This is a genomic window from Stenotrophomonas maltophilia (genome assembly GCF_900186865.1).
GTDB lineage: Bacteria > Pseudomonadota > Gammaproteobacteria > Xanthomonadales > Xanthomonadaceae > Stenotrophomonas > Stenotrophomonas maltophilia.
In genome coordinates this window covers 2,993,031-3,049,251 of the sequence record NZ_LT906480.1, presented here as the reverse complement: position 1 = coordinate 3,049,251, position 56,221 = coordinate 2,993,031, and the positions used below count along the sequence as shown (strand labels likewise).

The window sequence follows — 56,221 nt, the reverse complement described above, 5'->3', positions numbered from 1 at the left end:
CACCAGCACCTGCGCAGCCGACAGCAGCATGCCCGGGCGCAGCCCGGCTGCGCGTGCCGACGGGCTGACCGCACGCAGTACGCGACGCTGTGCCGGCCCCTGCAGCAGCACCAGTGGGCGCTGCGGATCCGGCTGCAGGCGCAGCACGCTGTCCAGCGCCAGCTGCGGCAACAATAGGCAGGCCCAGTGCATGGCGCGGCCTCAGTGGGCGATGGCCAGCGGCAACGGCTGCGCCGGCGGCAGGCCGCCTCGGCACTTCAGCACCCGCACCTGGCCGTGGTCGAGCTGCAGGCGCAGGCTGGCCGGAGAGGGATTGCGCGCCGCCTGCGCCTCGCGGAACACGAAGCCCAGGCACTGGCCGCTGTCGGCGGCGACCTGCAGCCGGCGCAGGGCGCGATCGTCGGCCTGGTGTGGCCAGCACAGCACCGCCGCGCAGGCGGCAGAGCGCAGGCACTGCTCGGTGGCCCAGAGCGCCTGTTTCGGCGCGGCGTGGATGATCTGCAGCTGGGCCAGGTCCAGCCCGGCTGCCGCCCAGGCCGGGGCATGCGGGCGATAGGGCGGGGCGACCAGCACGATCGGGCGGTCACGCAGGCTCAGCTTGGCCAGCGCCGGCCAGACCAGCGCCAGCTCACCCACCCCGGGCGCCGCCTGCAGTACCTCGCACAGCCCGCTGGTGGGCCAGCCACCGCCGGGCAGGCGTGCGTCCAATGCCGGGTGCCCGCTGGCCAGGTGGTCGCTGGCCGGCCCCTGGCGGGCCGGGCCGCGCCACAGCTGGCGCCCGTCCAGCAGCCGGTCGAGGGCGACGACGGCACCCATCAGCCGGCCCTCCAAGGGAGGCGCCGGGCGGGCTGGAAACGGCAGGAACGGGCGGAAACGGCGGGCATGGCGCGAGTATCGACGGGCCGGTATCAGGGGCTGAGACCAGACATGCTACTCGCCTTGTGAGTAGAATTACTAATGAAATCGGAGGGTCCGGTTTCAGGTTGCTGAAGGGGGGAAGGAGTGCCGACCAAGGTCAGCACCCACAGGCCCTGGTTACGGGCGCACCGGCAGCGCCACCGGGCGCAGCGGCGCGGCATCGCCGCCGCGGATCTTCAGCGGGCCGCCGATGAAGGCGAACTCGTAGACCTTGTCGCGGGCCAGTTCGTCCAGCGCCACCAGCTCGATGATCGGCGCGCCCTGCTGGGCCAGCAGGTAGGTGTGCAGCGGCACGTAGTCGTCGGACACCTCCGAGGGGAAGGTCTCGAAGCTGAGGTTGTCGGCACCGACGATCATCGCGCCGCTGTCCTCGACCAGGAAGCGCGCCGCGTCCAGGCCCATGCCCGGCGGGTTGGCCATGTAGGCCCTGGGCTGCTCGAACAGGCGCATGCGGCCGGTGCGGATCAGCACCACGTCGCCCTGCTGCAGTTTCACCTTCTGGCGTGCCAGCGCATCCTTCAGGTCCTGGCGGGTGACGCGGTAGCTGTCAGGCAGCATGTCCACGCCCTTGGCGGCGGCCACGTCGATCAGCACGCCACGCGCGATCAGCGGCGGGAACTTCTCGATGCCGGTGACATTCCAGCCACGGTCGCCGAGGTGCTTGTCGGCCTCGAAGCCGTTCCAGATCTTCCCGTGGATGCCGAAGTGGTTCAGCGCATCGATGTGGGTGCCGGTGTGGCTGTACATCGAGAATGCGGTGCCGGTGTAGCTGCGGGTGAGGTTCATGGTCTCGCCCACGCCCATCGGGTCGTCCATCACCGTGCCGCGCGGGGTGTGGGTCATCCAGAACTGGTAGTGCGGGTCGCCGGCATCCTGCCAGCTGGGCATGCCGACGTAGTATTCGGTGGCCAGGTCATAGGCTTTGCCGCCGCTGACCCGTGACAGGATCGCCGCACGCGAGGCTTCGGTGATCAGGTTGAGGCGGCCGATCTCGTCCTTCGGCCCCCAGGGGCTGGTGCCGACCTGCTGGCCGGAGGGAACGCGTTCGTGTGCGGACACGGTGGTGGAAGCGGCGGTGCCGCCCAGCAGCAGGGCCAGCGCGGTGGCCAGGGTACGTGGGGTCATGGGGAATCTCCTTGCAGGGTGGGGGAGGGTGCGGCTCAGGCCGCGACCAAAGGCGCCAGGGCCTGGCGCAGGTGTGGCAGCGGCAGGGTCTGCAGGCGCAGGCCGTTGCCGCCGATCACGGTGGGTATGGAACGGATGCCGAGGGCAGCGGCTTCGGCACGATCGGCCTGCACGCGCTGGCGTACTGCGTCGCTGCGCATGTGGTCAGCGAAGGCGCCACGTGGATGGCCCAGCGATTCGGCGATATCCAGCAGTACTTCGGCGTCGCCGATGTTGCGGTGCTGGTGCAGGTGCGCCCATTGCACGGCATCAAACATCGCGCCATGGGCGTCGTTGCCACCGAGCATGCCGGCGGCCTGGCAGGCCAGTGCGCCGAGCCAGCCGGACGGATACTCGAAGTCCTGTGCGCGCATGCCTTCGATATCGATGCGCGCGGTGTCTTCATGCGCGGCGCAGTCGGTCCAGTGGCGCAGGATGATCGCCTTGGCGCGCTCCATCGAGCCGAACACCTCGACCATCTGCGCGCGCGAGTCCTGCAGCACGAAGCTGCGGTGGCGCACCTGGATGCCGAGTTCGGCCGAGACCTGCTGCAGGCGCGGGGCCAGCACGAAGCACCAGCCGCAGACCACGTCGTGGAAGAAATCGACCACCGGCGCGGCGGTGGCGGGGGAAGGAACGGAAGACATCTGCCTGCCATCGGTGAGAGGGGAGGCGGCAGAGTAGGCAGCGCGGCGTGGCCGAAACAGCACGCTGCGGGCAGCTCAGTTTTCGCTGGCGGTTACGAATCCAGGCCGGCGCAGCCGGGCAGCTCGGCGTGCAGGAAATCGATGAAGGCACGCACCTTGGGCTGCAGGTGGCGCGAGGTCGGGTAGACCGCATGCACGAAGCGCGGCGGATAGCGGTGGTCGGGCAGCACCTGCTGCAGTTCGCCACGGGCCAGTGCGGGTGCCGCCAGGAACGAGGGCAGGGCGCCGATGCCCATGCCGGCCACCAGCAGGTCGCGCAGCAGCAGGCTGTTGTTGACGGTGACGCGCGCTGGCAGGGTGATCGTCACCTGGCCATCGGGGCCGAGCAGCGGCCAGCTGCCCGGTGAGTCGGACAGGCTGTAGGCCAGCACGCTGTGCGCCTGCAGATCGTCCACCGCCTGCGGTGCCGGATGCTGCCGCAGGTAGGACGGGGCTGCGCACAGCACCTGCTGCAGCGACGCCAGCCGGCGCGCCACCAGGCGTGAATCATCCAGCTCGGCACGCAGCCGCAGCGACACATCGAAACCCTCACCGACTGCATCGAGCAGGCGATCTTCCATCACCAGGTCCAGCGACAGCTGTGGATGCTGCTGCAGGAAGCGCGGCAGCAGCGGCGACAGCGTGCTCAGTGCGAACGACTGCGGCGCATTGACGCGCAGGCGCCCGGCTACGTCGCCGCGCTGTTCGGCGATGCCACGTTCCAATGCGTCCAGCTCGTCGAGCAGGCGGCAGCATTCACGGTAATAGGCGTGGCCGGTCTCGGTCAGGCTCATGCGCCGCGTGGTCCGCTGCAGCAGTACCACGCCCAGATGCGCTTCCAGCGTGCGCAGCTGCTTGCTCAGGCCGGCGGGCGACATGCCCAGGTCTTCGGCAGCGCGGGCCAGCCCGCCGCGTTCGACGATGCGGCGGAAGGCACGCATCAGGTTGAAGGAATCCATGCCGGCCCCGGGCGCGATGAGGGCGCCATTGTAGAGCCGCGCCGTGCGTGGATACAGGAACACGGCGCCGACCAAGCTCGGCATCCGCCCGCGGCACGCGCTTGCGCCGTTTGTTCAAGCCGCCAACCCGCATGCCACGCCAGCATGCAGGCCCCTCACTTTCCGGGTTGCCCATGAAGCACTGGATGCTCCGCCTGTATGCCCCGTTGTTCCTGCTTGGTTTCGTCTCTGCCGCCATCGTCTGGGTGGGGCACCGCCACGCTGACCCGTTGTGGCTGCTGGCCTTGCTGGCGGCCGCCATCGCGGTCTCGTTCGCCGCCGAGCGTGCCTGGCCGTACGACCCCGCGTTCAACCACGACCACGGCGACAGCCTGCGTGACACCCTGCATGCACTGGTCAACGAAAGCCTGAACCTGCTGTCGATCGCGGCGGTGCCGCTGCTGGCGGCAATCATTCCGTGGCAGTTGTGGCCGGTGCAGTGGCCATTCGCGCTGCAGGTGCTGCTGGCCATCGTCTGCGCTGATCTCGGCATCACCCTGGTGCACTACGCCAGCCATCGCATCGGCTGGTTGTGGCGGCTGCATGCGGTGCACCACAGCGTCACCCGCATGTACGGCTTCAACGGGCTGATGAAACACCCGCTGCATCAGGCGGCCGAAGCGGTGGGCGGCGTGCTGCCGCTGCTGCTGTTGGGCCTGCCGATGCCGGTGGCCGCGGTGCTGGCCTTCGCCATTGCCATCCAGCTGCTGCTGCAGCACTCCAACGTGGACATGCGTCCCGGCGTGCTGGGTCGGGTGATGGCCTGGGCGCCGCTGCACCGCTTCCACCACATGCGTTACGGCACCGCGGGCGACGTCAACTTCGGCCTGTTCCTGACCGCCTGGGACCATCTGCTGGGGACCGCCTTCGATGCGCCGGGTTATCGGCTGCAGCAACGCGACCTTGGCATCGGCAGCCAACCGGACTATCCGCGCGATTATCCGGGGCAGCTGCTGGCACCGTTCCGCGAACTGCCGCATGGCGAGGTGCCGGAGTTGCCGGAAGGCCTGCGCAGGCGCGAATGATTGAACATGTCAGGCCGCGTGCAGCTGCAGGCCCTGCAGCTGCGCGGCACCGATGCCGAACATGCCGCGCAGGCTGCGCGAGAGATGGGCCAGATCGGCGAATCCAGCGGCATGCGCACTGTCGGTCAGGTTGTGACCGCTCAGATGATGCATCAGCGCGCGGCGCAACCGTTGCCACAGCACCCAGCCGCGCAGGGTCACTGCCAGCTCGGACTGGAAACGCCGGTGCAGCTGGCTGGTCGACAGGTGCGCCGCCTCGGCGATATCGGCGGCCGGCACCGGGCCGGGCAGGTGCTGGGCAATACGGGCCAACGCCGCCTGCACGCGGCGGTCCAGCGGCTGTGGGCGGCTCAACCGTGGCAGCCAGTCGTGCAGTTCCATCGCAGTGCCCGGCAGCGCGTGCAGGTGCTGCTGGATCTGTTCGAGGTCGGCATGCGCCGGCTCAAGGAACACCGTACAGCCCGCTTCCGGCGCCGACAGGATCGCGTGCGTCTGGAAGGACGGCAGCCACAGCCGTTGGCCCTGCTGCCATACGCCATCGATCTCGACCTGCCAGGGCGCGCCGTCGCTCAGCAACAGTTGATGGGCGTAGTGCGCGTGGGAGGCGCTGCCACCGGCATGGCCCTGCAGCACGGCCACGTGAGCATCCAGCTGCAACGTGCCATTCCAGGGCAGGGCGGGGGAGGGCATGGAGGGATTGTAGATCCACGCCATGCGTGGATGAATCTCCATCGAAATCAAATATTTCGACAATGAAACGAAGAGCATCCACGCATGGCGTGGATCTACTGCAGGTCGCGAGAGACTGTCGAAGGCGGGGTGGGTCCGGTTGCGGGGGCGTGAGCGCCATGGATGGCGCGACCGAGCTTACATGGACGTACTTGCAGCGCCCCCCGCAGCCGGACCCACCCCGCCATCCCACAGGAAGCCCGCTTTTGCTTCGGCTGTTGCTTCTGAGGTTGCCGGCCAGCGGCCGGCACTACCTCGGGTGCCGGGCGCAGCCCGGCCGTCCCCTCACCGGCCGTGCGGATCCGGCCGGTGATGCACGTACTCGACCACCGTGCCATCGGGATGCACCGCGTTGAACGCCGCCCCGGTGGGTACCACCTGCAACGGGAAGATGATCTCGGCGCCAGCCGCGACCAGTTTGTCGTGATAGGGCCGAACATCGTCGACCAGCAGCGTTCCCGTGGTCGAAGTGAACGGCGCCAGCGCCGTCTCGCTGCCCTCGATCAACAGGAACGCACCGACCATCGCCAGACGCAGCCCGGCCTCCGGAAACGGGAACCCCGCATCGGCCACCACGCCCTGCAGCTGCTCGTAGAACGCCACGCTGCGTTCCAGCTCACCGGGTGCCACGAACACCCGGATCAGCACGCGCGGCGCGCGCTGGCTGGAGGTGTCACAGCGGTCGCGCCAGAGATGGTCGAAGTCGCGATGGACGGTCATGGGCTCGGTTCGTGGCCAGGGACCCTCATTATCGGCAGCCTCGCGCGGCGCGCTGATGACCGCCGGTGATGGCCTGATAACCGCTGGCCGGGTTGCCCCTGTGACTTAGGTCCTGTTGACAGGTGTGAACGCCCTCGCACAATCTTCACAGGATTGGGTCGCCCTGCGCGGCCCGGGCAGGCAGGTTGTCACGCCGGGAGGAGGGTCCCGCGCGCAGACCGGCCCGTCCATCGGCCTGCGGGACGTTGCCTGGCAACCCCTGCGCGGCATGAACGCTGCACCCTTCGGCGGCACTTTCCCTGGACCGATTGCCTTGGCAACGGAATTACGCCTGCCGATGAAAACGTTTACAAAGCCGCTTGCACTGTCCCTGGCCCTGTCTGCCGCACTGGCCGCCCCGGCCTGGGCCGACCCCGCCGCGTTCACTGTGCTGACCCTGGAACAGGCCCCGACCGCCGAGGCGATGCCGGCCCTGGCCGCCCAGCTGAAGACCCTGCAGGTGGACGCGGTGAGCGTGCGCCAGGTGCAGCGCGGCATCGGCCAGGTCGATCCGCTGCAGGTGCTGGCCGATGGCCTGGGCTACGAGTACCGCTTCATTGCTGCCGGCAAGGACGATGGCCAGACCCAGCGCGGCCAGGCCGTGCTGACCCGGTTGCCGATCGCCGCTGAATCCGGCCCCGACCAGCCGGGCCTGAACTACCTGCGCCTGGACGACGGCCGCCACACCGTGGCGGTCTATACCGATGCCGGTGCAGGTGCGGCGCAGCTGCCGGCGCTGGTCACCCGTTCGCGGCTGGGTGCACCGGCGGTGCTGCTCGGCGCGGTGGCCGGTGAATCGGCCAAGGCCGCAGGCTTCGATCCGGCGCGTGTCGCGCTGGAAGCCGATGCCAGCTATTTCAGCGATGGCTTCCAGGCCGCCAGCAGTGCGCCGTTCAAGGTGGAAGGCAGTACCCTGCGCGCCACCCTGCTGACCCTGGCCTACGCCGCCGACACGCATGGCGACAGGCCGTGGATGGACACCACCCTCAACGCCGACGCGCGCGCTGCGCTGCTGCTGAAGGCGATGACCGAGGATGAGAAGTTCCAGATGCTGCACAGCTACTTCGGGCTGGGCAAGGACGGTGGCCCGCTGCCGGAAGGCGCAGTCGGTTCGGCTGGTTTCGTGCCGGGCGTGGCGCGGTTGGGCATTCCGTCGCAGCAGTCGGCCGATGCCGGCGTTGGCGTGACCAATCCGGGTGGCATCCGCCCGGGCGATTTCGCCACGGCGATGCCGTCGGGCCCGTCCACCGCATCGAGCTGGAACCGTGAAGTCGCCTTCGCCGGTGGCGCCACGATGGGCCGCGAGGCATGGCAGCAGCGCTTCAATATCCTGCTGTCGGGCAGCGTCAACCTGCAGCGTGACCCGCGCAACGGTCGCAACTTCGAATACGCCGGTGAAGACCCCCTGCTGGCCGGTTCGATGGTCGGCGCGCTGATCCAGGGCGTGCAGAGCCAGCACGTGATCTCCTCGATGAAGCACTTCGCGCTGAACGACATGGAGACCCGCCGCAACTTCCACGACGTACGCATCGGCGAACAGGCCATGCACGAGTCGGACCTGCTGGCCTTCGAGATCGCGCTTGAAGCCGGTCGCCCCGGCGTGGCGATGTGCTCGTACAACAAGATCAACGGCACCTACGGTTGCGAGAACGGCTACCTGATGAACCAGGTGCTGAAGCAGGAATGGAAGTTCCCCGGTTTCGTGATGTCCGACTGGGGCGGCGTGCACAGTGGTTCGAAGGCGGCGCTGGCTGGCCTCGATCAGCAGTCGGCCGGTGAAGTGTTCGACGCGGCGGTGTTCTTCGACGAACCGCTGCGCCTGGCCGTGCACGGCGGCGTAGTGCCGCAGGCGCGCCTGAACGACATGGTGGCGCGCATCCTGCGCACGATGTTCCTGCATGGCAACTTCGACAACCCGCCGCAGCACCAGAAGGTGGATGCCGAGGCCGGCTTCGCCGTTGCCCAGCGCACGGTGGAAGAGGGCAGCGTGCTGCTGCGCAATGAGGGCAACCTGCTGCCGCTGGCCGACAGCGTGAAGCGCATCGTCATCATCGGCGGCCATGCCGACAAGGGCGTGATCGGCGGCGGTGGTTCGTCGATGGTGGGCGTCACCGCCAAGGGCACCAATGCGGTGCCGGGCGTGATGCCGACCACCTGGCCGGGCCCGGTGATCTTCCACCCGTCCTCGCCGCTGGCATCGCTGCGCGCCGCGCGCCCGGACGCGACCATCGAGTATGTGGACGGGACCAATGCCGCCGCTGCGGCCAAGGCCGCCGCGCAGGCTGACGTGGCCATCGTGTTCGCCACCCAGTGGGCCGCCGAATCGGTGGACCTGCCGGACATGCAGCTGCCGGACAACCAAGATGCCCTGATCTCGGCAGTGGCCAAGGCCAACCCGAAGACCGTGCTGGTGCTGGAAACCAACGGCCCGGTGCGCACGCCGTGGCTGGCGCAGGTGCCGGCGATGCTGCAGGCCTGGTATCCGGGCATCCGCGGTGGCGAAGGCATTGCCGCGCTGCTGACCGGCCAGGTCAATCCGTCCGGCCGCCTGCCGGTGACCTGGGTGACGGACGAATCGCAGCTGCCACGCCCGCACATCGACGGCCTCGGCTTCAAGCCGGCCAAGCCGTTTGGTGATGTGTTCGATTTCGATATCGAAGGCGCCAACGTCGGCTACAAGTGGATGGCGGCCAAGGGCCTGACCCCGACCTTCGCCTTTGGCCATGGCCTGTCCTACACCTCATTCGCCTATGAGAACCTGAAGGTGAGCGTGGAGGGCTCGCGCCTGGTCGCCAGCGTCGACATCCGCAACACCGGCAAGCGTGCCGGTGCCGACGTGGCCCAGCTGTACCTGAAGCTGCCGGCCGGCAGCACCACGCCGATCCGCCTGATCGGCTATGACAAGGTGAACCTGCAGCCGGGCGAACAGCGCCGCATCCGCATCGAAGCCGAACCGAAGACCCTGGCCCACTACGATGCACAGGCGCGCCAGTGGAAGATCGACGGCGGCACCTACCAGGTGCAGCTGTCGCGCAATGCGGCCGAGCCGCTGCAGAGCGTGGACGTGCAGCTGGTGGAGCAGGTGCTGCGCTGATGCCTGAAGACACGGCCCGCACAGGGCCGTGTCTGAAAAAGGGGACGGAGGGGATTAAGTCGTTTATGCACAAACGACTTAATCCCCTCCGTCCCCTTTTTTCATTTGCCAAACCACCCGCGCAGGAAATCGATCAGCTGCCGCACCTTCGGTGAGGGCTGCGTGCTGTGCGGGTAGACCGCGTATACGCTCTGCTGCGGGAAGCGGTGCTGGCGCAGCACCGGGCGCAGCCGGTCCTGGGCCAAGTCGTCCTCGATCAGCCAGCGTGGCAGCACGGTGACCCCGGCGCCGGTCACGGCGAAGGCACGCAGGCTGCTGGCACCATCTACGCGCACCACCGCATTGCCCGGGTTGGTGGCAAACAGGGCGTCGCTGCCATCCGGCGCCACCACCGGCACGTCGGCCAGGCGCGGGTAGCCGAGGCGGGGCAGGGTGCCCAGCTGCACGGGGTCGTCGGCAGCATCGGCAGAGGGCAGGCGTGCCAGCAGGGACGGAGCCGCCACGGGGCACAGTGGATGGCGTTCCAGTTCGCTGGCGTGCAGGCCCGAATCGGGCAGACGGCCAAGACGGATCGCCAGGTCGAAGCGCTCGGGAATCAGGTCCGCCGGCGCGGGAGACGTGGACAGGTGCAGCTGCAGCGCCGGGTGCCGCGCACGGAACGCCTCCAGCGCAGGAATCAAGCGTAGCTGGGCGTACTCCGGCGTGGTGGTCAGGCGCAGCACGCCCTGAAGCTGGTGCTGGTCGCGGCGCGCGGCATCGATCGCTGCCTGTGCGGCATCCAGCGCCTGCACGCAGTGCTGCAGGAACTGCTCGCCAGCGTCCGTCAGGGCCAGGTGGCGGGTACTGCGCAACAGCAGGGTCACGCCCAGCTCCTGCTCCAGCCGCTTCAGGTTGAAGCTGACCACCGCACGGCTGAGGCCGAGCCGATCGGCTGCTGCGGTGAGGCTGCCGGCCTCGACCACGGCGCGGAAGATATCGAAGCGATCGAGGCTGACCATGGCAATTCATTGTCAAAGTGGATTTGACAGTGTTGCAGTTGCTGTCGTGTTTTTCCAACAAGGCCCGCACGGCATGCTGGCCGCTTCCCTGCTGGAGCGCCGCCGATGCCGTCCCCCCGCCTGCGCCATGAGGCGATCTTCCTGCTGGTGTTCGCCTTGGATCTGGTCAACATGTTCATCGCCACGGTGGCCTATCCGGCACTGGCAGCGGAACTGCACGCTGATGTCGGTACCCTGGCCTGGGTGGGCACCGCCTACATGCTGGGCCTGAGCGTGGTGATTCCGCTGGCGCCCTGGTTGGCCGCGCGCTGTGGTGAGCGTCGCCTGCTGCTGGTGGCGTTGCTGTTGTTCGCGGTTGCCGCTGTGCTGGCCGGTGCAGCACCGGGTATCGGCTGGCTGCTGGGCTGGCGCCTGCTGCAGGGGCTGGCCGGTGGCCTGCTGATTCCGGTGGCACAGGCGGCAGCGTACCGACAATGCACGTCCGACCAGCGTGGCGCGCTGACCCGCCGCATCCTGCTGGTGGCGCTGCTGGTGCAGTGGCTGTCCTGGCGCGGTGTGCTCTGGGCCAGCCTGCCGCTGGCCGTGGTGGCGATTGGACTGGTGCTGGCGTGGATGCCCGCCGATGGCGCGCGCAGTGCGCCGCGCCTGCAGGCCTATGCGCTGTCTACCGCGATGCTGGCGCTGGGCGCGTTGCTGCTGGCGCTGACCTGGCTGGGTGAACCCGGCCATCGGGCCGCCGGTGCCGTAATGCTGTTGATCGCAATGCTGTTGGCGGCGGCCCACCTGCGGCATGCACGGCAGCAGCTGCAGCCCCTGCTGCGCTGGTCGCTGCTGTCCCATCGGGGCCTGCGCCTGGCGATGCTGGTCTATCTGGCAGTGCCCGGTGTGTTCATCGGCAGCCAGCTGGTCAGTACGCTCCAGCTGCACCAGGCCGGTTACAGCGCGGCACGCATCGGCGGGTTGATGCTGCCCTGGGCGCTGGCCTCGGCCATTGCGATCACGGCCAGCAAGCGCCTGCTGGCGCGCTTCGGCCCGGCCACGGTACTGCGTATGGGAATGATCCTGCAGGCCAGCGGCCTGCTGTTGATGGCGCTGTTGCCGCAGCCGGCCTTCGCCTTGGCCGCGCTGTTGTTCGCGCTGATGGGCGCCGGTGGCAGCCTGTGCAGCAGCACCGCGCAGACGCTGGCTTTCCACGGCGTGGAGGGTGAAGCGCTGGGCGATGCCAGTGCCCTTTGGAACCTCAACCGTCAGCTCAGTTTCTGCCTTGCTACTGCCGCCATTGCGCTGTTGCTGGCGCTGGCCATGCAGTGGCTGCCAGCACGCGCCACCAGCGTGGCTCTGGGTCTGGCCGCCGCAATGACGCTGTTGCCGATGGCGTTGCTGCGTCGGCCGCAGAGGATCACCCTTTCGCAACCGGAGAACACTTGATGGCTACGACCGCAGAACATGAAATCCACCACCTGCACGACAAGCTGCAGGCCTGGTTCCGTGCCGATGTCGGCGCCGATGCGCTGGACGATCTGATGGCGCATTTCTGCGCGGACTTCAGCATGGTCGGCATCGCGGGTCACAGGCTGGACCGGAATGCCGTGCAGGCACTGTTCGCGGGTGGTCATGGCGCGCGTCCAGGGCTGCAGATTTCCATCGAAGCCGTGCAGGCGGTGGATGCGCTGTCACCGCTGGCGGTGCTGCGCTATCGCGAAGGGCATTCGCTCGATGGCGGCCGGCCCACATGGCGAGAGTCGCTGGCGGTGCTGCGCCAGGAGCAGGGGCGTTGGCGTTGGCTTGCGTTGCACGAAGTGCCGATGGCCTGACCGGCAGTGCCGGCCGCTGGCCGGCAACCGCGTAACGCGCCCCAGGATCATGAAGTTGCCGGCCAGCGGCCGGCACTACCGGTCGTTGGCGAGCGCGGCGGCACCGCGGGCACATGTGCCATCAGTCCTGCCTGCATCCGCCGCAGAATGCAAAGCCCGCCCACACCTCACGGCTCAAGGCAGGAGTAGGCTTGAGGCTTTCCTGCCGGGAGGGGTTGTCCATGCGTGTGCGTGCCGTCGCTGTAGCCATTGCCCTTTGCCTGTCCAGCACCGTGCTGGCCGCCGATACCCCGCCGATGACCCCGGACATCAGCGGCAAGCCCTTCGTTGCCCCCGATGTCGGTCGTGACTACGACAAGCGCGTGGTGATGGTGCCGATGCGTGATGGCACCAGGCTGTATACGGTGATCGTGGTGCCCAAGGGCGCCCGCAATGCCCCGATCCTGCTGACCCGCACGCCCTACGATGCCGCTGGCCGCGCCAGCCGCAGTGATTCGCCGCGCATGCGCGACCTGCTGCCGCAGGGCGACGAGGTGTTCGTCGACGGCGGTTACATCCGCGTGTTCCAGGACATCCGTGGCAAGTACGGCTCTGAAGGCGATTACGTGATGACCCGGCCGTTGCGCGGGCCGTTGAACAACGCCAAAGTCGACCACTCCACCGACGCCTGGGACACCATCGACTGGCTGGTGAAGAACGTGCCGGAGAGCAATGGCAAGGTCGGCATGCTCGGCTCGTCGTACGAGGGCTTCACCGTGGTGATGGCGCTGACCGACCCGCATCCGGCGCTGAAGGTGGCCGCACCGCAGAGCCCGATGGTCGATGGCTGGATGGGCGACGACTGGCTCAACTACGGTGCGTTCCGCCAGGTCAACTTCAACTATTTCGCGATGCAGACCGAGAAGCGCGGCAAGGGTACGCCGCTGCCCAGCCTCGGCTATGACGACTACAGCACTTTCCTGCGGATCGGTTCGGCTGGCGATTACGCGCGCTTCACCGGCGTGGACCAGCTGACCTGGTGGAAGAAGCTGGTCGAGCACCCGGCCTATGACGGCTTCTGGCAGGGTCAGGCGCTGGACGCGGTGATGGCGAAAACACCGTTGAAGGTGCCGACCATGTGGCTGCAGGGCCTGTGGGACCAGGAGGACATGTGGGGCGCCAACCACGCCTACCAGGCAATGGAAGGGCGCGACAGCGGCAACAACCGCAATTACCTGGTGATGGGGCCGTGGCGGCACAGCCAGGTGAACTACAGCGGCAGCGAACTGGGCGCGCTGAAGTTCGATGGCGATACCGCGCTGCAGTTCCGCCGTGATGTACTCAAGCCGTTCTTCGACCAGTATTTGGTGGACGGTGCGCCGAAGGCGGACACGCCGCCGGTGCTGGTCTACAACACTGGCGAAAACCACTGGGATCGCCTGAAGGGTTGGCCGCGCAGCTGCGACAAGGGCTGTGCTGCCAGCAGCAAGCCGTTGTACCTGCGGGCCGGCGGCAAGCTGGCATTCCAGGCGCCGGCGGCGGGCGAGGGCGACTTCGAGGAGTACGTGTCCGACCCGGCCAAGCCGGTGCCGTTCGTGCCGCGTCCGGTCCGCTTCGGTGACCGCGACATGTGGACCACCTGGCTGGTCAAGGACCAGCGCTTTGTCGATGGTCGCCCGGACGTGCTGACCTTCATCACCGAACCGCTGACCGCGCCGCTGCGCATCGGCGGCGCGCCGGTAGTGCACCTGCAGGCCTCGACCAGTGGCACCGACAGTGACTGGGTGGTGAAGCTGATCGACGTGTATCCGGACCAGGAAGCGTCGACGCCGGAGATGGGTGGCTACGAGCTGCCGGTGTCGCTGGCGATCTTCCGTGGCCGCTACCGCGAGAGCTTCAGCGATCCGAAGCCGCTGGCGGCGAACCAAGTGCTGCCGTACCGTTTCGACCTGCCCAACGCCAACCACACGTTCCAGAAGGGCCACCGGGTGATGGTGCAGGTGCAGTCCAGCCTGTTCCCGCTGTACGACCGCAACCCGCAGACCTACGTGCCGAACATCTACCTGGCCAAGCCAGGCGATTACCAGAAGGCCACGCAGCGGGTCTGGCACAGTGAGGCGCAGGCCAGCTACATCGATCTGCCGGTGTACTGAGGTTGGTGAGATCCGCCGGTGTGCGATGCCCGGCGGCTGCGGTGGTGCCGGCCGCTGGCCGGCAACTGCAATGGCGCAGGAGCGTGTCGACCAAGGTCGGCACCTACCAGAGCTGGGCCATGGCACGTCGATTCAGGCGGCTGGGGTAGTGCCGGCCGCTGGCCGGCATCCGCAATGGCGCAGGAGCGTGTCGACCAAGGTCGACACCTACCAAGGCTGGGCAATGGCATGCTGATCGACCAAGGTCGAGACCCACCAGAGCGGAGCCATCGCAGGTCGATTCAGGCGGGTGTGGTAGTGCCGGCCGCTGGCCGGCATCCGCGATGGCGCGGGAGCGTGTCGACCAAGGTCGACACTTACCAAGGCACTTCACCCCACCTTCGAAGGGCCCGTGCGCCAGCGGCTGGGGACCAGGCCGAAACGCTTGCGGAATGCCGCGGCGAAGTTGCTGGGGTGGCGGTAGCCGCTGGCGGCGGCGGCCTGCTCGACCGTCCAGCCGTCCTCGCGCAGGCCCTGTTCGGCGTGGCGCATGCGCTGCTCGTGCAGGTAGTCGAACACCGAGCAGCCGTACTGCTGGGCGAAATGACGGCGCAGCGAGCTTGGGCTCATGCAGGCCAGCTGGGCCAGCTCGACCAGGCTGTGGGCGTGACTGGGGTCGTCATGCAGGTAGGCACGCACGCGCTCCAGGCGCTCGCGCTGGCCGGCCCGCAGCGTTCGTACAGGGTCGGTCTGCAGATCCTCGGCCTTCAGGCCAACGGCCAGCAGCTGCAGAGCAACGCCCTCGCGCCACAAGGCGTCGATGCCATCTTCCCATGGGCTGTCGAACAACTGGCCGAGTACCGGCAGCAGGGTATGCGGAATGGCCCAGTGGCGGCATTCCAGGTGGCTGTTGAGCGCGGTCTCCAGCTGCGGCAGATGGAACAGATCCGGATCGATCTGGCCGGGCACCATGACGCTGACGCCGCGCATGCGCGTTTCGCCGGGATGCGCACCGGTCATCTCGACCTGCTCGCGGTGGTGCGCGGTCATCGCCGTGCCGGCGCGCAGGGTGAAACCACCGCGTCGCGGAATGCGCACATCGACCTGGCCCTGCAGCATCACGCGGATGGCCAGGCCGGGACTCTGCTGGGCGGTCGCTACATAAGGAAAGCGATTATGGACGTCGGAGGCGATCAGGCTCATGCCGCCGCGCAGGAACTGCTCGTTGACCTCGCCATGGCCGGCCCACTGGTCGTCGCGCAGGTGTTCCGGGTCAGCGCGGTAATCGAAGCCATGACGGTGGCCGAAGCGGCGGTAATCGGCAAAAGTGAAGTATCGGGACATCGCTCGGCACGTACTTTGGAGGTGGACGCTGGCATGACCTCGCCCACGCGCTCTGCAACGCAGATGCGGATCCGGTCGTTACCCGCGCAGGCATGCTGGGAAGCAGTGGCGTGGGCACTCTGGATGGCTGGGGAAACGCCAGGTTGAATGAAGTGTGTCGAAGAAACTGGAAACGTTTCCCATTGTCGCCTCGATTCGCGCGCTTTTGATTCCGATAGGGTCAAAACGATTGACGATTACGGCCAAAGTGAAAATGCCGCCGAGCATACGCCGGCGTTTTGCATGCATATCCGTACGTAATTCCATACATCAACTTGAGTTGAGGTTTCATGGCTGGAACGATCACCCGTAGACGCGGTGTCAGCCAGGCCATCACAGGAATGCGCGTAGGGTGGGGTGGTTGGCTGCTGCAGGCCACTTCGATACCCCCACTGATGGAGAACGCAGATGATTGATTACCAACTCACCGGCAAGACCGCGATCGTGACCGGCGGCGTGTCCGGCATTGGTCTGGCCGTGGCGCAGACCCTGGCGGCGTCCGGCGCGCGGAATTCGGTCTGGGACCTGAAGCAGGATGCGGTGGATGCCACCGTGGCGCAGTTGCGCAACGCCGGTGCACAGGCGATTGGCATCGCGCTGGACGTCACCGACGACGCAGCGGTGGAGGCGGCGGTGCAGCGCACGATCAAGGAACTCGACGGCCTGCATGTGGCGGTCAACAACGCCGGTATTGGCGGGCCGGCCGCCAGCAGCGGTGACTATCCGATCGATGGCTGGCAGCGGGTCATCGACGTCAACCTGACCAGTGTCTTCCTGTGCCAGCGCGCGCAGATCCAGGCCATGCGTGCGGCCGGCAGCGGCGGCAGCATCATCAACATGGCTTCGATCCTGGGCCAGGTGGGGTATGCCGGTTCCACAGCTTATGCGGCGGCCAAGCACGGCGTGGTCGGGCTGACCCAGACAGCCGCGTGGGAACATGCCGCCGACGGCATTCGTGTCAACGCGGTCGGCCCGGGCTTCATCAGCACACCCCTGCTGGAGAAGATGGACCCGAAGGTGCGCGCCACGCTGGAAGGCCGTCACGCCTTGAAGCGGCTGGGTACGGCCGAGGAAGTGGCGGCGCTGGTGGCCTGGCTGGCCAGCGACGATGCCTCGTTCGCGACCGGCGCGTACTACGCCATCGATGGTGGCTACCTGGCGCAGTGAGCGAATGCGGTCAGTAGATCCACGCCATGCGTGGAGGAATGCGTGCGGTGAAGAAGGCGTGCCATCGCCTTCACCGCCGTCCCACGATCGCCGCGCGACGCTCCGGGAAAATTCCGGAGCTTTCCCATGGAACTTACCCAGGATGTCTCGATCCTGCTGCGCGTTGCCGCAGCGATGCTGTTCGGCGGCGTGCTCGGCGTCGAGCGCGAGATGGGCAAGCACGCCGCTGGCCTGCGTACGCACATGCTGATCGCAGGGGCCGCCGCGTTGATCGTCGGCCTTGGCGACTCGGTGGCCGAGCATTTCCAGCAGGAGCGCTACCGCGACCTGCTGCAGGTTGATCCGGTACGCCTGATCGAAGCGGTGGTGGCCTGTGTCGGCTTCGTTGCCGCTGGCACCATCCTGCGTGGGTCACGCGAGGACCAGGTCAGCGGCCTGACCACGGCCAGCTCGTTGATCATGGCGGCGGCCATCGGGATTGCGGTGGGGATCAGCAAGTACGTGATCGCCATCGGGGTGAGCGTGCTGTGCGTGCTGGTGCTGGCGGTGATGCGGCGGTTGGAGAAAAGGATCTCGTAGGGAATCTCGAATTGCCGGCCAGCGGCCGGCACTACCATGCGGACTGAATGGTCGGACCAATATGGCATCTAGCCCTATGGTCTAATAGGTTCCTCGCCGGAGTGGCGGTTAAATCCGCTGCAAGTGGTCTGATCGAAACCATTATTGGTACGACCAATAATCGACAGCCACGGCGATCCACCGCCTGCGGTGGGGCACCTTCCGCATCCAGTCGAGAGTCTTCATGCAGCCCTGGCAACACCTGTACGACCCCGCCGGCAACCTGTGGTTGTCGAGCCTGATCGCGCTGCTGCCGATCGCGTTCTTCTTCGTTGCCCTGGCCGTGCTGCGCATGAAGGGCTGGCTGGCCGGCACGATCACCGTGGCCATCGCGCTTGGCGTGGCCCTGCTGTTCTACCGCATGCCGCTGAGCCAGGCGCTGGGTGCGGCCGGCTTCGGCTTCGTCTACGGCCTGTGGCCGATTGCCTGGATCATCATCGGCGCGGTGTTCCTCTACAAGGTCTCGGTCAAGACCGGTCAGTTCGACATCATCCGCGCTTCGATCCTGTCGGTGACCGAAGACCAGCGCCTGCAGATGCTGATGGTCGGCTTCGCCTTCGGTGCCTTCCTGGAAGGCGCGGCCGGTTTCGGTGCGCCAGTGGCGATCACCGCGGCATTGCTGGTCGGGTTGGGCTTCAAGCCGCTGTATGCCGCCGGCCTGTGCCTGATCGTCAACACCGCGCCGGTGGCGTTCGGTGCAATGGGCATTCCGATCATCGTGGCCGGGCAGGTCACCGGCCTGGATGCCTTCGAGATCGGCCAGATGGCCGGCCGCCAGCTGCCGTTCCTGACCGTCATCGTGCTGTTCTGGATCATGGCGATCATGGATGGCTGGCGTGGCATCAAGGAAACCTGGCCGGCGGTGCTGGTGGCCGGTGGCTCCTTCGCCATCGCGCAGTACCTGACCTCCAACTTCATCGGTCCGGAACTGCCGGACATCACCGCCTCGCTGGCGTCGCTGGTCTGCCTGACCCTGTTCCTGCGCTGCTGGAAGCCGGTACGGATCTTCCGCTTCGATACCGAAACCAGCGCCGAGGCGACCGCACAGGCACTGGAGGCGCCGCGCTACAGCGTCGGCCAGATCGCCAAGGCGTGGTCGCCGTTCCTGATCCTCACCGCGATGGTCACGCTGTGGAGCATCAAGCCGTTCAAGTCGCTGTTCGCGGCAGGCGGCCCGCTGGAAGGCTGGGTGCTGAAGCTCCCGGTGCCGGGCCTCGACCAGAGGGTGCAGAAGATGCCACCGATCGTGGACGCGCCGCTCAGCTATGAGGCGGTCTACAAATTCGACTGGTTCTCGGCCACCGGCACCTCGATCATCCTCGCGGCGGTGATCGCGATCATCGCGCTGCGCATGCCGGCCCGGTCGGCGCTGCAGACCTTCGGCGAAACCGTGCGTGAGCTGCGCATGCCGATCTATTCGATCGGCATGGTGCTGGCCTTCGCGTTCATCGCCAACTATTCGGGCCTGTCGGCAACGCTGGCGCTGGCACTGGCGCACACCGGCGACGCCTTTCCGTTCTTCTCGCCGTTCCTGGGCTGGCTGGGCGTGTTCCTGACCGGCTCGGACACCTCGTCCAACGCGCTGTTCTCGGCGCTGCAGGCGACCACCGCACAGCAGATCGGCGTGTCCGACGTGCTGCTGGTGGCGGCCAACACCACCGGCGGCGTCACCGGCAAGATGATCTCGCCGCAGTCGATCGCCATTGCCTGCGCGGCGGTTGGCCTGGCAGGCAAGGAATCGGACCTGTTCCGTTTCACGGTCAAGCACAGCCTGGTCTTCACCACCATGGTCGGCCTGATCACCCTGGCCCAGGCCTACTGGCTGACATGGATGATTCCCTGAGCCATGCCGCGCGGCCTGACCCCCTGTTACGCGCTTCGGGCCACAATGGCGCCATGAGCACGCAACGTATTTCGGACAAGGTGGCTGCGCAGCTGCGCGGCCTGGTGCAGGAACAACAGCTGCGGCCGGGCGACCGGCTGCCGGCCGAGCGCACCCTGGCGGTGCAGCTGGGGGTCTCGCGCACCGCGCTGCGCGAGGCCATCGCGCAGCTTGCCAGCCAGGGTCTGTTGACCGCACGGGTCGGTGGCGGCACCTACGTGGCCGAGCCTGCGGCGCGCGCGCGGCAGGCGCTGGATGAACCGCTGGCGCCGTACCTGCCGCTGTTCCAGGGCGACCCGGAATACCGCTTCGACGTGCTGGAGATCCGCCATGCGCTGGAAGGCGCCACCGCCTGGCATGCGGCGCTGCGTGCCACCGACGAGGACCGCACGCGCATCGCGCAGGCCTTCCAGACCATGATGGACGCGCACGGCAAGGACGACCCCACCGGTGAAGCGGAGGCTGACGCGGCCTTCCACCTGTCCATCGCCGAGGCCTCGCACAACCTGGTGCTGCTGCAGGTGATGCGCGGCTTGTTCGAACTGCTGCAGACCAACATCTCGCAGAGCCGCGAAAAGCTCTACACCTCGGCGAGGACCTTTTCGCCGCTGTCCGACCAGCACCGCGAGATGATGGACGCGGTGCTGGCCGGCGACCCCGAACGCGCGCGCGCCGCCGCGCATGCCCACCTCGAGTTCGTGCACACCACGCTGCGCACGCTCGATGACAACGAAGCCCGGCGTGCGCGGGCCTCGCGTCTACCTTCCCCACACGGTTGACCCCATGATCATCTCCGCCTCCACCGATTACCGTGCTGCTGCCGAACGGCGGCTGCCGCCGTTCCTGTTCCACTACATCGATGGCGGCGCGTATGCCGAGCACACGCTGAAGCGCAACGTTTCCGACCTGTCCGACATCGCGCTGCGCCAGCGCATCCTGCGCAACATGTCCGACCTGAGCCTGGAAACCGAGCTGTTCGGCGAAACGCTGGCAATGCCGGTGGCGCTGGCGCCGGTCGGCCTGACCGGCATGTATGCCCGGCGCGGTGAAGTGCAGGCGGCGCGCGCGGCCGACAGCCGCGGCATCCCGTTCACGCTGTCGACCGTATCGGTGTGCCCGATCGAGGAAGTGGCACCGGCCATCCAGCGGCCGATGTGGTTCCAGCTGTACGTGCTGCGCGACCGTGGCTTCATGCGCAACGCACTGGAGCGGGCGCAGGCCGCTGGCGTGACCACGCTGGTGTTCACCGTTGACATGCCGGTGCCGGGCGCGCGCTACCGCGATGCACACTCCGGCATGAGCGGCCCGAATGCCTCGCTGCGCCGCATCGGCCAGGCCATCACCCATCCGCACTGGGCGTGGGACGTGGGACTGTTCGGCCGCCCGCATGATCTGGGCAACATCTCCACCTACCGTGGCAACCCGACCGGGCTGGAGGATTACATCGGTTGGCTGGGCAGCAACTTCGATCCCTCCATTTCCTGGAAGGACCTGGAGTGGATCCGCGAATTCTGGAAGGGCCCGATGGTGATCAAGGGCATCCTTGACCCGGATGACGCGCGTGATGCGGTCAGGTTCGGTGCCGATGGCATCGTGGTCTCCAACCACGGTGGCCGCCAGCTGGACGGCGTGCTGTCCACCGCGCGCGCACTGCCGGCGATTGCCGACGCGGTACAGGGCGATCTGAAGATTCTCGCCGATTCGGGCATCCGTACCGGCCTGGACGTGGTGCGCATGCTGGCGCTCGGTGCCGATACCGTGCTGCTGGGGCGTGCCTTCGTCTATGCGCTGGCCGCGCAGGGCGAGGCCGGCGTGGCCAACCTGCTGGACCTTATCGCCAAGGAGATGCGCGTGGCGATGACACTGACCGGTGCGCGTCGCATCGCTGACATCGGCCGCGATTCGCTGGTCAGCCTGCCATGAGTGGCCACGATGCCGTGCTGGCACAGTTGCGCGACGCGGTCGGCAGCCGCCATGTACTGACCGGTGACAAGGCTACCCGCCGCTTCCGTCGCGGCTACCGCTTCGGCGATGGCCCGGTACTGGCGGTGGTGCGTCCGGGTACCTTGCTGGAACTGTGGCACGTGCTGCAGGCAGCGGTGCAGGGCGGGGCGGCGATCATCCTGCAGGCGGCCAATACCGGGCTGACCGGTGGCTCGACCCCGGACGGCGATGACTACGGCCGGCCGATCGTGCTGGTCAGCACGCTGCGCCTGACCGGCATCCAGCTGTTGAACGAAGGCCGCCAGGTGCTGTGCCTGCCCGGTGCCACGCTCGACCGCCTGGAGCAGACGCTGGCACCGCTGGGCCGTGAACCGCATTCGGTGATCGGCTCGTCCTGCATCGGCGCCTCGGTGCTGGGCGGCATCTGCAACAACTCCGGCGGCGCGCTGGTGCGCCGTGGCCCGGCCTACACCGAGCTGGCGCTGTACGCGCGGGTCGATGCGCAGGGCCAACTACAGCTGGTCAACCATCTCGGCATCGCGCTGGGCGATACGCCCGAGCAGATCCTGCAGCGCCTGCAGGCCGGCGACTACAGTGCGTCGGATGTGGGGGACGGCGACGGCCGCGCAGCCTCCGATCCGCGCTACGCAGACGAAGTGCGCAAGGTCGACGCCGATACCCCGGCGCGCTTCAATGCTGATCCCAGCCGCCACTACGAGGCTGCCGGTTCGGCCGGCAAGCTGGCGGTGTTCGCGGTGCGCCTGGATACCTTCGAAAAGGAGACCGCCGAAGTCTTCTACATCGGCAGCAACCGCACCGACAGCCTCACGGCGATCCGTCGCCAGCTGCTGACCGGCTTCGAGCGCCTGCCGATTGCCGGTGAGTACATCCACCGCGATGCCTATGACATCGGCGAGCGCTACGGCAAGGACAGCTTCCTGCTGATCGACCGCCTCGGCACCGCACGTGTACCGGCCGCGTTCGCATTGAAGAGCCGCGTCGACGGCTGGTTCGAACGGCTGGGCCTGCGTGGGGTGACTGACCGGGTGATGCAGGTTCTGACCGGCCTGCTGCCCTCGCACCTGCCCAAGCGCATGGGCGAGTTCCGCCAGCGCTACGAGCATCACCTGTTGCTGAAGGTCTCCGCGCAGGACGCAGCAGAAACCGAGGCCTGGTTGCGCGGCTTCTTCGCCGGGCACGAAGGCGGCTTTTTCCACTGCACGGCCGAGGAGGGGCGCAAGGCGTTCCTGCATCGCTTCGCCGTGGCCGGTGCCGCGGTGCGCTACCGCGAAGTGCATCGCGGGCAGGTGCAGGACATCGTGGCGCTGGACATTGCCCTGCGCCGAGATGATGCCGACTGGTTCGAGCAGTTGCCGGCCGATGTCGACGGCCGCCTGCTGCACAAGCTGTATTACGGGCACTTCCTGTGCCACGTGTTCCACCAGGACTACATCGCGCGCAAGGGTGAAGACCCGATGGCGATCGAGCACGCGATGTGGGCGCTGCTGGACCAGCGCGGTGCCGAGTACCCGGCCGAGCACAATGTCGGTCACCTGTACCCGGCCAAGCCGGCGCTGGCCGGGTTCTACAGGCAGCTGGACCCGAGCAACACGTTCAATCCCGGTATCGGCCAGACCTCGAAGGCCAAGGGCTGGGGTGGCTGCGATTGCGGATGATGTAGAGCCGCCCCTATGCTCGGCTGCTCCTGCCGACAGACAGCAGACGAGCATGGCTCGACGCCGCCCGGGCAACGGTTACCATCGGAAGCCCATCCGCAGGAGCCATCCATGCCCACCGCCGCCGTCCGCGCCACCCTGTGCACTGCATTGCTGGCGACCCCGCTGCTGGCGCTGGCCCAAAGCGCGATCCTGCCGCAGCAGCGCGATGCCGCCGGCAACGTGATGGAGCCGCTGGGACAGGTACTGATCGCGAGTGAGACTGGACCGTCGGGGCTTTATGACTGCACGCGGGACGGCAACTGGTGCGTACGCGTGCAGCCGGTTGCCGAGGAGGGTAACCGGCCGACCGTGCTGGAAGTGCTTGAGAAGGCACCGGGCCAGGGCAAGCCGCACAGCTACCACGTCAGCATCGACGTGCCGCAGGAAAGCGAGCTGTCGCTGTGGCCATGGATCGTGCGGCTGGCCCCTGGCGTGGGCAGCGATGAACCGGTGACCGACCCGCAGCAGCGCGCCCGCCAGAATGTGCTGGTGGGTGGCATCGTCAAGTTCAGCACCATGTACTCCGGTGGAGGTGCCGACGCGTCCACGCTGCAGCTGGCACGCGTGCGTCACCTGCAGGACGACATCCAGGTGGACGACGACGTGCTGACCGTGCCATGGCTGGGCAATGCGATGATCCGCGCCTGTTTCAGCGAGCAGGACATCAAGCAGCGCGCCGGTGCCTGCCACGACGAATACGGGTTCTCGGCGAAGCTGGCGCTGGATACGGTTGCCGAGGGCATGCCAGTGCTGCGCTACCAGACCGTGGCGACCCGGTACCCGGCCGGTGTTTCGCGCTTCGAGGATTCGCTGGCCAGGGGGCCGCTGAAGAAGCAGGATCTGCGCATCGAACAGGACCCGGCGTGTACCTACACCCGGCTGTTCCGCTTCGGGGCGGGGATGTTCCACCCGGACCAGGCACTGCCGGACTGTGCCGGCTATACCGAACCCTGAATTGTAGCGTCGAGCGATGCTCGACGGGTCTTCGGATGGGCGGCGCGAAAAGCCAGTCGAGCATGGCTCGACCCTACAAAAGCGGTGGCGGCGCTTACTCGCAGCGCGTGGACGTGATGATGTTGTCCTTGTCCACGAACACGCGCAGGCGGTCCTGGCGGATGTCCTTGGTGGTGATGGTGCTGGGGCCGATCGGGTTGACCAGGCCGGCACCACTCTCGCGGGACAGGCGGCGGATGTTGGGCTCATTGGCCGGCTGGCCGATCGCCCAGCCCAGCTGGCTGGCGTCGCAGCGGCCGCTGCCTTTGACTTCCGGGCCAGGGGTGCTGACGCAGGCCGACAGCAGCAGGGCAGAGGCCGGCAGCAACAGGGACAGACGGAATGCAGACATGCGAGCGCTCCTGCGCAGGGGAAGATGGCGGGAAGGATAGCACCGAGCGTGCGAAAGGCGTCAGCGCCCCGGTCATTGCCGGCACAGCGTGGTCATTGCATAGTGGGAGCAATGGCTGGCAGTACGCCAGCGGGCAGGCCGGGCCTTTCCGGCGCAGGTGTTGGATACGGTATGACGGCAGGCAGTTTCCGCGGCAAGGACAAGACGATGACGGCGCTGGTGTTGTCGTTGCTGGGCATGGCGTTTGCCGCCTCCGCCTCCGCTGCCGCTGCCGATCCGGAACCCGCGCCGGTCGAAACCCCGGTATTCGGTGCCTGGCGCAACCTGCAGACCGAATCCGGCTACGCGCCGGCCCAGCGTAACCTGGCCTTCGCCATGCTGCCGCAGGCGGCCACCCGCGGTGACCGTTTCGCCATTCTTGACCGCGAAGGCAAGCGCACGGTGTGCTGCCTGCAGGTGGCCAGCCCCTCGCTGGGCGTGGCCGCGCTGCGCGAGCAGTACCACCTGCCGCAGGCCTGGGTGACCGACCTGAGCAATGGCCGCAGCCCCGCACGTCCCTATGTGCCGCACGTCTATGCGATGCAGCGGGTGGACGAGCTGGCCGACTACAGCTTCGCCGATGTGCCTGGCGCCTACAGTGACCTGGGCGGGCTGCTGATTCCGGAAGGTGCCGCGCTGGAGGCCGACGGCAGCGCCGTGCGCCTGGGGGACACCCGCTACCCGCTGCATTTCCAGCGCCAGCCGCACGCCGATGACGATGGGGCGCTGGACCGCTACAGCCTGCAGGCCGGCGAGGGTGCCGCCCCGATCGTGGTTGAAGTGCCGTTCGGCACCTACTGATTGCAGCTTCGCACTGGCTAGAATGCAGCGCGGCGCTGTCTGCCGTGCCTGCTCCGTGAGTCGTTGCCGTGTCCCTGCGCCCCTTCCTGCTGTCGTCCCTGCTGCTGTTGTCCGCCTGTGCCAGTGCGCCGCCGCCGCCGGCCCATTCCGATGCATTGTGGCGATTGATCGAACGTGACTGCCGGGGCCCCGAAGGTCCACGCGGCGACTGCCTGCACGTGGAGACAGCCGCAGACCGCCGCGATGTGCTGGTCAAGGATGCGCACGGCGACTACCAGTTCCTGCTGATGCCGCTGGACAAGGTGAGCGGTATCGAGAGCCGCAGCCTGTACCAGCGCGGTGCGCCGAATTACTTTGCCGCAGCCTGGCAGGCCCGCAGCCATACCGAGCAGGCCCTGGGCCAACCGCTGCCGCGCAACGTCGCCAGCCTGGCGCTGAATTCACCGCATGGCCGCTCGCAGCACCAGCTGCATATCCATGTCGACTGCCTGCGCGCCGATGTGCTACAGGCCCTGGATGCACATGCCGGTGCCCTGGGCACCCGGTGGGCGCCACTGCCGGTGCTGCTGCGCGGCCATCAGTACCAGGCCCGGCTGCTGCCGGGTGCGGAGTTGACTGCCAATCCGCTCAACCTGCTCGCCTATGACCTGAGCGGCGTGGGCGATGTCGGCCAATGGAGCCTGGTGGTGGCTGGCCGGGACAACGTGCAGGCTGGCCCGGGTTTCATCCTGCTCGCCACCCGCGTCGACGCGGGTAGCGGCAACGAGGCCAGCGGCGAAGAGCTGCAGGACCACGCCTGCGCGATCCTGACCGGTGCAGGCGACGCGCTGGAGCGGGTGCGCTAATTCCCCGCCTGGTGGTGGCTGCGCCAGATTGGTGCGGTCAGCGCCAGCAGCTGGCGATCCTGCCAGCCATCCAGCCCAAGGTGCTGGTCGCGCAGCACGCCTTCCTGCTCGAAGCCACGGGTGCGAAGCGCGTGGGTAAAGGGGGCGCTGCAGTCCGGCGGCAGCATCACGAACAGCCGGTGCAGGCCGACATCCTCGAACAGGAACGGGCACAGGGCCTGCAGCATCGCATCGGTGTGCGCATGCCAATGCTGCAGCGACAGCAGCTCGGCGCAGCGCGAGTGCAGCGAATGCAGGCGGACGTGCAACTGGTCCAGCACGGTGCCGTGCTGGTCATCAAAAACGCCCAGCATCAACTGGTCGTTGTCCTGCTCAAGGCGCGAGCGGTGCATGTGGGCGAGGAAGCGTGCTTCTTCGTCGATGCCAGGGTGAAGATGCCGACCGCGCCGGCGTCGGTCGTCGAACAGGCGCCAGGCCGGCAGATCGGCCCGCTGGAACGGGCGCAGGGTGACCGGTGCCACCTGCAGCTGCAGCAGATGGCGGCGCGACACAGGGCGCAGCGGGGGGAGGAGGGATGCGGGGTACGGGGTCATCATCCCCGGAACGATGGCAATGTCCGCTTCGCCAGACCATTCAAAAGATTGCAAAAACGCGACGACCACCGGGCGGAGCCTGATTCGGTTCAGGCATAAGTCCATCAGGGCTGGTCATTTCCGTTGAAACCATCCATTCAGGACACTTTCGTTACGGGATCGTTATGCGCCGCGCAGGCCTCCGGTCCCATACCACCCGTCCAACTCCCCCAGGAAGCCCATGTCCGCCTCCCACAAGGCGCTGCGCCCGCGTCCGCTGGTGCTCGCGCTGTCGTCCCTGATGCTGGTCTCGTCGCCGGCCTTCGCGCAGGAAAGCGCACCCACCTCATTGCAGGAAGTGAAGGTCACCGGCTCGCGCATTCCGCGCGCCAGTGTCGAAGGGCCGTCGCCGGTGACCGTGATCAGCCGCGAGCAGATCGACGCGCAGGGCTACCGCAACGCATTCGACGCGCTGAGCGCCCTGACTGAAAACACCGGCAACGTGCAGGGTGAGGACTTCGGCAACACCTTCACTCCGGCGGCCAACACCATCAACCTGCGTGGCCTTGGCCCCAACCGCACGCTGGTGCTGATCAACGGCCGCCGCCAGGCCGACTACCCGCTGGCCTACGAGGGCTCGGTGAACGTGGTCAACCTGGCCAACATTCCCAGTGCGCTGATCGAGCGCATCGAGGTCTTGGCGGCCGGTGCGTCGGCGGTGTATGGCTCCGACGCCATCGCCGGCGTGGTCAACATCATCCTCAAGGACCGCTTTGAGGGCGTGGACGTGAACGTGCGGGCCGGCGGCACCCAGCAGGGCGGTGGTGACAACCAGCGCGCGCAGGTGGTTGGTGGCAGTTCCGGCGAGCGCTGGGACGCGCTGTTCGGCTTCGAGTTCGATGTACGCAAGGCGATCCACGCGCGCCAGCGCGACTTCATGGACTCGCTCGATGATGACCCGGCCGGCAAGGCGCCGCAGGCGACCGCGATCGCCTATCGCCGCAATGCTGCCACCGGCCGCAACATCGATCCGGGCGTCAACGGCTGCGACGGGGCGTCTGACATCTATGGCGGCAGCGTGTTCCGCGCCTTCAACCCGCGCCAGGGCTGGTACTGCGGCAGCAACGAGGCAGCGGCCAGCTACTGGACCGTGCAGACCCAGAAGCGCAACCTCAATGGCTATGGCCTGCTGACCTTCCACGTCAACGAGACCACCGACCTGTTCGCCGATCTGGCCGTGGGCAGCGCGCGGATCTACAACAACACGCGTGCACCGACCTGGACCTCGGCCCGCAACTACTTCTACAACCAGACCACCGGCAACCTGGAAAGCTGGTACCGCCGGTTCGCGCCGGAGGAAATCGGTGGCCTGCCGCGCAATGCCAACCGCTTCCTGGAAAACTCGTGGTCGTTCAATGTCGGCGCACGTGGCCAGATCGGCGACAGTGGCTGGGACTATGAGGCGGTCTACAGCCGCTCGCGTTACGAGAACCGCACCCGCCGCCCGGTGCTGCTGGCCGACATCAACGAATACCTGCTCGGCCCGAAGCTGGGCGTACGCAATGGCGTGGAGGTCTATGCGCCCGACCCGGCACGCCTGTTCAAACCGTTGACCCCGAACGAATACGAGGGCCTGTCCGACTACCAGGAAAGCCGCAATGCGGCATGGCTGCAGACCTTCAGCGCCAGCGTCAACGGCCGCCTGTTCGCATTGCCTGGCGGCGATGCGGCGTTGGCAGCAGTGGTTGAGGCCGGCAGCCAGGGCTATCGCAACCGACCGGACCCACGCCTGGGCAGTGGCGAGTTCTGGAACACCAGTGCAGGCGTCGGTGCCGGTGGCGAGCGTGACCGCTACGCCGCAGGTGTGGAGCTGCAGTTGCCGCTGCTGCAGTCGCTGACGACCACGTTGGCCGGCCGTTACGATCAGTACCGTGCGGGTGGCGAGCACATCGGCAAGGCGACCTGGAGCTTCGGCGTCGAGTTCCGCCCGATCGAGAGCCTGCTGATCCGTGGTACGGCGGCGACCAGTTTCCGGGCGCCGGACATGAACTACGTGTTCGCCACCGAAACCCGCGGCTACAACCCGGGCATGACCGATTACTGGCGCTGCCGCACGGCGGGCCAGTCGTACGACAACTGCGACTACAACGGCCTGTCGATCGATTACAGCAACCGCGCCAATGCACAGCTGCAGCCGGAATCTGCCAAGTCGTATGGCTTCGGCGTGGTCTGGTCGCCGCTGTCCGGCCTGGATTTCAGCGCCGACTACTACGACATCCGCATCGACAACGAGGTGACCAGCCTCGATACCAGCCGCATCCTGCGTGATGAGGCCGATTGCCGCCTGGGCCGGACGCTGGGTGGCGAAGCGCGCGATATCGGTTCGCCGCTGTGCCAGGACGCGCTGTCGCGGGTGATCCGCAACCCGTCCAATGCAACCGTGCAGCCGGACCAGGTGACCCGCGTGCTGATCAATCCGATCAACGCGGCCTCCGAATCGGTTCGCGGGCTGGACCTGAAGGGCAACTGGCGTTTCGATGCCGGCCGCTACGGCCGCTTCACCACGCGCCTGGCCTATACCGTGGTGCTGGAACACAAATACCGGCAGTTCTCCGATGATCCGGAGCGTGACATCCGCAATTCGCTGGACGACTACCAGTGGCGCAGCAAGGCCAACGGCAGCATCACCTGGAACCAGGGTGACTGGACCACCACGCTGTACGGCAACCGCTTCGGCTCGCTGCCGAAGACCGACGGCAGTGGCCGCATCGCGCCGTACATGACGTACAACGCCAGCGTGTTCCGCCAGTTCGGCGAGAACCTGTCGGTGGGTGTGATCGTCAACAACCTGCGTGACAGCCGCCCGCCAGCGGACAAGAACGGTGGCGGCTGGCCGTTCTACCCGGTCGGCAACTACGACCCGTATGGCCGCCAGTACTGGGTGCAGCTGGACTACCGGTTCCGCTGATCCGGCAGGCGAACGAAAGGCCCGGCATTGCCGGGCTTTTCTTTGTGCAGCGCATCCGTGCTGCCGTCGCGCACGTGGCATGCTGTGGCGATACATGGAGGAGGATGCGCATGGATGTCAGGATATGGAGTGTGATTGCCGTACTGGCCGTTGCCGGTTGCAGCAGCGAGCGGGCGGCCAGCGTGGACGAGGCTGCGGACGCGACCAGTGCCGCGCCCGTGCCGTCCCAGCTCAACGCAACAGCCGATGCGGGCTCAACGCACGGGCAAACGGCATCGATGCGGGTGGCGGCCAAGCAGGGGCCTGCGAATGCGGAGGGACACTTCCTCGAGGGCGAGCGCTTGCTGTTGACCGAAGGCGCACTGTCGGCGGAAAAGAGCGACGTGATACTTGGCTCGGACAACGCCTTTGCGCAGGCGATCAGCCAGTTCGAGCGGGACGCGGCGGGCCAGCCGGAAGTGCAGGACCTGACCCGGCTCTACAGGGCGGCCGCGACCCGGCTCATCGGCAGCGGCGGCACGCTGGTGTCTTTCGCCTGTGGCTACAGCCTGTGTGGCGGCGAGATACGAAGCCGTACCGATGAGGATTTCAGTGCCTGGTCCGAGGCGATCGGCATGGACAAGGCGGCCCCGGTCTACAGCCTGGCCACGGCGCCGATGACATGGGGCAGGGACCAGCGTGGTGGGCGCTTCGTGTTCTCGGTGGACCCGGCATCCAACAGCATTACCGCGCAGTGGGGCCCTGACCGGTGACACATGCAGCTAGGGCAGCGCTTGTTGCAGGTACGACTCGATGACGTAGCTGAAAGGCTGCTGCTGGCGGTCGCGAAGCAGGGCCCGAACTTCCAGGATGACGCCCTGGTCGCCTTCACCGCGTGGCGGCCAGAAGGTCTGATCGGCCAGCGTCTGGCGCTTGAAGCCGAGCGGGCCGACCACCCGGCCGAAGGGTTCATCGGTGGTATCGAGCACCTGGTTCATGGCCGGACTGAGATGGTCGGGCAGGTACCAGTTATCGGCTTCTGACAGCACGCGGCTGCCACAGGCCAACTGCACGCGGCGGTAGCGCAGGGGCGTGCCCGGTTCTGCGGCCAGCGCCTGCAGCACTTCGGTCGGGGCCGGTTTGTCGGTGCCGCGCACGCGCACGGCGCGGACCCGGGCCTGCTCAGCCAGGCCATGTTCGGCGCACCAGGTTTCGAGCGTGGCGGTGGCGCTCTGGCCGGCCAGCACGCGCTGATGCAGCATTTCCACCAGGGCGGCCGAGGCGATGCGTTGCTGGCCGGGTGGCGCCTGCGGCGGGGTGCTGGCCCCGGCATCGGTGGCGGACAGGCTGGCGATCGGGGCGGCGGCAAGCAGGGAGGCGGCCTGCCAGCGGCGGAGACGATCGTGGCGGTCGGACGGGCCCATGCGGCATCACAGCGTAAACAGGCGTCCATGTTACCCGTTCAGGGGTGTGCACGGCGTGTCTGCGACCGGTTGTCGCAGGGCAATCATCGCTCTGGTGAATGTGTGCCATCCAGATATTTCGTTGGCCGATGGCTTTGCTGGGGCGCAAGATGGCGCCAGTCTTGGCTTTCCGGGAGTTCCCGATGACCCTCCAGTTCGTCCATGGCGGTGTCGACCGCGACGGTGCGCCACTGCATTTCCATATCCGTGATGGCCGCATCAGCGGGCTCAATGGCGAGGCCGCGCCGGCCGAAGGGGCGGAATGCGTCGACCTGCAGGGCTTCGCGGTGCTGCCCGGGCTGGTCGACGGCCACATTCACCTCGACAAAAGCTTCGTCGGCGACCATTGGCACCCGCACCAGCCGGTGAACAGCCTGCGTGAGCGGCTGGCGGTGGAGAAGGCGGCGGTGGCGGGTGCGGCACCGATGGTGGACCGTGCCGAGGCGCTGATCCGCCAGTGCAGTGCGTTCGGTACGGTGGCGATGCGCTGCCATGTCGATATTGACGCCAGCACCGGTCTCGGCCATCTCGAAGCGGTGCGCGAGGCGGCGCTGCGCTGCGCCGACATCATGCGGATCCAGCTGGTGGCGTTTCCGCAGGCCGGGGTGATGTCCTGTCCCGGCACCGCCGCCGTACTGGAGCAGGCGCTTGCTGCGGGCGTGGAGGTGCTCGGCGGCATCGACCCGACCACGCTCGATGGTGACGCCGAAGGCCAGCTGGCGCTGTTGTTCAGCCTGGCCGAGCGCTACGGCGTGCAGCTGGACATCCATCTGCACGAGCCCGGCGAAACCGGCCTGGCCCAGCTGCTGCGCATCGCTGCGCGCACCCGGGCCGCTGGCCTGCAGGGGCGGGTTGCGGTCAGCCATGCCTATGCGCTGGGCGACGTGCCGCTGGCGCGCGCGCTGCAGGTGGGCGGAGCATTGGCCACGGCGGGTGTGGCGATCATGAGCAACGCGCCGGGGGATCATCCGTTCCCGCCGCTGCGCGCGCTGCATGATGCCGGCGTTCGCGTGTTCGCAGGCAATGACAACATCCGCGACTGCTGGTGGCCGTATGGCAATGGCGACCTGCTGCAACGGGCGATGTTGCTGGGCTACCGTTCCGGCTTCTACACCGACGCCGATCTGATGCTGGCGCTGGACATGGTCACCACCCATGCCGCGCAGGTGATCGGCCTGCCGCAGCATGGTATTGCCGAAGGCCGGCCGGCGACGTTCGTGGCCGTGCGTGCCGACCACGGCCCGGCCGCCGTGGCCGGGGTGCCGGTGGAGCGCCGGGTGGTGGTCGACGGCCGCTGGCTGTAGATCCACGTCATGCCTGGATGGCACCATCGCGTGGTCTCATTCATCCACGCATGGCGTGGATCTACCCCGATGTGCCGTCAGGCGTAATCGTCGGCGCGGGTGGCGACGAATTCCTCAAGCCACGCAAGCAGGTGGGCAATGTCGATGATCTCGCCCTGCTCGACGCGCTTGAGCAGCAGCGTGCTGGCGCCGATCTGCAGGCTGCTGTCGGCATAGCGCAGCACCGCGTCGATGCCCCAGGCATCGGTGACCTGCATCCAGGCCAGGCCTGGCACGCGCTGGGCCAGAGTGTCACCGAACGCCACGCCCAGCGCTTCCCAGCCATCGCAGTCGTCACGATCGATCAGCTCGGCATCGACCACGCGCTGCAGGGTGGTGGCCGCCAGCGGCCACTGCACCGGCAGCGTCGGGAAGCCGGCCGCCACGCGCGCGGCGATCAGCGAACGCTGGTGCTGCAGATGCGTCTGCAGGGCAGCGGGCAGGGGATCGAAGCGGGTGGGGATTTCGTCGGACATGGCAAGGCGCCGTGGAGCACGGAAACAACAGGCACTCTACGAGGCGATGTTGCCCGCCGTGCGGCCGGAGTGACCATGTTTCGATGCGTGATGCGCGAAAGGCATCCACGCATGGCGTGGATCTACTGTGGTCAGTCCGGTTCGCGTTGCACCTGGCGCCACAGCTCGCTGGCCAGCGCACGCACGGCATCGTCGGCATCGGCACGGTGCAGCAGGCCGATTTCGTAGTTGTCGATCACCGGCAGCTCACGCTCGCCATCGATGATGCGGTGCTCGCGGCTGACCGCGCGGCGTGGCAGCAGGCTGATGCCGATGCCATCGGCCACCGCGCCCTGGATGCCGCTCAGCGACGAACTGGTGAAGGCGATGCGCCAGCGCAGGCCCAGCGCTTCCACGGCATGGATCATCTCGTCGCGGTACAACCCGCGCGGCGGGAAGGTGACCAGCGGCAGCGGGTCCTGCTGCAGGCAGCTGCTGCGCAGGCTGTCGATCCAGTGCATCGGCTCGCGCCGGCAATGCACCGCCTGGCGGCTGTTGCGGCGCTGCTTGACCAGCACCAGGTCCAGCTCGCCGTGGTCGAAGCCCTGCGCCAGGTCACGGCTGAGGCCGCTGCTGATCTCCAGCTTCACCTGCGGGTGGCGACGGCTGAAGGCGGCCAGCATGCGCGTGGTCTGCGGGTTGACGAAATCCTCGGGCACGCCGATGCGGACGGCGGTCTCCACCGTCGCACCGGCCAGCGCCTGGGCCATTTCCTCGTTCAGGTCGAGCATGCGCCGCGCGTAGCCGAGCAGGGTGTGGCCGGCGTCGGTGGGGTGCACGTCGCGGTGGCCGCGTTCGAGCAGGCGATGCCCGGCCAGTTCCTCCAGCCGGCGCACCTTCTGGCTGACCGTGGACTGGGTCGAATGCAGGCGCGTGGCCGCTGTAGTGAAGCTGCCGCAGTCGGCCACCATCACCAGCGCCCGCAGCAGGTCCAGTTCGAACAGTGTTCTATTCGATTTGGCACTGTCTTGCATTTGAACATTTCACTTCTGGATACCCAGGCCGACTTCTACCATGCAGGGCAGGGGCCGGCAATGCCCGGCTGTTGCTACCGTCGCACGGCGTTCCGTGGCGACGGACATGAGGAGACACTGTCATGCGCGTCCATCATTCCCCTGGCTGGCCTGCGCCGTTGGCGCGCATGTTGCTGTTGTGCCTGCTGGCCATGGTCACCCCGGCCTGCACCGCAACGTCCAAAGCCGACGTCGATGGCCGCCTGCGTGATGCCGCCAGCCGCGGCGACGCCGATGCGGTGCGGCAGGCAATCGAGGATGGCGCCACGCTGGAGGCGCGCGATGGCCAGGGCCGTACCGCGCTGCTGCTGGCCACGCATGGCAACAACGTGGATGCCGCGCGTGAGCTGATCGAGGCCGGGGCAGACGTCAACGCCAAGGACGCTTTGCAGGACAGCGCCTACCTGTACGCCGGTGCGCGCGGCCTGGACGAGATCCTGGCGATGACCCTGGCGCATGGCGCCGATCTGCGCAGCACCAACCGCTATGGCGGCACCGCGCTGATTCCGGCCGCCGAGCGCGGTCACGTCGCCACTGTGCGCACGCTGCTGCGGGCCGGTGTGGCGGTGGACCATGTCAACCGGCTGCACTGGACCGCGCTGCTGGAAGCGATCCTGCTTGGCGATGGCGGTGCGCGCCAGGTGCAGATCGTGCAGCTGCTGCTGGAGGCCGGTGCCGACCCGGAGCTTGCCGACGGCGACGGCGTGACGCCGCTGGCGCACGCGCGCCAGCGCGGCTATACCGGAATTGAGACCCTGCTGCGCCAGCACGGCGCGGTGCGTTGAATGCAAACCCCTTCCACCCGCACGCTGGGCGTGCCCACCAGGATGCTGTCCATGTTCCGTTCCCGTCCGTTGTCCCTTGCCACCCTCCTTGCGGTAGCACCGCTGTCGGCGTCTGCCGCCGAGCGCGCCGACCTGCTGATCCGCAATGCCACCGTGGTCGATGTCGAGCACGCCAGCACCCTGGCCGGGCAGAGCGTGGTGATCCGTGGCGAGGACATCGTCGCCGTCGGCCCGGACGCACAGCTGCGCAGCCAGTGGAGTGCGGCCCGCCAGATCGATGCCAGGGGCAAGTACCTGATCCCGGGCCTGTGGGACATGCACGTGCACTTCGGTGGTGGCCCGGCGCTGATCGAAGAGAACAAGGCGTTGCTGCCGCTGTACATCGCGCATGGCATCACCACGGTGCGTGACTGTTCCGGCGATCTGCCCGAGCAGGTGCTGCAGTGGCGTGGCGAGATCTCCAAGGGCACCCTGTTCGGCCCACGCCTGCTCAGTTCGGGCGCGAAGATCGAAGGCATCAAGCCGGTCTGGAAGGGCACGATCGAAGTGGGCAGCGAGGCCGACGCCGACAAGGCGATCGCCCGCCTGCAGCACGACAAGGTTGATTTCGTGAAGATCACCGACAGCACGCTGAAGCCGGAGCTGTTCCTGTACTCGGCCAGTGCTGCGCGCAAGGCCGGCTTCAAGGCCTCGGGCCACATTCCGATGGCGCTGACCGTGGAGCAGGCGGTCGATGCCGGCCTGGCTTCGATCGAGCACCTGGACTACGCATTCAAGGCCGGCAGCAAGGACGAAGCGAAGATCGCCGCCGACTTCGGTGCCGGCCGCATCGACCGCGCCGAAGCCAACCGCCGCCTCGACGCCAGCTTCGACCGTGACACTGCGATGCACGCCTACCGTGATTTCGCCAAGCGCGGCGTATTCGTGACCCCGACCCTCAACGGTGGCCGCATCCTCGACTTCCTTGACCAGGATGACCACGCCAACGACCCGTACCTGGCCTACATCGGCCCTGGCCTGCGTGCGACCTACCAGTGGCGCGTGGACCGCGCGGCGAAGGCCACGCCGGCGCAGATCGAAGCGCGCCACGCGCAGTACCACCAGGTCGCTGCAGTGCTGCCGATGCTGCAGGAGGCCGGCGTGACGATCATCGCCGGTACCGATGCGGGCTTCCTCAACTCGTTCAACTTCCCGGGCATCGCCCTGCACCAGGAGCTGCAGCTGTTCGTGAAGGAGGGCCTGAGCGCACCGCAGGCGCTGTCGGCCGCAACCCGTTCCGGCCCGGCCTGGTTCGGCCAGATGGACCGTTACGGTGGTGTTGCACAAGGCAAGGCGGCCGATCTGGTGCTGCTGACCGCCAACCCATTGCAGGACATTGCCGCCACCGAAAAGATCGACAGCGTGATCCTGCGTGGCAACGTGTATGACCGCGCCGCGCTGGACAAGATGCTGGCCGAGACCAGGGCCAAGGTGGCGGCGTGGAATGCAGAGGCGGCGAAGACGCAGTGATCGACAGGGTCAGAGCCCTTCCCGGGTGGGAAGGGATCCGACCCATGGAGTTGGACGGCATCCACGCCATGCGTGGATGACACGGCCGTTGGCCTAACGCGGTGCCGGCCGCATGCCATGCAGCTGCGGCAGTGCGGCCTTCATCGCATCGATGAAGGCGCGCAGCCGCGGCGGCTGCTGGCGCGCAGCAGGAAACACGACATGCACCGGCAGTGCCGGCGCCTGCCAGTCCGGCAGCAGCTGCACCAGACGTCCTTGTGCGAGGTCGTCGGCCACCAGCCAGGCCGAGACCACCGCTGCGCCCAGCCCGGCGCGTGCAGCCTGCTGCACCACGAACAGGTTGTCGCTGAGCAGGCGCGGGCTGATCGACAGCGTATGCGCGCGGCCCTGTGCGTCATGCAGCAACAGGCGTTCGCGGTAGTAGGTGACCAGTGAGATCCATGGCAGTGCCTGTGCCTGTTCTGGTGTGCTGATCGCGGTGGACTGCACCAGCGACGGCGCCGCCACGACGATGCGCGGCACTTCGGCGAGCGGCAGTGCGACCATGCGCGGTTCGTCGACCGGTCCCACCCGCACCGCGCAGTCGATGCCTTCTGCGATGAAGTCCGGGCGCCTATCTTCCAGGATCCACTCCAGGCTCAGCTGCGGGTGCTGGGCGAGGAACGCGAGCATGGTCGGCAGCAGCTGTGCCTGGCCGAACGCGTGCGGCACCATCACCCGCAGGCGTCCGCGCAGCGTTTCCGGTTCGCCGTGCAGTTCGGCCTGCAGCGACTCCCATTCGTCGACCACGCGTTGCGCATGACGCTGGCAGCGCAGGCCGTCCTCGGTCAGCTGCAGCCCATGTGTGGAGCGCTGCAGCAGGCGCAGGCCGAGCTGTCGCTCCAGGGCCTGCAGGCGTCGGCTGACTGTCGGCTGGGTGGTGCCCAGCTGCACGGCCGCAGCAGACAGGCTGCCCGCGTCGACGATGCGCAGGAAGGTGCGCAGCAGATCCAGGCGATCGGCGCCGGTGGTGAGGTCATTCATGCGTATGGCGTATGAAGAATATGTAATGAAGCCTACTACAGACGTTTGGCGAATAGTGTACCGGCGCGCGATAAATGGGGCGTGGAATGCGAGATAAATGGGTCCTGCCGCAGATTGCGTAGCGTGTAACGAATTTGCAGATGCAGAAACGCCCCGGATGGCCGGGGCGTCAGGTTGAGGCAGCTGTGGACCGAATAGGGCGGTCAAGCATCCAGAGCTGGATGGCCGTGCACGATCTCGCCGAGCCGGTGGACGGCAACCTCTTGCAGCTTGGCCAGCAGGCAGACCAGCGACCACACACGGGCGCGAGAGATGCCGTTCAAGTTGGATTCGGGGCTGATCAGGTCGATGATCGCAGCGCGGGCCTCGCCAATCCCCTCATCACTGACGCCCTCCGGCAAGTTGCGTGCCTCAGTGGCGTGGAAGAGCATCGCCAGGTTATCCCTGTTGATGGCGTCGTTGCCGCCCCGGACTTCCAGTGCATCGCGCAGGCCATTCAGCGCTCCGGCAATGGTGTCAAGGTCATCATGCGCTTGGGATGCTGCCAGCTTGAGCGAGCGGAACGGGGGCTGGCTGGCGGAATTGATCATGTTCATTGTCGGTTCCTCGAGGTCTGAGTTACCGCCACCCAACTGTCAAATGAGGTGGCGGACGGCGCGCGGTTGACAGACCGGCTCGAGGACCGGCAGGCACAGTGGCCTCCGCGCACCGCCCACCGTAGAACTGGTAGGCAAGCCCCGCCCGATGCAGGACAACAAAAAAGCGCCTTCATCGGGCGATGGGCGCTTGTGCGCCTCGAGTATTGCCGGGCTGTCAATTCCCGATCACCCGTGGGGTGACGGGACAGACACTACACCCTCAGGGCTGCATATGCAACAGCCTTGGGGGTGGGTGGTCACCGCCCCGTGACTTCGCCCTCGGAGAATCTGGCGAACGGCCAACGGCCGGAAGAGCAGCCCACCCTGCGGTCGTTGTTGAGGCCGAGGCCCACGGACACGCACCGCTTGTCCGTTAGCGCCTGGCTCAGCGCTCGGGAACAAACTCTTCCTGACCGGTTTCCAGGTTCATGCGCATCCAGCCCCTGACGCCATCCCGCACAACGATTGACCGAGCGCGCAGGGGATCGTCAATCGCCTCCTGTCGCCGGCGACGCTCCACGCTCTCAGTCAGCTGGTTCAACCACTCCCAGCTACCCGGCTGGATCGGCTCCACCTTCACCGGCTTCGATGGCAGGGCCAGGCCGATGCGGTGCGCATCCTTTTTCAGCAACTCCAGCTCGGACTCGATGCTGAGCATTTCCCGATCAATCTCACCGATCTTCGCCAGCGAAGCCTTGAGCGGGAGGGCCTTGGGCCAATTTGCGATGCCATCCAGGGCGTCGGCAGTCGCCAGCTTCATCTCATCCAGGAGGAAGTAGGTAGCGGCAAGCTGGGTGAGCGGCTCCCTGTCAAAATCACCGCCGTAGACCGCTCCGCGCAGCTGTCCCGGCAGGGTGCCAAGCATATCGTCGGGCTTCATCGTGTTGAGCCGCATGGCCGACCCTACAGTGGCCTTCATCTGACCGGGGTCACCGTTCCCAAAGATGGATTTCCTGAGCTCATCGGTGAGCCTCTGACGATAATGTTCAGCCTTCAGATCCAGCATGCGCCACACGAGCGTCGTGTAGTCCCTGCGCGACACGGGCTGCGAGACGATCCTGCCCCTTTCCCCGGCCAGCACCTCCAAGCGCTGGTAGCGCTCAGAAACGGCGGCAGTGATTTTCTCTTTGATCGCGCCCAGGCTTTCGATGCTGGACTGGATTTCCGTGATGGTGTTCATGGGGACCTCTTATCGTTGAATGGCCTTTTGGGCCATGATCGCGGCTTGGATAAAGCCGATAGATGGGTTGGCGTGTTGCACATCACGCGCCAGTTCGTACAGCTGCATCTGTGCACGATCAACCTGGTACCCGATGGGTGCGGAGAAGTTCGCAACAGAGGGAGTGCCGCCGTGCGCAGGTTCTGCAAAGCTCAACGGCTGCATTCCCTTTACAGCGGGGGCTTGGGCACCCAGAAAGCCGACATGCCGGAGGTAGTAGGTACCCGGCATGGGGTTGCCTGGCGAGTTGGGAAGGTAGATCGAGGCTGAGACGCTCTTGTAGGAGCCACTTCGCACCGAGCCGATCAGGCTGTCATCCACATCGGCAAAGGCGTAGAGCTCGCCATCCATTTCAGCCAAGCCTCGCACCTGACCATAGGTGTTCGTCTCAACATCAGGGTGGCCGAGCACCAAGGGGGCAGCCTTTACCGCCTGGCTATAGTTGAGGGCAACGGCGGTGACGGCCCGCTTGTCGATGGTGACCGAGCCAGACTGAGAGTTCCATGTACCAGCTCGGAAGATTTGAAATGCACGCAATGCCATTTTGAAATGCCTGTCACAGGGTAGGAATAGAGAGCTGCATACGCAGCAATCACGTGCTTCTACGGCCTATCAGTAGTTGCTTTCCAGTTCCGACCTTCACGTCGATTGCGTTCGCGGCTTCGCTGCAAGATTCGACGGACCGAACGCTCGGAGATGCCACAGGACGCAGCAATTTCATGAGTTCTCTCTCCGGCTCGGTAGCGGGAAACAATGGCCGCGTGTTGTTCGGCCTGGCGGTAAGCCGCCATCGATGGGATATAGACCGATCCCCCAGAGAATGCCGTCAGCACAGACGCCACGGCCGCTGCACCAGCCGCCTCGCGTCTGTCCTGGTCACACCCACGGATTACCAGTTGGCGGATGACCTCCGCTTTCAATCCGGCAATGAATCCGTCCCGGCGAGCCTTGGTGTCGCTGCGGCGTCCCGCACCTTCGGCGGAGACCGGAAAGCACAGATTGACCCCGCCATGCTCCCGCGCGACGTACTGAATAGCCGCTCCAACTACCGCAGGAACGTCCACCTCTGAGTTCAGCTTGTGCAATGCACGTGCAAGAGCGGCAGCAAGGCCCTCCATCACACCCGAGCCCTCATTTGAGAATGGCGCCAAGTCGCTCACCTTTGCTGCCCACCCCTTGCCCTGCCCATCGTCAGCCGCACCCCTGCCCGCTGGTGTCTGACACGCGTCTGAGGGCGCGCAGCCGCATTTGAGCGGATGATCACAAGTCTTTGAGCTTCTATCTTGCACGTCAGCCTCCCAACACGTGGCGGATCGCCTCGGAATTGCGATTGATCTTGTTAATGAACACGTGGTCACTCCCGGGGTCATCCAGGTAGTTCGCCAGCAAGCTCGGCTCCACCACATTCACCATCCGCAATCCAATGCGCGGTGCCTGGCTCGCGGGAGCGCCAGTAGCCACCATCCTCGCCATTGGCTGTGAGACCGACATGGGCTGTCCAAGGCTGACCGGGCCGCCCTCCGCGTAGCCATCGCGCCAGCCGCCGATGGCAGCCATGCCCACTCGATTGAATGCTGAGAGGAATGTCTTGGCACCAGACTGACGAACCACTTCCTGGCGCAAGACGAATTCATCGGCATGCACGATGCCGGCAGGCTTGTACTTACCACCAGGCCCCGTCCAACCACCAGTTGCAAAGCTGGCTGCACTGGACACAGCCATAGCCGCGGCAGCAGCCTGCATCTGGCTGGCGGCCTTGCTGACCGCCTGCGCGCCGATGACCAGGCCGAGTCCCGAGGACCCCAGAGTGGTTGCTGAGGTCTCCAGCTTCGCGGCACCAAGGCCAATAGCTGCACCGGCTGCTGCCGCAATCGTTGCAGCTTTGGTCATCTCTTGCGCCCCATCTCCACCGCCACTCGAACCGGGGAACAGGCTCATAAGACGCATGGCGGCGGCTTGAGCAAGCTGAGCTGCGGCGAACTCGGCAATACCCAGCGCCAAGCTGGAGAAGAAGTTGGCAATCGAATCACTCAGTGAATCGGTTTGCGTAACCAGGGACATGAACAGGTTCTTGAATGACCCTTCAAGGGTGTTGCGGATCGACTGTTGCAGAAGGCTGGTTGTTTGCCCCATCTCTTGGAGCTTCAGCTCAATCTGATCCACCGCCGCAATGACTGCCGGGTCCTTGAGCGTCAACGCAATTTCGCGCATCTCAGGGATAATCTCCCTGATGGTGCCGAGCTTCTTCTGGTAGACCGCAACAATGCGATCTTGAGCCTGTGCCTCAGTAATGAGACCCGCCTGAAGCTCAACCTGGATGCGCTGCTGATCAAGCGCGATGGCCCCGATTGTCTGGTTGTAGGTCTCCTGCAACGTCTTGAAGCGTGTGCTCGCCTCGCTCAAGTTGAGTAGTTTGGTGACGTCGGCCGCTTTGGCGGTTTCGCCCAGACGTTCCAACTCCTGCTTGAGTAGGTTCAGCTCTCGGCGGGTCTTTGCCAGTTCCGCATCCGGGCCTTGCCCCTGCAATTGGGCAATTCGATCCCTGACCCCGAGCAGCTGTCGATCAGCATCAAGGCGCTGGTCAGCCAAGTCTTTCTCTGCTGCCTTGTCCAACAACTCTTGCTTTGTGCGCGCAGTGGAATTCTTGAACTCACCCTCGGCAATGGCAGCCTCGATACGAGCCGTTTCGGTAGCCTTCTTGTGCATTTCATCCAGCGTTCCAACCAGCTGAATTTGCTGCTTTAACCGCTCCAGTTCGCGTTGTGCAGCGGCCTCATCCTTCTGCGCGTCGGATTTTCGAGCCTTGGGCGTCGTCTCCAGAAACTGACTTTGTAGCTGCTTGACGCGCCGATCATAGGCACCGCCGCTGACGCTGCCATCGTCCCCAAACACCACTCCCTTGAGCAGGTCACTGCCGGGGCTGATCGCACGAAGCGTACGGAACTGATCGGCGACCTCCGCAGTGGCCTTTCTCAGCTTCTCGGCCTTGCTGGCACCACTATCGAGCGCACGTGCCAGGTCATCTGCTACGGCAACACCCTTTCGGCGAAGTCCTGTCACAAAAGCCTCGCCCGACGCGAGTTCGTCCTGGTCTTCCTTCTGCGCCTTCAACAGAGCCAGTCGGCGCTCCAGCTCGGCGATATCGTTGGCCCGGTTCTGATCGCTCAGATATCGAGGTGCAACAAAAGCGCCACTGCGCAGCGCCGCAAGCTGCTGCTGAGTCTTGGCGATATCGATTTCCAGCGTTGGGTTGGAAATGTTCTTCAGGTCTGCCGTAAATGCCTGCCACTCCTGACGAAGCTGGCTCACAAAGCCAGTGAGGCCGCGAGTGGCATCCTGCACGCGCTTGAGCCGCTCGGTGTAGACGTCGGCCATATACTCCACCGCCACCCGAACCGCGTCGGTCTCGCGCCCCTGCTCTTCGAGAGAACGCACATGCTCGTAGACTTCAACGGTCAGGAAGCCATATTGGTCACTGAGCTTGCGCAGCGTTTCGGTAGGTGACTTGGCGAGCTCGGAAATCTTGGCCGTGGTCGAATCGATGGAATCACCTGTCAGCTTTGCCAGCGCAGCAGCTGCGCGACTGGCATCGTCCAGGGTCTTTCCGGAGAGCTGTCCGCTTCGAGTGAGCTGCTCCACCGACGCGCGCGCCAGGTCGTAGTCCTTGACCAGCCCGCCAACCTCACCGGCAAGCTGGTTCAGCTGGCCAGCAGTCCTGCCCGAGCTGCCACCGTTGGCGATGATCGCCGACTCCAGCGATAGCAATTCCGTGTAGCCACGGTGGGCCATATACGCCATAGAGCCCAGCACCGCAGCGGTACCGCCGACAGCCAGCACCATCGGGTTGATGGCCGCCGCCACCGCCCTCGCAGCAGGGCCGATGCCGCCGAAAGAGTCCTTGATCTGGCCGCCCTGCTGCACCGCGACCATCCAGATCGGCATGCCTGTTGCCAGGCTGGTGGTGATATCGGTGATTTGTGCAGGCAACTGCCGCATGGCGGCCTGATACTGGCCCGCAGATACGGGCCCAGCACCCATTGAGCGCGAGAGCGCATCAGCGTTTTTGACCGCATTGCGTTGCGCGGTCAGGTCCGACAACGCGCGATTGTACTGCTCACGACTGATTCGGCCGGAGTCTACTGCAACCTTGAGTGCACGCTCATCCTGCTCGAGCTTCTGGAGCTTGACCGAGGCTTTGTCGTAGCGCCCTACAGCCCCATCCACGGCCTGCTCGCGCTGTCGCTCAGTGCGCGCGAGCGCGCCACCCTGCTTATCCAGAGCCTTGATTGCGTTGTTGTAGTCCTCGGTGCTGAGCAACCCTCTGGACATCGCCCTATCGAGCAGGGTCTCCGTTTCAGCCAGGTCGGCCATGCTTGCTGCACCGCGCTGCAAGCGGGCATCAAGCTCTCCAATCATGCGAATTTCGTCAGCAACCGTCTTTTGAACAGCGGTGCCAGATGCACGCACGCGATCTGCCGCAGCTGCAACATCTGCTGACATGGCTTTGGCCGACCCGCCCGCTGCCTCCATGCCAGCGGCACCCTTGGCAGCACTTGCCCCCGCTTCTTCCATGCGGCCTGCGGACTCAGAGCTGCTCCTGCTGGCTTTGTCCAAGGCCTGTGCAACCTTGGTGGACTTCTGCGCCAACGCGTCAAAGCCAACACCAGCAGCACTGCCAGCATCCTTAATCGAGCTCAAGCCACGCTGCAATACCGGCAGCGCCTTTTGCGCCTGCTCGATATCCACGGCGATACGCATCGCCAGTTCCATGCTGCGCTTGCTTGCCATGACTATTCCTCTGACAGCAGATGCCTGAGCAGCGCTGCGGTTTCCTTGGGTGCGCCGTTCACGGCGGCATTCATGTCGTTGATGCGTTCAGCGCGAAAGCGACGGCGCTGTAGCTGCGATTCGCGGTAGAGAAGCTGCAACTGACGTCCCGTCATTGATTTCAGTTGCTGGCAAGGCCCATAGCCCGCCTGGGTCAAGGCGCTGAAGACCTTGGCCCAGCTCACGGGTTGCTTTGGGGCGCCTCTGCGATTGCGCGCCGGAGGACCCGACGGATAAAAAAACCGGAGTTCACTCTCCACCAGGCAAGCATCAGCAGTTCACCCTCGGCCTCAGCCAGAGACTCCACCCAACTACGTTCGACATTGGCTGACTTCGCCATCAGGTCCAGAATCACATCGGCATTGCGAGCGCAGATTTCACTCACTTGCTCGAAGCTGGGAACGGTGCTGCCTGGCTTGAACACGCCGTACAGGTCTTCCAGGAAGGATCGAGCGGTAGCCTGGATGAAAAGCCCCTCGGCGAAGGTGTACTCACGTACAGAGAGCTGTTGACCGGCCACCCGAACCTGGCCTTCGCCCATCAATATCTCCAGTTCAGCCTGACCGCCTTCACTGCCGGTTTTAGTCATCTGCGTCGCCTCGCTGGTGCCCAGCTCGGCATCCACGTTTCCAATCTTCTTAGCCATTTTTCACCTCAGGGTCTGTGAGCGAATTGAAACAGAAGCGGACAGCTGTCTCATGAGGACCCGGGTCCGGGTGCGCACGGTACGGAAAGCGAGTAGAGGGTCCGCTTGCCGCTCTCGATGGCAAGCATCTGGAATGAACGAAGCGTCATACCTGGCACTCCTTGTGGTGCTCACCGTCCTTTAGCTTGTTCGTCGCTTGGAGGTGTTTCTCTGCACGCCTGATCATCTTGCAGACGGCTTGGGTCGATACATTCAGCATCGTCGCGATTTCGCTCCTGCTCTTGTTGTTCTGAAGGTGGGAGTGAGCCTGTAGTGCCCTTGCCAATGCGGCATCCCGTTGCCCGCTGGGTACGTAGATGCAAAGAGAGCAGCATCGAGCCAGCAGCTCCTGGCGAACGTCTTCGGTCGCAGCGGCGAGCTCCAGGTCATCCAGCAGGGCCGCCTGGCGCAGTTGATGAGAGAGTTCGTCCTCAACCAGGTCGAGGAGTTCCATCCCCAGCTTGCTGGCATGACCTCCTGCCTTGGACCGGTTCGTCGGCAGGTAGATCGTGCTGCCTCCAAATTGGGACTTGATCCGGCCACACACTTGCCTGGATACCGCGAGGGCGTCGGCATGCGGAACATCCGCGCTACTGAGGACAAGACGGATCACGTCCGTAACCTCATCAAAAAAGGTTCTGTTGGCCGACACGCTCTTGCTCCAGATGACATTCATGAAACCGGACAGCTGTCCGGGTGACGAAAGTATTCCGGTGGCGTCGAGGCAATTCCCTGAAACCAGTTTCTAGAAATGAAATTTCGCTCAAAACGCTCGGCGCCGAGCGTTTTGCCCTCTATGGCGGCGGCAGGCAAATCATGCGACGTCGCATGATTTGGAGCATGAGGCAGTCGGCTAGGAGGGGTAAAAGTGACACGTTGTCACTTTTGGTGATCGACATTGGACGGGCCAAATCATGCGCATGCGAATGATTTGAGCCAGCCTCACGCTCAACCCAAATGCCGCGACGTCGCGGCATTTGGAGCTGGCTCGGCGGATGCCGGGGCGCGAAAAGGGACACAGTGTCCTTTTTGGGTGTTTGGCAGGCGGCGCGGGCATAGTCTCGGCTGGGCCACTGGCGCAGGCGCGCTGCTACGCCAAAACGGACATCGTGTCCGAAATGCGTCGCATGCGACGCATTCGGCGTGAGGGTGAGGCTGACTTAAATGTTTCGACATCGAAACATTTGGACCTGGCATCAGCTGATGCCGAGGTTCGAAAAGCGACACAGTGTCGCTTTTGAGTGTTTGGCCGACGCTGGCATAGCCTGTGCTGGGCCAGCGACACAGTCACGCTGCCATGCCAAAACGGACTTTGAGTCCGAAATGCGTCGAATTCGACGCATTTCACTCAGGCAAATGTCGCGGCGCCGCGACATTGGGGCCGAGGGTGAAGCTGGCTCAAATGTTGCGGCGTCGCAGCGATCGTCGCCGCCTGGCATGGATTGCCGCTGGTGCAACCCATCCCCCTCGCGCTCATCGTAGTCCGCAATAGGCAAGGATAGTCCGGGGTAAATATCGCACCACTCCCCCTGATATATCTCACCCCTGAACAGAATAGCGGCAGGATACGCCCACTTCCTCCACCGGACTCCCCCATGTCTACCCCTTCGCTATCCGTCGCCGCCGCGCCCGTGACCGCACCCTCCACCCCGCTGGTGCTGGCAATGGCGGCCGGCGCCGGCTTCTCGGTCGCCTCGCTGTACTACAGCCAGCCGATGCTGGGCCTGATCGCCCAGGACCTCGGCGCAGGCGAGCGCGCCGCCGGCCTGGTACCGACCCTGACCAAGCTCGGCTATGCGCTGGGCATCCTGCTGCTGGCACCGCTGGGCGACCGCTTCGACCGCCGCACCCTGATCCTGTTGAAGTCCGCGTTGCTGGCACTGGCACTGGGCGCCGCAGCGATGGCCGGGCACCTGCCGGGGCTGCTGATGGCCAGCCTGCTGGTCGGGCTGATGGCCACGCTGGCACAGGACATCGTGCCCGCCGCTGCGGTGCTGGCGCCGGATGCACAGCGTGGCCAGATCGTCGGCCGGGTGATGACCGGCCTGCTGCTCGGCATCCTGCTGTCGCGCGTGGTCAGTGGCGTGGTGGCTGAAGCATGGGGTTGGCGCACGCAGTTCGTGCTGGCCGCGGTATCGGTGGCGGCGATGGGCGCGGTGATGGCGCGCGCGCTGCCGCGTTTCGTACCGACCAGCACGCTGCGCTATCCGGCGTTGTTGGGTTCGTTGCTGGCGTTGTGGCGCGAGCAGCCGCAGCTGCGCCGTGCGGTGGCCAGCCAGTCGTTGCTGGCAGTGGGCTTCAGCGCGTTCTGGTCGACGCTGGCGCTGATGCTGCATGCCCGCCTGGGCCTGGGCAGTGCGGCGGCGGGTGCGTTCGGTATCGCCGGTGCGGCCGGCGCATTGGCTGCGCCGTTTGCAGGACGTTTCGCCGATCGCCTGGGTTGCCATGCGGTGGCGCGGCTGGCGATCGCAGTGGCGCTGCTGGGTTTCGGGCTGCTGCTGGCCGAAGCCTGGTTGCCGGCCGCCGCGCTGCTGCCGCTGCTGGTGGTGAGTGCGCTGCTGTTCGACTTCGGTTTCCAGTCAGCGCTGGTGGCGCACCAGACGCTGGTCTATGGCCTGGTGCCGCCGGCCCGCAGCCGCCTCAATGCGCTGCTGTTCACGGGCATGTTCATCGGCATGGCCGCCGGTGGTGCGCTGGGCAGCCTGGCGCTGGCGCAGTGGGGGTGGCACGGCGTGGCCTGGCTGGCGGTGGTGTGTGCGGGCAGCAGCCTGCTGCTGCGCTTGAAGTAAGGGGGGGTGTTTGGCAGGGCTTGCAGCCCTGCACCTGCGGTAGTGCCGGCCGCTGGCCGGCAACAGCACAAACAGCGGGTTTACTGTAGGCAGGCGGGTGGGACCGATTGCGGGGTGTCAGCCGCATGGATGCGGCTGACAAGCTTACAGGGACGTACTTGCAGCGTCCCCGCACTCCGACACCGCCGCGCCATCCCACGGAGAGCCCGCTTTTGATTTTGCTGTTGAGGTTGCCGGCCAGCGGCCGGCACTACCGCGAGTGCAGGGCTGCAAGCCCTGCCGAACAACCCCTTAATCGTGCCCGCTGTCGTCCAGGCTGATGATGCCGCGCCGCAGCGCCTGGGTCACCGCGTGCGTGCGATCGCCCACGCCCAGCTTGTCCATCAGGCTCTTCATGTGCGCCTTCACCGTCTGCTCTGAAATCTGCATCCGCTCGCCGATGCGCTTGTTCGACAGGCCACCGGCCACGTGCCGCAGCACTTCGGTCTCGCGCGGCGACAACCGGTCTTCCACCACATGCGCGGCGATGCTCGCCGCCACCGCTGGTGGAATCGGCGCGCGCCGGCCGCCCGCAACCATGCGGATCGTGTCGACCAGCTCGTGGCGCAGCATGTCCTTCAGCAGGTAGGCGCTGGCGCCGGCCTGCAACGCCCGCACCGCACGTACGTCACCGCGGTAGGTGGTCAGCACGATGATGCGCGCGCGCGGGTCCATTGCGCGGATCCGCACGATGGCCTCCACACCATCCAGGCGGGGCATCTGCAGGTCCATCAGCACCACGTCCGGCTGCAGCTGCTGATAGTGTGCGATGGCTTCCTCGCCGTCGGCGGCTTCACCGAGCAGGCGCAGATCGGGTTGTGCGCCCAGCAGGGCGGCCAGGCCGTCACGCAGCAGCGGGTGGTCGTCGACCACCAGTACGCCGATCGGGGCAGGGGTTTCAGTCATGGCTCGTTCTACTCCAGGGCCAGCGCCAACGTGATGGGCGGTGGTGATACAGGCGCCGGGCGGGAACTGCCAGCGCGACTTCGGTCCCCAGCCCGGGGCGGGTCCACAGCTGCAGTTCCGCGCCAAGGCGCTGCGCGCGCTCGCGCATGCCCTGCAGGCCCCAATGGCCATGGCCGGCATTTTCGTCGGCGATGCCCACGCCATCATCGCGTACGTGTAGAAGGAAGCACCGCGTGCCGTAGGACAGCTCCACTTCGATGGCGCTGGCATTGGCATGGCGCAGCGCGTTGCGGATCGCCTCGCGTCCGATCAGGAACACTTCCTCGGCGGCATCGGCCTGCAGCGGTGGGTGGGGGCCTTCCACGGTCAGGCGCAGCGGATTGGTGCCGTGCCCGGCATACTCGGCGTGCACATCGGCCAGTGCCGAAGCGAGGTCGTGACCCGCGAACGGCCCCTCGCGCAGCGCATTGACCCGCTCGCGGCCCTCGGCCAGGTTGCGCTCGGCCAGCTGCATCGCCGACTCCAGCTGGCTGCGCACCGGCTCGGGGGTCTGGGGTGACTGGCTGATCGCATGCAGGCGCAGGATAAGGCCCTGGCTGCCCTGCAGCAGGGTGTCGTGCAGGTCGCGCGCGATGCGTTCGCGTTCGCCATTGCGTTCCTGCAGGCGCGCACGGAACAGCGCGGCCAGCTGCCCGCTGCGGATGCGTACTGCCAGCACCAGTAGTGCGAGCACGGCGGCGGTGCACAGCAGTTTGAACCACACGGTCTGGATGAAGGTAGGCGCGATGCGGAAGCTGCGGCTGGCCGGTGCGGTGCTCCAGATGCCGTCCTCATTGGCGGCTTCCACCTCGAACCGGTAGTTGCCTGGCGCGAGGTTGGTGTAATACGCGCGGGTGCTGCTGCCCGCGTCCTGCCAGCCATCGTCAACGCCGGACAGGCGATAGCGGTAGCGGTTGCGTTCCGGGCGTGCCAGCGACAGCGCCACGTAGTCGATCTGCAGCTGGCTGGTGCCGGCGGGAAGGCGCAGTCCATCGCGTAGCGGCTCGTGCTTGCTGCCATACAGCACTTCGCCGATGCGCACGCTGGGGGCCATCGAATTGACATGGGAGCGGGTAGTGTCCAGCCAGGCCAGGCCCTGGTTGGTGGCCAGCCATAGCAGGCGGTCGTCGGCCAGCGTCGCGGTTGCGATTGGTCCACTCTGCAGGGCAATGCCAGGCATGCCGTCAATCGCGTCGAACAGGCGTGGCGTGACCGGTAGTCCGCTGCGCAGGGCGCGGCGCAGCTGCCCGCTTTCCATCCGCACCAGGCCACGGCTGCCATTGAACCAGAGGTGTCCGTTCGGATCGGCGACCATGCCGGTGATGCCTTCCAGGACGCCGGCCATGTCGGTGCGCACCGGAACGAAACGTCCAGTGCCCAGCCGCGCAGCCAGCCCGGCTTCGCCGGCGACCAGCAGCAGGTCCTGGTGATGCAGCATCGCCGTGATCGGCCCCACCGACAGGCCCTGGCTGGCATCGACGCTCTCGATGTGGTTCGCACTCATCCGGCGCAGGCGGCCGTCGGCATAGCCAAGCAGCAGCTGGCCTTGGGCATCCAGCGCCAGCGACGAGCAGGCCTGTTCGGGCAGGCGGACCTCGCGCTGCCACTGGCCGTGCTGGTAGTGCAGCACCCCGCGTTCGCCGGCGCACACCCAGGCCTGCGCGTCGTCAGGGAACAGCAGCGCATGCAATGGTTGCCCGGTGAACGGGGCCGGCAGCGGGATCAACGAGGTGTGGCCGGCGACCGTGCGCGCAAGATTGACCCAGTCGAACTGCCAGATCGGCGTGGGTGCCTGGCGTGCGGCGGCCTGCAACTGCGTGGCGCTGCCATCCAGCAGCGTGCGTCGCAGATCGTAGGGCTTGAGGTCTTCGCCATAGCCATACACGCGGCCATCGCTGGCACGCACCAGCGAGCGGTAGGGATCGCTCGGGCCGACCACCAGGGTGTGCACGCTGCGCGCGCGGAAGCGGTTGAGGCCGAGATTGGTACCGACCCAGAGATTGCCTTCGCGATCGACGATGATCGGCACCGCCGAGGTGGCGGTGAGTCCGTGCGGCGAATCGAAGCGCTCCATGCGTACGGCCCGGGTGCCGTCGAAGGTGATACGGGCAACGCCGCCGTGCGGGCTCATCGTGGCCCACAGCGCGCCATCGGCAGTGAACTGCAGGCGCGCAGCAACCAGTTCCGGAAGACGCCGCGCTTCACGTTCGCTGGCCGCCAACAGGCCCTGCGCGTTGGCCAGGGGCAAGGTGCCGCGCACCCGGTCGGCCAGCCACACTTCGCCCTGCGGGCTTTCGGCCAGCGTCGCCATCTGCGAGACCGCGATGCCGGTGTCTTCGAACGCGGCCTGGCCGGCCGCACGCATCCAGACCTTCAGGTCGGCCAGGACCCAGAACGTGTCCCGGCTGTCGTGCAGCAGCCACTGCACACGGCGCTCCGGCAGCCCTGCATTGGCCTGCAGTGGCTGCCAGCGTTGTCCATCAAAGCGGCGCAGCCCGCCATTGATCGCCGCCCACAGCTGGCCCCCGCGATCCTGGCTGAAGTGCGGGACCACACCGACCGGCACTCCCTGTTCGCGGCCATAGCTGTGCAGCCGCCCCTGCGCGAACCGGCTGATGCCGGCCTGGAAGTAGCCGATCCACAGGGCGCCATCGCGGCCCTGTGCCAGCGTGACCATGTTGGTGGACGGGAACTGGCTGCCGACGGGCGCCGCCTGCCGTTCGAAACGACGGCCATCGAAGCGGTACAGGCCCGAGCCCGTGGCCAGCCACAACAGGCCGTCGCGGTCCTGGGCAATGTCCCAGATATCGCCGGGCGCGCCCTGGCCGACCCGCCAGGCAGTGTGCTCGAAATCGGGCAACCCGCCGCTCACCGGCGGGCGCTGCACGGCAAGGGCGGGCAGGGCGGTCAACAACAGCAGGCACGTCAGCAGCGTCGGCAAGCGACACAGGAACGGGAAGGGGCGGCCTCGCATGGCGCGCATTCTGGCAGGTGTGGGGCAGCCCGGGGTGACCCGAACGGGGTAGGCGGCATGCGCCGGCGTCGGCTATCACGCCGGCATGTCCCCTGGAGCCCCGCCATGCAGCGCCTGTTCGTGATGTTCCCCGACCGCGGTCCGGGCATCGGCCTGCTGTGGCTGCGGCTGTGCCTGGCCGCCGCGCTGTGCACCTCTGGCCCGCATGCGGGCGGGTGGTCGGCGCTGTGCCTGCTGGCGGCGGCCATGCTCATGCTGGGCGTGTTGACGCCACTGGCAGTGCTGCTGGCGGCCGTGGGCATGTTCGCGCAGCAGGCACCGTGGCCGCTGGTGGCGTTGCCGCCGGCGCTGCTAATGGTGGGGCCGGGGGCCTATTCACTGGATGCGCGCTTGTTCGGGCGCCGCCTGCTTGGCCGTCGGCCTCCCCCATTCGGGTAGGTGCTGGCCTCGACCGACGGGGGTAGGGCATCGCGCAGCGGCCACGCACCATGGGGCACCCCCTCGCGGCGTCCCGCATGGCCACCGTTTTCCCGCCTGATCCGCCCGCCGCATCACTGGCACCGCAGCAGGCTGCCGCGTTGCAGCGCGCCCTGCGCTATGTCGATGCGCACCTGTCGCAGCCGCTGCGGGTGACCGAGCTGGCGGCAGCCGCCTGCGTCAGCCGCTTCCATCTGGTGCGCCTGTTCCGCACCGGTACCGGCGCCAGCCCGCTGCGCTATGTGCGCCGGCGCCGCATCGAGCGTGCGCGCCAGTTGCTGCCGGGTGCGCAGCTGCCGATGGCCTGCCTGGCCCAGCAGTTGGGCTTCTTCGACCAGAGCCACTTCGTCCGCAGCTTCCGCGCGGAGACCGGCTGCAGCCCCGGCCAGTACCTTGCCGGCGATGCGGCCCTGTTGCTTCCCCTTGATCGTGTTTCCAACGGAGTCCACCCATGAGCCTTGCCACCGCTACTCCCGCCCCGGCGCTGCTGTCGCCGACCGACCATGCCCTGGTGCTGATCGACTTCCAGTCGCAGATGGCGTTTGCCACCCACACCATCGACATCTCTGCGCTGCGCAACAACGTGTCGCTGATCAGCAAGGGTGCCAAGGGCTTCAACGTACCGGTGGTGCTGACCACCGTCGCCGAAACGTCGTTCTCCGGCCCGATGTTCCCCGAACTGCCGCAGATCTTCCCGGGCCAGACGGTGTTCGACCGCACCTCGATGAACACCTGGGAAGACCAGCCGGTGATCGATGAGATCAACCGCATCGGCAAGCGTCGTCTGGTTGTTGCTGGCCTGTGGACCAGCGTCTGCATCGTCGGGCCGGCGCTGTCGGCGTTGGCGCAGGGCTTCGAGGTGTATGTGATTACCGATGCCTGTGGCGATGTCAGCGAAGAGGCGCACGAGCGTGCGATCACACGCATGGTGCAGGCCGGCGCGGTGCCGATGACCAGCGTGCAGTACCTGCTTGAGCTGCAGCGCGACTGGGCACGCGGTGAAACCTACGATCTGACCACCGGCATTGCCCGCGACCATGCTGGCGGCTACGGCATCGGCATCCAGTACGCCAAGAGCATGTTCGGCGCGCAGGAAGGCGGGCACTGAGCATGCTGGCCGGCCATGGCCTCGACCTGGCCCTGCTGATGCTGCGTGTGGCGGCAGGAGGCTTCCTGCTGCCGCACGCGCTGGGCAAGCTGTTCGGCTGGTTCGGTGGGCCGGGGCTGTCCGGCTTCGCTACCGAGCTGCGCGGCTTCGGGCTGCCAGCGGTGGCACCGTTGCCGTTGCTGCTGGCGCTGCTGCAGGTGCTGTCCGGGCTGGCCGTGCTGCTGGGATGGCAGACCCGCATCGCCGCGCTTGCAGCGGCCGCCTTCATCGGTTTCACCGTCCTGTTGGCCCTGCCCAAGGGCTGGTTCTGGATGCGCGGTGGCAGTGAGTACCCGTTGATGTGGACCACGGTACTGCTGGCCATCGCGCTGGCCGGGCCCGGCACCTTGGCACTGGACGTCCATCGTCTTCCGGGAGACCTCGCATGAGTCACGATCCACTCGATCACGGCCGCCGCAATGTGGTGCTGGCCAGTGGCGCTGCCGTAGCGCTCGGCCTGGCCGGCCGCGCCGGTGCCGCACTCGATTCCACTTCCAAGGAGCGTCGCATGAGCACGCTGGTCATCCGCAATGCCCGCATCACCACGCTCGACCCGCAGCAGCCGCATGCGCAGGCGCTGGTCGTGCAGGAAGGACGCATCGTTGCCGTCGGCAGCGATGAGGAGATCATGCGCGGCTGGGGCAATGAAGCGACCCTGATCGACGCCCAGGGGCGGCGCCTGCTGCCCGGCCTCAACGACAGCCATACCCACCTGATCCGTGGTGGCCTGAACTACAACCTGGAGCTGCGCTGGGACGGCCTGCGATCGCTCGGCGACGCGCTGGACATGCTGAAGGCCCAGGTCGACCGCACGCCCGCACCGCAGTGGGTACGCGTGGTCGGTGGCTTCACTGCCGCGCAGTTCAACGAGAAGCGCCTGCCGACGCTGCAGGAGCTCAACGACATCGCGCCGGATACGCCGGTGTTCCTGCTGCACCTGTACGATCGCGCGCTGCTCAACCGTGCCGCGCTGCGCGCCTGCGGCTACACCAAGGACACGCCGGATCCGCCGGGCGGGCAGATCGTGCATGATTCACTGGGCAACCCGACCGGACTGCTGCTGGCCAAACCGAATGCGCTGATCCTCTACGCGACGCTGGCCAAGGGCCCGCGCCTGCCGATCGAGTACCAGGCGAACTCGACGCGTCACTTCATGCGTGAACTGAACCGTCTCGGCATCACCTCGGTGATCGATGCCGGCGGTGGCTTCCAGAACTATCCCGAGGACTACCAGGTCATCGAGCAGTTGCATCGCGATGACCAGCTGACAGTTCGCATTGCCTACAACCTGTTCACCCAGAACAAGGGCAGGGAAGTGGACGACTTCCGTGGCTGGAGCGAGATCCTGCAGCCGCGCCAGGGCGATGACCTGCTGCGCCACAACGGTGCCGGCGAGATGCTGGTGTTCTCAGCGGCCGACTTTGAACTGTTCAACGAGCCCCGCCCGGAACTGCCGCCGGAGCTGGAGCCCGAACTGCACGACGTGGTGAAGCTGCTGGTCGAGAAGCGCTGGCCGTTCCGCATCCACGCCACTTACGACGAGAGCATCACCCGCATCCTCGATGTCTACGAACAGGTCAACCGCGAGGTGCCGTTCGATGGCCTGCACTGGTTCATCGACCACGCCGAGACCATCACCCCGCGCAACATCGAACGCATCCGTGCGCTGGGTGGCGGCATCGCCGTGCAGCACCGCATGGCCTACCAGGGCGAAGCCTTCGTCGAGCGCTACGGCGTACAGGCGGCGCGGCATACGCCGCCGGTCAAGCGCATGCTGGCCGAAGGCGTGCCGGTCGGTGCCGGTACCGATGCCACCCGCGTGGCCAGCTACAACCCGTGGGTGGCGTTGTCCTGGCTGGTGACCGGGCGCACCGTGGGCGGGCTGGCCCTGTATGGCGATGAGAACCTGCTCGAACGCGAGCAGGCGCTGCGCCTGTGGACACAGGGCAGCGCCTGGTTCTCCGGTGACGAAGCGGTGAAGGGCACGCTGAAAGCCGGTCAGCTGGCCGACTTCATCCTGCTCTCGGCCGACTTCTTCCGCGTGGATGACGCGCAGATCGCCGACATCACCAGCGTGCTGACCGTGGTCGGCGGACGCATCGTGCATGCAGATGCCGACTATGCAGGGCTGGCGCCGCAGCTGCCGCCTGCGATGCCGGACTGGTCGCCGGTCAACCGGTTCGGTGGCTACCACGTCGGCGGTGCGGCCACCGGGTTGGCCACCACCCATCGCCGCCATCACGGCGTGGCCTGCAGTACCCACGGTGCGCACGGGCATGCCGCGCAGCACGCGGCGCCGACCAATGACCTGACCGCGTTCTGGGGCGCGATGGGATGCTCGTGCTTCGCTTTCTGAGCCTGGCGCTGCTGGCCGTGCCATCGCTGGCGCTGGCGTGCGGGGGGGGGCGCTGCACTGACGCCGGTGACGGTCAATTGCAGTGGGATGCGTCACTGCGCCTGCGTGGCCTGTACTACGATCCGACCCGGTTCGGTATCGGTGGCAGCGAAGATGGCCATGGCCTGCTGCGTGCGCTGGCCTCGGCCACCTATGTGGAGGACCGCTGGCAGGCAAAGCTGCAACTGGGCGTGCATGCCGAGAATGGCAAGGCCGGCGGCCCGGGCCGCACCGACCGCAGCGCATTGGACGTGCAGCAGGCGTACTGGCGCTGGCAGCGCAGCGGCTTCCACCTGCAGCTCGGTCGGCAGGAAGCCGGCTACGGAAGCTCACGGTTGTTGTCGGTGCGCGATGGGCCGAACATCCGCCTGGCCTTCGATGGTGCGCGCCTGGGCTGGAAGGGCCGCCTCGGCACGCTTGATCTGATGGCACTGCGACCGGTGCAGAACCGGCCGGGTGCCTTTGATGATCGAGGGGAACACGGTGCCCACCTGTGGGGTGCCTACGCCACCACGGCACGCGGGCAGGGCGCGGGACAGTGGGACCTGTATCTGCTCGACTATCGCCGCGAGGGTGCGCGCTTCGCGGCGGGCTCCGGCATCGAACGCCGGCAGACCGTGGGTACACGCTGGTTCGGCCAGGCCGGTGCACTGGACTGGAACAGCGAGCTGGTGGCGCAGGGCGGTGAACTGCGAACGGCCGTCGGCACGCTCGATATCCGCGCCTGGACGCTGGCCACCGATACAGGGTGGCGCTGGACGGAGCTGCCGCTGCAGCCGCGTCTGGGGCTGAAGGCCGACATCGCCAGTGGCGATGGCAATCCGCGTGACGGCCGCCTGGGGACCTTCAATGCACTGTTCCCGAAATCGGCCTACTTC

The 56,221-nt window shown here is 66.6% G+C and carries 51 protein-coding genes (2 of these 51 only partly in view); 26 read left to right on the top strand and 25 right to left on the bottom strand.

What is annotated here, in order from left to right:
• The 5 genes from CKW06_RS14500 to CKW06_RS14480 form a co-directional block, all read right to left on the bottom strand.
• Positions 1 to 192 carry the 5' end (the start) of a Y-family DNA polymerase gene (locus CKW06_RS14500; RefSeq protein WP_005413788.1) on the bottom strand. It extends 1,218 nt beyond the left edge of the window, so 192 of the gene's 1,410 nt are visible here — the first part of the coding sequence; it begins with the start codon at positions 190 to 192; its stop codon lies off the left edge, out of view.
• A gap of 9 nt (positions 193 to 201) precedes the next feature.
• Positions 202 to 816 (bottom strand): translesion DNA synthesis-associated protein ImuA, encoded by a 615-nt coding sequence (gene imuA, locus CKW06_RS14495; RefSeq protein ID WP_005413787.1) that lies wholly within the window; start codon positions 814 to 816, stop codon positions 202 to 204.
• 219 nt (positions 817 to 1,035) lie between these two features.
• Positions 1,036 to 2,043: a cyclase family protein gene (locus CKW06_RS14490; RefSeq protein ID WP_024956785.1), complete on the bottom strand. Its 1,008-nt coding sequence runs from the start codon at positions 2,041 to 2,043 to the stop codon at positions 1,036 to 1,038.
• Positions 2,044 to 2,078: 35 nt separating this feature from the next.
• Positions 2,079 to 2,729, bottom strand: coding sequence for a DsbA family oxidoreductase (locus CKW06_RS14485; protein WP_012480588.1), 651 nt, complete (start codon positions 2,727 to 2,729; stop codon positions 2,079 to 2,081).
• 92 nt (positions 2,730 to 2,821) lie between these two features.
• Positions 2,822 to 3,727 (bottom strand): LysR family transcriptional regulator, encoded by a 906-nt coding sequence (locus CKW06_RS14480; RefSeq protein WP_012480587.1) that lies wholly within the window; start codon positions 3,725 to 3,727, stop codon positions 2,822 to 2,824.
• Between the two features lie 185 nt (positions 3,728 to 3,912).
• Here CKW06_RS14480 and CKW06_RS14475 point away from each other — a divergent pair, with 185 nt between their 5' ends.
• Entirely contained in the window at positions 3,913 to 4,791 is an 879-nt protein-coding gene (locus CKW06_RS14475) for a sterol desaturase family protein (RefSeq protein ID WP_231910783.1), read from the top strand.
• A gap of 9 nt (positions 4,792 to 4,800) precedes the next feature.
• Here CKW06_RS14475 and CKW06_RS14470 read toward each other — a convergent pair whose 3' ends face one another.
• Both CKW06_RS14470 and CKW06_RS14460 read right to left on the bottom strand, forming a co-directional pair.
• A complete protein-coding gene (locus CKW06_RS14470; protein ID WP_024958809.1) occupies positions 4,801 to 5,505 on the bottom strand; it encodes a helix-turn-helix domain-containing protein in 705 nt (234 codons plus the stop codon).
• Between the two features lie 300 nt (positions 5,506 to 5,805).
• The gene (locus CKW06_RS14460) at positions 5,806 to 6,240 is read right to left on the bottom strand and encodes a VOC family protein (protein ID WP_005410044.1); all 435 of its coding nucleotides are present in this window, start codon (positions 6,238 to 6,240) and stop codon (positions 5,806 to 5,808) included.
• Between the two features lie 337 nt (positions 6,241 to 6,577).
• Here CKW06_RS14460 and CKW06_RS14455 point away from each other — a divergent pair, with 337 nt between their 5' ends.
• Positions 6,578 to 9,373: a beta-glucosidase family protein gene (locus tag CKW06_RS14455; protein WP_024957571.1), complete on the top strand. Its 2,796-nt coding sequence runs from the start codon at positions 6,578 to 6,580 to the stop codon at positions 9,371 to 9,373.
• 101 nt (positions 9,374 to 9,474) lie between these two features.
• Here CKW06_RS14455 and CKW06_RS14450 read toward each other — a convergent pair whose 3' ends face one another.
• A complete protein-coding gene (locus CKW06_RS14450; protein ID WP_024957570.1) occupies positions 9,475 to 10,371 on the bottom strand; it encodes a LysR family transcriptional regulator in 897 nt (298 codons plus the stop codon).
• 105 nt (positions 10,372 to 10,476) lie between these two features.
• Between CKW06_RS14450 and CKW06_RS14445 the strand changes: the two genes are divergently transcribed.
• The 3 genes from CKW06_RS14445 to CKW06_RS14435 all read left to right on the top strand — a co-directional run bounded on the left by CKW06_RS14445 (position 10,477) and on the right by CKW06_RS14435 (position 14,317).
• Positions 10,477 to 11,799: an MFS transporter gene (locus CKW06_RS14445; RefSeq protein ID WP_024957569.1), complete on the top strand. Its 1,323-nt coding sequence runs from the start codon at positions 10,477 to 10,479 to the stop codon at positions 11,797 to 11,799.
• Entirely contained in the window at positions 11,799 to 12,185 is a 387-nt protein-coding gene (locus CKW06_RS14440; RefSeq protein WP_024957568.1) for a DUF4440 domain-containing protein, read from the top strand. Before CKW06_RS14445 ends, CKW06_RS14440 begins: the two co-directional genes overlap by 1 nt.
• Positions 12,186 to 12,406: 221 nt before the next feature.
• Positions 12,407 to 14,317, top strand: coding sequence for a CocE/NonD family hydrolase (locus tag CKW06_RS14435; RefSeq protein WP_024957567.1), 1,911 nt, complete (start codon positions 12,407 to 12,409; stop codon positions 14,315 to 14,317).
• A gap of 369 nt (positions 14,318 to 14,686) precedes the next feature.
• Here the strand turns inward: CKW06_RS14435 and CKW06_RS14430 are convergent, their stop codons facing one another.
• Complete coding sequence (locus CKW06_RS14430; RefSeq protein WP_005413776.1) at positions 14,687 to 15,640, bottom strand: helix-turn-helix transcriptional regulator; 954 nt, start codon at positions 15,638 to 15,640, stop codon at positions 14,687 to 14,689.
• A 447-nt stretch (positions 15,641 to 16,087) separates the two neighbouring features.
• Between CKW06_RS14430 and CKW06_RS14425 the strand changes: the two genes are divergently transcribed.
• The 7 genes from CKW06_RS14425 to CKW06_RS14395 all read left to right on the top strand — a co-directional run bounded on the left by CKW06_RS14425 (position 16,088) and on the right by CKW06_RS14395 (position 23,962).
• Positions 16,088 to 16,846: an SDR family NAD(P)-dependent oxidoreductase gene (locus CKW06_RS14425; protein ID WP_024957566.1), complete on the top strand. Its 759-nt coding sequence runs from the start codon at positions 16,088 to 16,090 to the stop codon at positions 16,844 to 16,846.
• Positions 16,847 to 16,972: 126 nt separating this feature from the next.
• Complete coding sequence (locus CKW06_RS14420) at positions 16,973 to 17,425, top strand: MgtC/SapB family protein (protein WP_005413774.1); 453 nt, start codon at positions 16,973 to 16,975, stop codon at positions 17,423 to 17,425.
• 223 nt (positions 17,426 to 17,648) lie between these two features.
• Positions 17,649 to 19,307: an L-lactate permease gene (gene lldP, locus CKW06_RS14415; RefSeq protein ID WP_024957565.1), complete on the top strand. Its 1,659-nt coding sequence runs from the start codon at positions 17,649 to 17,651 to the stop codon at positions 19,305 to 19,307.
• A gap of 53 nt (positions 19,308 to 19,360) precedes the next feature.
• Positions 19,361 to 20,125, top strand: coding sequence for a transcriptional regulator LldR (gene lldR / locus CKW06_RS14410; protein WP_024957564.1), 765 nt, complete (start codon positions 19,361 to 19,363; stop codon positions 20,123 to 20,125).
• A 4-nt stretch (positions 20,126 to 20,129) separates the two neighbouring features.
• Positions 20,130 to 21,269: an FMN-dependent L-lactate dehydrogenase LldD gene (gene lldD / locus CKW06_RS14405; RefSeq protein WP_005410033.1), complete on the top strand. Its 1,140-nt coding sequence runs from the start codon at positions 20,130 to 20,132 to the stop codon at positions 21,267 to 21,269.
• Positions 21,266 to 22,966, top strand: a complete 1,701-nt coding sequence (gene dld, locus CKW06_RS14400) for a D-lactate dehydrogenase (protein ID WP_024957563.1) — start codon at positions 21,266 to 21,268, stop codon at positions 22,964 to 22,966. The genes lldD and dld overlap by 4 nt, the downstream gene beginning before the upstream one ends.
• Positions 22,967 to 23,077: 111 nt before the next feature.
• Entirely contained in the window at positions 23,078 to 23,962 is an 885-nt protein-coding gene (locus CKW06_RS14395) for a hypothetical protein (protein ID WP_024957562.1), read from the top strand.
• Positions 23,963 to 24,056: 94 nt separating this feature from the next.
• Here CKW06_RS14395 and CKW06_RS14390 read toward each other — a convergent pair whose 3' ends face one another.
• A complete protein-coding gene (locus CKW06_RS14390; RefSeq protein ID WP_005413768.1) occupies positions 24,057 to 24,353 on the bottom strand; it encodes a hypothetical protein in 297 nt (98 codons plus the stop codon).
• A 171-nt stretch (positions 24,354 to 24,524) separates the two neighbouring features.
• On the opposite strand from CKW06_RS14390, the gene CKW06_RS14385 reads away from it, so the two are divergent.
• Entirely contained in the window at positions 24,525 to 25,193 is a 669-nt protein-coding gene (locus CKW06_RS14385; RefSeq protein WP_024957561.1) for a hypothetical protein, read from the top strand.
• Positions 25,194 to 25,261: 68 nt separating this feature from the next.
• Entirely contained in the window at positions 25,262 to 26,038 is a 777-nt protein-coding gene (locus tag CKW06_RS14380; protein ID WP_024957560.1) for a CDP-diacylglycerol diphosphatase, read from the top strand.
• Here the strand turns inward: CKW06_RS14380 and CKW06_RS14375 are convergent.
• A complete protein-coding gene (locus CKW06_RS14375; protein ID WP_024957559.1) occupies positions 26,035 to 26,634 on the bottom strand; it encodes a GNAT family N-acetyltransferase in 600 nt (199 codons plus the stop codon). The two genes, CKW06_RS14380 and CKW06_RS14375, sit on opposite strands and share 4 nt — an antisense overlap.
• Positions 26,635 to 26,851: 217 nt before the next feature.
• Between CKW06_RS14375 and CKW06_RS14370 the strand changes: the two genes are divergently transcribed.
• Positions 26,852 to 29,578: a TonB-dependent receptor plug domain-containing protein gene (locus CKW06_RS14370; RefSeq protein ID WP_024957558.1), complete on the top strand. Its 2,727-nt coding sequence runs from the start codon at positions 26,852 to 26,854 to the stop codon at positions 29,576 to 29,578.
• A 131-nt stretch (positions 29,579 to 29,709) separates the two neighbouring features.
• Entirely contained in the window at positions 29,710 to 30,330 is a 621-nt protein-coding gene (locus CKW06_RS14365) for a hypothetical protein (protein WP_231910781.1), read from the top strand.
• A 9-nt stretch (positions 30,331 to 30,339) separates the two neighbouring features.
• Here the strand turns inward: CKW06_RS14365 and CKW06_RS14360 are convergent, their stop codons facing one another.
• Entirely contained in the window at positions 30,340 to 30,981 is a 642-nt protein-coding gene (locus CKW06_RS14360; RefSeq protein ID WP_024957556.1) for a hypothetical protein, read from the bottom strand.
• Positions 30,982 to 31,163: 182 nt separating this feature from the next.
• Here CKW06_RS14360 and CKW06_RS14355 point away from each other — a divergent pair, with 182 nt between their 5' ends.
• Positions 31,164 to 32,324 (top strand): amidohydrolase family protein, encoded by a 1,161-nt coding sequence (locus CKW06_RS14355; RefSeq protein ID WP_024957555.1) that lies wholly within the window; start codon positions 31,164 to 31,166, stop codon positions 32,322 to 32,324.
• 77 nt (positions 32,325 to 32,401) lie between these two features.
• Here the strand turns inward: CKW06_RS14355 and CKW06_RS14350 are convergent, their stop codons facing one another.
• Together CKW06_RS14350 and CKW06_RS14345 are read right to left on the bottom strand one after the other, a co-directional pair.
• Positions 32,402 to 32,839 (bottom strand): DUF3806 domain-containing protein, encoded by a 438-nt coding sequence (locus CKW06_RS14350; RefSeq protein WP_024957554.1) that lies wholly within the window; start codon positions 32,837 to 32,839, stop codon positions 32,402 to 32,404.
• Between the two features lie 131 nt (positions 32,840 to 32,970).
• Positions 32,971 to 33,852 (bottom strand): LysR substrate-binding domain-containing protein, encoded by an 882-nt coding sequence (locus CKW06_RS14345; protein ID WP_024957553.1) that lies wholly within the window; start codon positions 33,850 to 33,852, stop codon positions 32,971 to 32,973.
• A 122-nt stretch (positions 33,853 to 33,974) separates the two neighbouring features.
• Here CKW06_RS14345 and CKW06_RS14340 point away from each other — a divergent pair, with 122 nt between their 5' ends.
• Both CKW06_RS14340 and CKW06_RS14335 read left to right on the top strand, forming a co-directional pair.
• The gene (locus CKW06_RS14340) at positions 33,975 to 34,676 is read left to right on the top strand and encodes an ankyrin repeat domain-containing protein (RefSeq protein ID WP_024957552.1); all 702 of its coding nucleotides are present in this window, start codon (positions 33,975 to 33,977) and stop codon (positions 34,674 to 34,676) included.
• Positions 34,677 to 34,727: 51 nt separating this feature from the next.
• Positions 34,728 to 36,185, top strand: coding sequence for an amidohydrolase family protein (locus CKW06_RS14335; RefSeq protein WP_024957551.1), 1,458 nt, complete (start codon positions 34,728 to 34,730; stop codon positions 36,183 to 36,185).
• A 93-nt stretch (positions 36,186 to 36,278) separates the two neighbouring features.
• On the opposite strand, the gene CKW06_RS14330 is transcribed toward CKW06_RS14335, so the two are convergent.
• The 9 genes from CKW06_RS14330 to CKW06_RS14295 form a co-directional block, all read right to left on the bottom strand.
• Positions 36,279 to 37,208 (bottom strand): LysR family transcriptional regulator, encoded by a 930-nt coding sequence (locus CKW06_RS14330; protein WP_024957550.1) that lies wholly within the window; start codon positions 37,206 to 37,208, stop codon positions 36,279 to 36,281.
• Between the two features lie 203 nt (positions 37,209 to 37,411).
• The gene (locus CKW06_RS14325; protein WP_024957549.1) at positions 37,412 to 37,804 is read right to left on the bottom strand and encodes a hypothetical protein; all 393 of its coding nucleotides are present in this window, start codon (positions 37,802 to 37,804) and stop codon (positions 37,412 to 37,414) included.
• 427 nt (positions 37,805 to 38,231) lie between these two features.
• Complete coding sequence (locus CKW06_RS14320; protein ID WP_038646191.1) at positions 38,232 to 39,026, bottom strand: hypothetical protein; 795 nt, start codon at positions 39,024 to 39,026, stop codon at positions 38,232 to 38,234.
• Positions 39,027 to 39,035: 9 nt separating this feature from the next.
• Positions 39,036 to 39,608, bottom strand: a complete 573-nt coding sequence (locus tag CKW06_RS14315; protein WP_024958671.1) for a hypothetical protein — start codon at positions 39,606 to 39,608, stop codon at positions 39,036 to 39,038.
• A gap of 59 nt (positions 39,609 to 39,667) precedes the next feature.
• Entirely contained in the window at positions 39,668 to 40,183 is a 516-nt protein-coding gene (locus CKW06_RS24215; protein ID WP_076738607.1) for a Mor transcription activator family protein, read from the bottom strand.
• Between the two features lie 172 nt (positions 40,184 to 40,355).
• A complete protein-coding gene (locus CKW06_RS14305; RefSeq protein ID WP_038646193.1) occupies positions 40,356 to 43,853 on the bottom strand; it encodes a phage tail length tape measure family protein in 3,498 nt (1,165 codons plus the stop codon).
• A 2-nt stretch (positions 43,854 to 43,855) separates the two neighbouring features.
• The gene (locus tag CKW06_RS23620; RefSeq protein WP_125899025.1) at positions 43,856 to 44,077 is read right to left on the bottom strand and encodes a hypothetical protein; all 222 of its coding nucleotides are present in this window, start codon (positions 44,075 to 44,077) and stop codon (positions 43,856 to 43,858) included.
• Positions 44,074 to 44,538: a DUF6631 family protein gene (locus CKW06_RS14300; protein WP_024957176.1), complete on the bottom strand. Its 465-nt coding sequence runs from the start codon at positions 44,536 to 44,538 to the stop codon at positions 44,074 to 44,076. Before CKW06_RS14300 ends, CKW06_RS23620 begins: the two co-directional genes overlap by 4 nt.
• Positions 44,539 to 44,683: 145 nt before the next feature.
• Complete coding sequence (locus CKW06_RS14295; protein ID WP_038646112.1) at positions 44,684 to 45,253, bottom strand: RNA polymerase sigma factor; 570 nt, start codon at positions 45,251 to 45,253, stop codon at positions 44,684 to 44,686.
• 919 nt (positions 45,254 to 46,172) lie between these two features.
• Here CKW06_RS14295 and CKW06_RS14290 point away from each other — a divergent pair.
• Positions 46,173 to 47,366: an MFS transporter gene (locus CKW06_RS14290; RefSeq protein ID WP_024956235.1), complete on the top strand. Its 1,194-nt coding sequence runs from the start codon at positions 46,173 to 46,175 to the stop codon at positions 47,364 to 47,366.
• A gap of 291 nt (positions 47,367 to 47,657) precedes the next feature.
• On the opposite strand, the gene CKW06_RS14285 is transcribed toward CKW06_RS14290, so the two are convergent.
• Entirely contained in the window at positions 47,658 to 48,311 is a 654-nt protein-coding gene (locus tag CKW06_RS14285) for a response regulator (RefSeq protein WP_012480561.1), read from the bottom strand.
• Positions 48,304 to 51,333: a sensor histidine kinase gene (locus CKW06_RS14280; RefSeq protein ID WP_024956236.1), complete on the bottom strand. Its 3,030-nt coding sequence runs from the start codon at positions 51,331 to 51,333 to the stop codon at positions 48,304 to 48,306. Before CKW06_RS14280 ends, CKW06_RS14285 begins: the two co-directional genes overlap by 8 nt.
• A 96-nt stretch (positions 51,334 to 51,429) precedes the next feature.
• Between CKW06_RS14280 and CKW06_RS14275 the strand changes: the two genes are divergently transcribed.
• From CKW06_RS14275 to CKW06_RS14250, 6 genes are all read left to right on the top strand, one after another.
• On the top strand, positions 51,430 to 51,762 hold the full coding sequence (locus CKW06_RS14275; RefSeq protein WP_024956237.1) for a hypothetical protein: 333 nt from the start codon (positions 51,430 to 51,432) through the stop codon (positions 51,760 to 51,762).
• Positions 51,763 to 51,812: 50 nt separating this feature from the next.
• Positions 51,813 to 52,256, top strand: a complete 444-nt coding sequence (locus CKW06_RS14270; protein ID WP_050426933.1) for a helix-turn-helix transcriptional regulator — start codon at positions 51,813 to 51,815, stop codon at positions 52,254 to 52,256.
• A complete protein-coding gene (locus tag CKW06_RS14265; protein ID WP_024956239.1) occupies positions 52,253 to 52,909 on the top strand; it encodes a hydrolase in 657 nt (218 codons plus the stop codon). The genes CKW06_RS14270 and CKW06_RS14265 overlap by 4 nt, the downstream gene beginning before the upstream one ends.
• A gap of 2 nt (positions 52,910 to 52,911) precedes the next feature.
• Positions 52,912 to 53,337, top strand: a complete 426-nt coding sequence (locus CKW06_RS14260) for a DoxX family protein (protein ID WP_024956240.1) — start codon at positions 52,912 to 52,914, stop codon at positions 53,335 to 53,337.
• Between the two features lie 119 nt (positions 53,338 to 53,456).
• Positions 53,457 to 55,304, top strand: coding sequence for an amidohydrolase (locus CKW06_RS14255; RefSeq protein WP_024956241.1), 1,848 nt, complete (start codon positions 53,457 to 53,459; stop codon positions 55,302 to 55,304).
• Positions 55,283 to 56,221, top strand: the 5' portion of a protein-coding gene (locus CKW06_RS14250) for an alginate export family protein (protein WP_024956242.1). It continues 345 nt past the right edge of the window; 939 of the gene's 1,284 nt are visible here — the first part of the coding sequence; its start codon is at positions 55,283 to 55,285; its stop codon lies beyond the right edge, outside the window. Before CKW06_RS14255 ends, CKW06_RS14250 begins: the two co-directional genes overlap by 22 nt.

Excerpts from the sequence above, each read along its gene's own strand:
- CKW06_RS14255 (WP_024956241.1), top strand. The coding sequence starts at position 53,457 with ATGAGCACGCTGGTCATCCGCAATGCCCGCATCACCACGCTCGACCCG.
- CKW06_RS14455 (WP_024957571.1), top strand. The coding sequence starts at position 6,578 with ATGAAAACGTTTACAAAGCCGCTTGCACTGTCCCTGGCCCTGTCTGCC.
- CKW06_RS14460 (WP_005410044.1), bottom strand. The coding sequence starts at position 6,240 with ATGACCGTCCATCGCGACTTCGACCATCTCTGGCGCGACCGCTGTGAC.
- lldD (WP_005410033.1), top strand. The coding sequence starts at position 20,130 with ATGATCATCTCCGCCTCCACCGATTACCGTGCTGCTGCCGAACGGCGG.
- CKW06_RS14370 (WP_024957558.1), top strand. The coding sequence starts at position 26,852 with ATGTCCGCCTCCCACAAGGCGCTGCGCCCGCGTCCGCTGGTGCTCGCG.
- CKW06_RS14485 (WP_012480588.1), bottom strand. The coding sequence starts at position 2,729 with ATGTCTTCCGTTCCTTCCCCCGCCACCGCCGCGCCGGTGGTCGATTTC.
- CKW06_RS14450 (WP_024957570.1), bottom strand. The coding sequence starts at position 10,371 with ATGGTCAGCCTCGATCGCTTCGATATCTTCCGCGCCGTGGTCGAGGCC.
- CKW06_RS14490 (WP_024956785.1), bottom strand. The coding sequence starts at position 2,043 with ATGACCCCACGTACCCTGGCCACCGCGCTGGCCCTGCTGCTGGGCGGC.
- CKW06_RS14290 (WP_024956235.1), top strand. The coding sequence starts at position 46,173 with ATGTCTACCCCTTCGCTATCCGTCGCCGCCGCGCCCGTGACCGCACCC.
- CKW06_RS14470 (WP_024958809.1), bottom strand. The coding sequence starts at position 5,505 with ATGGCGTGGATCTACAATCCCTCCATGCCCTCCCCCGCCCTGCCCTGG.
- CKW06_RS14345 (WP_024957553.1), bottom strand. The coding sequence starts at position 33,852 with ATGCAAGACAGTGCCAAATCGAATAGAACACTGTTCGAACTGGACCTG.
- CKW06_RS14440 (WP_024957568.1), top strand. The coding sequence starts at position 11,799 with ATGGCTACGACCGCAGAACATGAAATCCACCACCTGCACGACAAGCTG.
- lldR (WP_024957564.1), top strand. The coding sequence starts at position 19,361 with ATGAGCACGCAACGTATTTCGGACAAGGTGGCTGCGCAGCTGCGCGGC.
- CKW06_RS14275 (WP_024956237.1), top strand. The coding sequence starts at position 51,430 with ATGCAGCGCCTGTTCGTGATGTTCCCCGACCGCGGTCCGGGCATCGGC.
- CKW06_RS14480 (WP_012480587.1), bottom strand. The coding sequence starts at position 3,727 with ATGGATTCCTTCAACCTGATGCGTGCCTTCCGCCGCATCGTCGAACGC.
- CKW06_RS14390 (WP_005413768.1), bottom strand. The coding sequence starts at position 24,353 with ATGTCTGCATTCCGTCTGTCCCTGTTGCTGCCGGCCTCTGCCCTGCTG.
- CKW06_RS14360 (WP_024957556.1), bottom strand. The coding sequence starts at position 30,981 with ATGGGCCCGTCCGACCGCCACGATCGTCTCCGCCGCTGGCAGGCCGCC.
- imuA (WP_005413787.1), bottom strand. The coding sequence starts at position 816 with ATGGGTGCCGTCGTCGCCCTCGACCGGCTGCTGGACGGGCGCCAGCTG.
- CKW06_RS14305 (WP_038646193.1), bottom strand. The coding sequence starts at position 43,853 with ATGGCAAGCAAGCGCAGCATGGAACTGGCGATGCGTATCGCCGTGGAT.
- lldP (WP_024957565.1), top strand. The coding sequence starts at position 17,649 with ATGCAGCCCTGGCAACACCTGTACGACCCCGCCGGCAACCTGTGGTTG.
- CKW06_RS14375 (WP_024957559.1), bottom strand. The coding sequence starts at position 26,634 with ATGATGACCCCGTACCCCGCATCCCTCCTCCCCCCGCTGCGCCCTGTG.
- CKW06_RS14395 (WP_024957562.1), top strand. The coding sequence starts at position 23,078 with ATGCCCACCGCCGCCGTCCGCGCCACCCTGTGCACTGCATTGCTGGCG.
- CKW06_RS14330 (WP_024957550.1), bottom strand. The coding sequence starts at position 37,208 with ATGAATGACCTCACCACCGGCGCCGATCGCCTGGATCTGCTGCGCACC.
- CKW06_RS14270 (WP_050426933.1), top strand. The coding sequence starts at position 51,813 with ATGGGGCACCCCCTCGCGGCGTCCCGCATGGCCACCGTTTTCCCGCCT.
- CKW06_RS14325 (WP_024957549.1), bottom strand. The coding sequence starts at position 37,804 with ATGAACATGATCAATTCCGCCAGCCAGCCCCCGTTCCGCTCGCTCAAG.
- CKW06_RS14335 (WP_024957551.1), top strand. The coding sequence starts at position 34,728 with ATGTTCCGTTCCCGTCCGTTGTCCCTTGCCACCCTCCTTGCGGTAGCA.
- CKW06_RS14285 (WP_012480561.1), bottom strand. The coding sequence starts at position 48,311 with ATGACTGAAACCCCTGCCCCGATCGGCGTACTGGTGGTCGACGACCAC.
- CKW06_RS14300 (WP_024957176.1), bottom strand. The coding sequence starts at position 44,538 with ATGGCTAAGAAGATTGGAAACGTGGATGCCGAGCTGGGCACCAGCGAG.
- CKW06_RS14320 (WP_038646191.1), bottom strand. The coding sequence starts at position 39,026 with ATGAACACCATCACGGAAATCCAGTCCAGCATCGAAAGCCTGGGCGCG.
- CKW06_RS14265 (WP_024956239.1), top strand. The coding sequence starts at position 52,253 with ATGAGCCTTGCCACCGCTACTCCCGCCCCGGCGCTGCTGTCGCCGACC.
- CKW06_RS14420 (WP_005413774.1), top strand. The coding sequence starts at position 16,973 with ATGGAACTTACCCAGGATGTCTCGATCCTGCTGCGCGTTGCCGCAGCG.
- CKW06_RS14295 (WP_038646112.1), bottom strand. The coding sequence starts at position 45,253 with ATGAATGTCATCTGGAGCAAGAGCGTGTCGGCCAACAGAACCTTTTTT.
- CKW06_RS14425 (WP_024957566.1), top strand. The coding sequence starts at position 16,088 with ATGATTGATTACCAACTCACCGGCAAGACCGCGATCGTGACCGGCGGC.
- CKW06_RS14260 (WP_024956240.1), top strand. The coding sequence starts at position 52,912 with ATGCTGGCCGGCCATGGCCTCGACCTGGCCCTGCTGATGCTGCGTGTG.
- CKW06_RS14445 (WP_024957569.1), top strand. The coding sequence starts at position 10,477 with ATGCCGTCCCCCCGCCTGCGCCATGAGGCGATCTTCCTGCTGGTGTTC.
- CKW06_RS14435 (WP_024957567.1), top strand. The coding sequence starts at position 12,407 with ATGCGTGTGCGTGCCGTCGCTGTAGCCATTGCCCTTTGCCTGTCCAGC.
- CKW06_RS14475 (WP_231910783.1), top strand. The coding sequence starts at position 3,913 with ATGCTCCGCCTGTATGCCCCGTTGTTCCTGCTTGGTTTCGTCTCTGCC.
- CKW06_RS14350 (WP_024957554.1), bottom strand. The coding sequence starts at position 32,839 with ATGTCCGACGAAATCCCCACCCGCTTCGATCCCCTGCCCGCTGCCCTG.
- CKW06_RS14385 (WP_024957561.1), top strand. The coding sequence starts at position 24,525 with ATGACGGCAGGCAGTTTCCGCGGCAAGGACAAGACGATGACGGCGCTG.
- CKW06_RS14315 (WP_024958671.1), bottom strand. The coding sequence starts at position 39,608 with ATGGCATTGCGTGCATTTCAAATCTTCCGAGCTGGTACATGGAACTCT.
- dld (WP_024957563.1), top strand. The coding sequence starts at position 21,266 with ATGAGTGGCCACGATGCCGTGCTGGCACAGTTGCGCGACGCGGTCGGC.
- CKW06_RS24215 (WP_076738607.1), bottom strand. The coding sequence starts at position 40,183 with ATGGAGGGCCTTGCTGCCGCTCTTGCACGTGCATTGCACAAGCTGAAC.
- CKW06_RS14280 (WP_024956236.1), bottom strand. The coding sequence starts at position 51,333 with ATGCGCGCCATGCGAGGCCGCCCCTTCCCGTTCCTGTGTCGCTTGCCG.
- CKW06_RS14340 (WP_024957552.1), top strand. The coding sequence starts at position 33,975 with ATGCGCGTCCATCATTCCCCTGGCTGGCCTGCGCCGTTGGCGCGCATG.
- CKW06_RS14355 (WP_024957555.1), top strand. The coding sequence starts at position 31,164 with ATGACCCTCCAGTTCGTCCATGGCGGTGTCGACCGCGACGGTGCGCCA.
- CKW06_RS14430 (WP_005413776.1), bottom strand. The coding sequence starts at position 15,640 with ATGTCCCGATACTTCACTTTTGCCGATTACCGCCGCTTCGGCCACCGT.